Source organism: Pseudomonas lini, assembly GCF_001042905.1.
Taxonomy (GTDB): Bacteria; Pseudomonadota; Gammaproteobacteria; order Pseudomonadales; family Pseudomonadaceae; genus Aquipseudomonas; species Aquipseudomonas lini.
Genome location: NZ_JYLB01000006.1, coordinates 397,935 through 455,605, shown reverse-complemented (window position 1 = coordinate 455,605; position 57,671 = coordinate 397,935). Strand labels below are relative to the sequence as shown.

Annotated in this window: 45 protein-coding genes and 1 pseudogene (2 of these 46 cut by a window edge); 25 read left to right on the top strand and 21 right to left on the bottom strand. The window is 60.1% G+C overall.

Annotation, left to right across the window (positions count from 1 at the left end):
• From TU81_RS20270 to TU81_RS20250, 5 genes are all read right to left on the bottom strand, one after another.
• Window positions 1-1,771: the 5' portion of a sarcosine oxidase subunit alpha gene (locus TU81_RS20270; protein WP_048396383.1), read on the bottom strand. The gene continues 1,247 nt to the left of window position 1, outside the view; only the first 1,771 of its 3,018 coding nucleotides appear in the window; the start codon lies at window positions 1,769-1,771; its stop codon lies off the left edge, out of view.
• Entirely contained in the window at window positions 1,768-2,097 is a 330-nt protein-coding gene (locus tag TU81_RS20265; RefSeq protein WP_033053963.1) for a sarcosine oxidase subunit delta, read from the bottom strand. Before TU81_RS20265 ends, TU81_RS20270 begins: the two co-directional genes overlap by 4 nt.
• Window positions 2,098-2,111: 14 nt before the next feature.
• Window positions 2,112-3,362, bottom strand: coding sequence for a sarcosine oxidase subunit beta (locus tag TU81_RS20260; RefSeq protein WP_038981138.1), 1,251 nt, complete (start codon window positions 3,360-3,362; stop codon window positions 2,112-2,114).
• Between the two features lie 23 nt (window positions 3,363-3,385).
• Window positions 3,386-4,639 carry a serine hydroxymethyltransferase gene (gene glyA, locus TU81_RS20255; RefSeq protein WP_038981136.1) on the bottom strand — a complete coding sequence of 418 codons (1,254 nt, stop codon included), beginning with the start codon at window positions 4,637-4,639 and terminating at the stop codon, window positions 3,386-3,388.
• Between the two features lie 294 nt (window positions 4,640-4,933).
• On the bottom strand, window positions 4,934-5,650 hold the full coding sequence (locus tag TU81_RS20250; protein WP_048396382.1) for a TraX family protein: 717 nt from the start codon (window positions 5,648-5,650) through the stop codon (window positions 4,934-4,936).
• A 127-nt stretch (window positions 5,651-5,777) separates the two neighbouring features.
• Here TU81_RS20250 and TU81_RS20245 point away from each other — a divergent pair, with 127 nt between their 5' ends.
• Window positions 5,778-6,818, top strand: coding sequence for a threonine aldolase family protein (locus tag TU81_RS20245; protein WP_038981133.1), 1,041 nt, complete (start codon window positions 5,778-5,780; stop codon window positions 6,816-6,818).
• A gap of 226 nt (window positions 6,819-7,044) precedes the next feature.
• On the top strand, window positions 7,045-7,869 hold the full coding sequence (locus tag TU81_RS20240; RefSeq protein ID WP_048396381.1) for an SDR family oxidoreductase: 825 nt from the start codon (window positions 7,045-7,047) through the stop codon (window positions 7,867-7,869).
• Between the two features lie 148 nt (window positions 7,870-8,017).
• Here TU81_RS20240 and gbcB read toward each other — a convergent pair whose 3' ends face one another.
• Window positions 8,018-9,118, bottom strand: coding sequence for a glycine-betaine demethylase subunit GbcB (gene gbcB, locus TU81_RS20235; RefSeq protein WP_038981130.1), 1,101 nt, complete (start codon window positions 9,116-9,118; stop codon window positions 8,018-8,020).
• 282 nt (window positions 9,119-9,400) lie between these two features.
• Between gbcB and gbcA the strand changes: the two genes are divergently transcribed.
• Window positions 9,401-10,696, top strand: coding sequence for a glycine-betaine demethylase subunit GbcA (gene gbcA, locus TU81_RS20230; RefSeq protein WP_048396380.1), 1,296 nt, complete (start codon window positions 9,401-9,403; stop codon window positions 10,694-10,696).
• A gap of 123 nt (window positions 10,697-10,819) precedes the next feature.
• Here the strand turns inward: gbcA and TU81_RS20225 are convergent, their stop codons facing one another.
• The 3 genes from TU81_RS20225 to TU81_RS20215 form a co-directional block, all read right to left on the bottom strand.
• Complete coding sequence (locus tag TU81_RS20225) at window positions 10,820-12,064, bottom strand: metallophosphoesterase (RefSeq protein ID WP_048396379.1); 1,245 nt, start codon at window positions 12,062-12,064, stop codon at window positions 10,820-10,822.
• Window positions 12,065-12,090: 26 nt separating this feature from the next.
• Window positions 12,091-13,959 (bottom strand): c-type cytochrome, encoded by a 1,869-nt coding sequence (locus TU81_RS20220; RefSeq protein WP_048396378.1) that lies wholly within the window; start codon window positions 13,957-13,959, stop codon window positions 12,091-12,093.
• A gap of 120 nt (window positions 13,960-14,079) precedes the next feature.
• Window positions 14,080-17,538, bottom strand: coding sequence for an alpha/beta fold hydrolase (locus tag TU81_RS20215; protein ID WP_038981123.1), 3,459 nt, complete (start codon window positions 17,536-17,538; stop codon window positions 14,080-14,082).
• 500 nt (window positions 17,539-18,038) lie between these two features.
• Between TU81_RS20215 and TU81_RS30340 the strand changes: the two genes are divergently transcribed.
• The gene (locus TU81_RS30340) at window positions 18,039-18,269 is read left to right on the top strand and encodes a hypothetical protein (RefSeq protein WP_151152222.1); all 231 of its coding nucleotides are present in this window, start codon (window positions 18,039-18,041) and stop codon (window positions 18,267-18,269) included.
• A 393-nt stretch (window positions 18,270-18,662) separates the two neighbouring features.
• On the opposite strand, the gene TU81_RS20210 is transcribed toward TU81_RS30340, so the two are convergent.
• From TU81_RS20210 to TU81_RS20180, 7 genes are all read right to left on the bottom strand, one after another.
• A complete protein-coding gene (locus tag TU81_RS20210; RefSeq protein ID WP_030128551.1) occupies window positions 18,663-19,229 on the bottom strand; it encodes a GNAT family N-acetyltransferase in 567 nt (188 codons plus the stop codon).
• Window positions 19,230-19,250: 21 nt separating this feature from the next.
• A complete protein-coding gene (etfB, locus tag TU81_RS20205) occupies window positions 19,251-20,021 on the bottom strand; it encodes an electron transfer flavoprotein subunit beta (protein WP_030128552.1) in 771 nt (256 codons plus the stop codon).
• 15 nt (window positions 20,022-20,036) lie between these two features.
• A complete protein-coding gene (etfA, locus tag TU81_RS20200; RefSeq protein ID WP_038981121.1) occupies window positions 20,037-21,257 on the bottom strand; it encodes an electron transfer flavoprotein subunit alpha in 1,221 nt (406 codons plus the stop codon).
• On the bottom strand, window positions 21,257-23,206 hold the full coding sequence (gene dgcB / locus TU81_RS20195; RefSeq protein ID WP_048396377.1) for a dimethylglycine demethylation protein DgcB: 1,950 nt from the start codon (window positions 23,204-23,206) through the stop codon (window positions 21,257-21,259). The genes etfA and dgcB overlap by 1 nt, the downstream gene beginning before the upstream one ends.
• 172 nt (window positions 23,207-23,378) lie before the next feature.
• Window positions 23,379-25,439 (bottom strand): dimethylglycine demethylation protein DgcA, encoded by a 2,061-nt coding sequence (gene dgcA / locus TU81_RS20190; RefSeq protein ID WP_008008115.1) that lies wholly within the window; start codon window positions 25,437-25,439, stop codon window positions 23,379-23,381.
• A gap of 15 nt (window positions 25,440-25,454) precedes the next feature.
• Window positions 25,455-25,985, bottom strand: coding sequence for a DUF5943 domain-containing protein (locus TU81_RS20185; protein WP_038981116.1), 531 nt, complete (start codon window positions 25,983-25,985; stop codon window positions 25,455-25,457).
• Between the two features lie 78 nt (window positions 25,986-26,063).
• Complete coding sequence (locus TU81_RS20180) at window positions 26,064-27,041, bottom strand: dipeptidase (protein WP_007907542.1); 978 nt, start codon at window positions 27,039-27,041, stop codon at window positions 26,064-26,066.
• 248 nt (window positions 27,042-27,289) lie between these two features.
• On the opposite strand from TU81_RS20180, the gene TU81_RS20175 reads away from it, so the two are divergent.
• Window positions 27,290-27,691 carry a lysozyme inhibitor LprI family protein gene (locus TU81_RS20175; protein WP_038981114.1) on the top strand — a complete coding sequence of 134 codons (402 nt, stop codon included), beginning with the start codon at window positions 27,290-27,292 and terminating at the stop codon, window positions 27,689-27,691.
• A gap of 7 nt (window positions 27,692-27,698) precedes the next feature.
• A pseudogene (locus tag TU81_RS20170) lies at window positions 27,699-27,932 on the top strand (helix-turn-helix domain-containing protein); the annotation flags it as partial.
• Window positions 27,933-28,002: 70 nt separating this feature from the next.
• On the opposite strand, the gene TU81_RS20165 reads toward TU81_RS20170, so the two are convergent.
• Window positions 28,003-28,974 carry a tyrosinase family protein gene (locus TU81_RS20165; RefSeq protein ID WP_048396375.1) on the bottom strand — a complete coding sequence of 324 codons (972 nt, stop codon included), beginning with the start codon at window positions 28,972-28,974 and terminating at the stop codon, window positions 28,003-28,005.
• 227 nt (window positions 28,975-29,201) lie between these two features.
• Here TU81_RS20165 and TU81_RS20160 point away from each other — a divergent pair, with 227 nt between their 5' ends.
• The gene (locus TU81_RS20160) at window positions 29,202-29,618 is read left to right on the top strand and encodes a DUF3010 family protein (RefSeq protein WP_048396374.1); all 417 of its coding nucleotides are present in this window, start codon (window positions 29,202-29,204) and stop codon (window positions 29,616-29,618) included.
• 138 nt (window positions 29,619-29,756) lie between these two features.
• Here TU81_RS20160 and TU81_RS20155 read toward each other — a convergent pair whose 3' ends face one another.
• Entirely contained in the window at window positions 29,757-30,701 is a 945-nt protein-coding gene (locus tag TU81_RS20155; protein ID WP_048396373.1) for a GlxA family transcriptional regulator, read from the bottom strand.
• A 208-nt stretch (window positions 30,702-30,909) separates the two neighbouring features.
• Between TU81_RS20155 and choX the strand changes: the two genes are divergently transcribed.
• The 6 genes from choX (at window position 30,910) to TU81_RS20125 (ending at window position 36,409) form a co-directional block, all read left to right on the top strand.
• A complete protein-coding gene (choX, locus tag TU81_RS20150; RefSeq protein ID WP_038981106.1) occupies window positions 30,910-31,854 on the top strand; it encodes a choline ABC transporter substrate-binding protein in 945 nt (314 codons plus the stop codon).
• Between the two features lie 101 nt (window positions 31,855-31,955).
• Window positions 31,956-32,843 carry a BKACE family enzyme gene (locus tag TU81_RS20145; protein ID WP_007907535.1) on the top strand — a complete coding sequence of 296 codons (888 nt, stop codon included), beginning with the start codon at window positions 31,956-31,958 and terminating at the stop codon, window positions 32,841-32,843.
• 142 nt (window positions 32,844-32,985) lie between these two features.
• Entirely contained in the window at window positions 32,986-33,951 is a 966-nt protein-coding gene (locus TU81_RS20140) for an L-carnitine dehydrogenase (protein WP_048396372.1), read from the top strand.
• Between the two features lie 144 nt (window positions 33,952-34,095).
• Window positions 34,096-34,572 carry a thioesterase family protein gene (locus TU81_RS20135; RefSeq protein WP_038981104.1) on the top strand — a complete coding sequence of 159 codons (477 nt, stop codon included), beginning with the start codon at window positions 34,096-34,098 and terminating at the stop codon, window positions 34,570-34,572.
• A 13-nt stretch (window positions 34,573-34,585) separates the two neighbouring features.
• Window positions 34,586-35,749 carry a gamma-butyrobetaine dioxygenase gene (locus tag TU81_RS20130; protein ID WP_038981103.1) on the top strand — a complete coding sequence of 388 codons (1,164 nt, stop codon included), beginning with the start codon at window positions 34,586-34,588 and terminating at the stop codon, window positions 35,747-35,749.
• 396 nt (window positions 35,750-36,145) lie between these two features.
• Entirely contained in the window at window positions 36,146-36,409 is a 264-nt protein-coding gene (locus tag TU81_RS20125) for a hypothetical protein (RefSeq protein ID WP_007937979.1), read from the top strand.
• Between the two features lie 114 nt (window positions 36,410-36,523).
• Here the strand turns inward: TU81_RS20125 and gbdR are convergent, their stop codons facing one another.
• A complete protein-coding gene (gene gbdR / locus TU81_RS20120; protein ID WP_008072536.1) occupies window positions 36,524-37,627 on the bottom strand; it encodes a choline metabolism transcriptional regulator GbdR in 1,104 nt (367 codons plus the stop codon).
• A gap of 540 nt (window positions 37,628-38,167) precedes the next feature.
• Window positions 38,168-39,544 carry an L-serine ammonia-lyase gene (locus tag TU81_RS20115; protein WP_038981099.1) on the bottom strand — a complete coding sequence of 459 codons (1,377 nt, stop codon included), beginning with the start codon at window positions 39,542-39,544 and terminating at the stop codon, window positions 38,168-38,170.
• A gap of 436 nt (window positions 39,545-39,980) precedes the next feature.
• Here TU81_RS20115 and TU81_RS20110 point away from each other — a divergent pair, with 436 nt between their 5' ends.
• The 3 genes from TU81_RS20110 to choV all read left to right on the top strand — a co-directional run bounded on the left by TU81_RS20110 (window position 39,981) and on the right by choV (window position 43,029).
• Window positions 39,981-40,931, top strand: coding sequence for a choline ABC transporter substrate-binding protein (locus TU81_RS20110; RefSeq protein WP_038981098.1), 951 nt, complete (start codon window positions 39,981-39,983; stop codon window positions 40,929-40,931).
• A 77-nt stretch (window positions 40,932-41,008) separates the two neighbouring features.
• On the top strand, window positions 41,009-41,854 hold the full coding sequence (gene choW / locus TU81_RS20105) for a choline ABC transporter permease subunit (protein WP_038983589.1): 846 nt from the start codon (window positions 41,009-41,011) through the stop codon (window positions 41,852-41,854).
• Window positions 41,851-43,029 carry a choline ABC transporter ATP-binding protein gene (choV, locus tag TU81_RS20100; RefSeq protein ID WP_048396371.1) on the top strand — a complete coding sequence of 393 codons (1,179 nt, stop codon included), beginning with the start codon at window positions 41,851-41,853 and terminating at the stop codon, window positions 43,027-43,029. Before choW ends, choV begins: the two co-directional genes overlap by 4 nt.
• Window positions 43,030-43,233: 204 nt before the next feature.
• Here the strand turns inward: choV and TU81_RS20095 are convergent, their stop codons facing one another.
• Complete coding sequence (locus tag TU81_RS20095) at window positions 43,234-45,183, bottom strand: BCCT family transporter (protein WP_231983824.1); 1,950 nt, start codon at window positions 45,181-45,183, stop codon at window positions 43,234-43,236.
• Window positions 45,184-45,562: 379 nt separating this feature from the next.
• Here TU81_RS20095 and betI point away from each other — a divergent pair, with 379 nt between their 5' ends.
• The 9 genes from betI to yccS form a co-directional block, all read left to right on the top strand.
• Window positions 45,563-46,156 carry a transcriptional regulator BetI gene (betI, locus tag TU81_RS20090; protein ID WP_038981092.1) on the top strand — a complete coding sequence of 198 codons (594 nt, stop codon included), beginning with the start codon at window positions 45,563-45,565 and terminating at the stop codon, window positions 46,154-46,156.
• A 106-nt stretch (window positions 46,157-46,262) separates the two neighbouring features.
• Entirely contained in the window at window positions 46,263-47,735 is a 1,473-nt protein-coding gene (gene betB, locus TU81_RS20085) for a betaine-aldehyde dehydrogenase (protein ID WP_030130227.1), read from the top strand.
• A gap of 170 nt (window positions 47,736-47,905) precedes the next feature.
• A complete protein-coding gene (betA, locus tag TU81_RS20080; protein WP_048396369.1) occupies window positions 47,906-49,609 on the top strand; it encodes a choline dehydrogenase in 1,704 nt (567 codons plus the stop codon).
• Window positions 49,610-49,892: 283 nt separating this feature from the next.
• Entirely contained in the window at window positions 49,893-51,335 is a 1,443-nt protein-coding gene (locus TU81_RS20075; RefSeq protein WP_038981088.1) for a TldD/PmbA family protein, read from the top strand.
• Window positions 51,335-52,684: a TldD/PmbA family protein gene (locus tag TU81_RS20070; RefSeq protein ID WP_048396368.1), complete on the top strand. Its 1,350-nt coding sequence runs from the start codon at window positions 51,335-51,337 to the stop codon at window positions 52,682-52,684. The genes TU81_RS20075 and TU81_RS20070 overlap by 1 nt, the downstream gene beginning before the upstream one ends.
• A gap of 174 nt (window positions 52,685-52,858) precedes the next feature.
• Window positions 52,859-54,286, top strand: a complete 1,428-nt coding sequence (gene mdtD, locus TU81_RS20065) for a multidrug transporter subunit MdtD (protein ID WP_048396367.1) — start codon at window positions 52,859-52,861, stop codon at window positions 54,284-54,286.
• 105 nt (window positions 54,287-54,391) lie between these two features.
• Window positions 54,392-55,729: an ATP-dependent RNA helicase DbpA gene (gene dbpA, locus TU81_RS20060; RefSeq protein ID WP_231983823.1), complete on the top strand. Its 1,338-nt coding sequence runs from the start codon at window positions 54,392-54,394 to the stop codon at window positions 55,727-55,729.
• A gap of 159 nt (window positions 55,730-55,888) precedes the next feature.
• Window positions 55,889-57,067, top strand: coding sequence for a BaiN/RdsA family NAD(P)/FAD-dependent oxidoreductase (locus TU81_RS20055; RefSeq protein WP_048396366.1), 1,179 nt, complete (start codon window positions 55,889-55,891; stop codon window positions 57,065-57,067).
• 273 nt (window positions 57,068-57,340) lie between these two features.
• Window positions 57,341-57,671, top strand: partial view of a YccS family putative transporter gene (gene yccS, locus TU81_RS20050; RefSeq protein ID WP_048396365.1) — the 5' portion only. Its footprint extends 1,853 nt past the window's final position; only the first 331 of its 2,184 coding nucleotides appear in the window; its start codon is at window positions 57,341-57,343; its stop codon lies beyond the right edge, outside the window.

Below are 57,671 nucleotides of genomic sequence, written 5' to 3'. Positions count from 1 at the left end.
ACATGGTGGTGCCCATCTGCGGGATGGTCACGTTCAGCGAACGGGCGGCAATGGCCAGACCGTTGACGTTGCCGAGCTTGCCCTGATCGGTGCCGAAGCCCAGTGCGGTGTAGCGTTTGACGTGCTCGACCGACTCGAAGCCTTCGCGGGTCGCCAGTTCGATGGCGGCAGCGGTGACGTCGTTTTGCAGGTCGACGAATTGCTTCGGCGCCCGTGCGGTAGCTTTTTCGTGCGGCACCTGGAACAACGCCAGCGTCGGTTCTTCCAGACGGCTCAGGGCTTTCGGCAAGGTCGCTTCGACCCCGCTGAAACCGGCTTCGCTGGCGGCGCGAGCGCCCCCTTCAAAACCATCGGCCAGCGAATCGCCGAGGCCGTAGACACCGTTGATGCCACCGACGCACACACGTTTTTGCGGTGCTTCGCCCGGTACGAAACCGAGGATGTCTTCACGCCAGATCGGCTTGCCACCCAAGTGCGATGCCAGGTGAACCACCGGGCTGTAACCGCCGGAGCTGGCGACCAGGTCGCAATCGAGCCACTCGCCCGGGCTGGTCACGGTGTGTGCTTTTACGTCAATCGCGGCAACGCGAGCGGCGGTCACGTGCTTGCTGCCACGGGCCTCGATCACGGCGCTGCCGGTCAGGATGCGGATGCCTTTGGCGCGCGCTTCTTCAACCAGCGCACCGCGCGGATTGCTACGGGCATCGGCGATGGCGACGACTTGCAGGCTGGCGTCGAGCCAATCCAGAGCAACGCGATAGGCGTGATCGTTGTTGGTCGACAGCACCAGTTTCTTGCCCGGTGCCACACCGTAACGGCGCACGTAAGTCGACACAGCGCCGGCGAGCATGTTGCCCGGCACGTCGTTGTTGCCGTAAACCAGTGGACGCTCGTGAGTACCGGTCGCCAGCACTACACGCTTGGCGCGAACCCGGTGGATACGCTGACGTACCTGGCCAATCGGAGCACGGTCGCCGAGGTGATCGGTGAGGCGCTCGTGAATGGTCAGGAAGTTATGGTCGTGGTAACCGTTGACCGTGGCGCGTGGCAACAGCAGCACGTCCGGGGTGTTTTTCAGCTCGGCGATGACGCTGGCGACCCACTCGGTGGCAGGTTTGCCGTCAAGGCTTTCGCGGGTGTCGAGCAGGCTGCCGCCGAACTCTTCCTGCTCATCGGCCAGGATCACGCGCGCACCGCTGCGGGCAGCCGCCAGTGCAGCCGCCAGACCCGCAGGGCCAGCGCCAACGATCAGCACGTCGCAGTGCTGGTTCATGTAGTCGTAGGTGTCCGGATCGTTCTCGGTCGGCGAGCGGCCAAGGCCGGCAGCCTTACGAATGTACTTCTCGTAGGTCATCCAGAACGATTGCGGGTACATGAAGGTTTTGTAGTAGAAGCCCGGCGGCATCAGCTTGCCGCCGACCTTGCCGAGAATCCCCATCATGTCGTTGTTCACGCTCGGCCAGCCGTTGGTGCTGGTGGCGACCAGGCCTTGATACAGCGCTTGTTGCGTGGCACGTACGTTCGGGATTTGCGTGGCTTCGGTCGCACCGATCTGCAGCACAGCGTTCGGCTCTTCGGCACCGGCGGCGAAGATGCCGCGTGGGCGCGAATACTTGAAGCTGCGGCCGATGATGTCGACACCGTTGGCCAGCAAGGCTGCGGCCAGGGAATCACCTTCAAAGCCTTTGTAGACTTGGCCGTTAAAGGTGAAGCTCAGCACTTTGTTACGGTCGATCCGTCCGCCGTTGGACAGGCGATTGATCTGGCTCATACCTTCTCTCCCAGAGCCGTGGCGGCCGCTTTCGGGCTGTCGGTCTTGTCGGTGAACTGCGGCTTGGCGCCGATCTTGTAGGTTTCGAGAATCTCGTAGGTCACGGTGTCACGGGTGGCGTTGAAGTACTGACGGCAACCGGCGACGTGATCCCACAGTTCGTGGTGCAGACCGCGAGGGTTGTCGCGGAAGAACATGTAATCGCCCCACTCCTCGTCGGTGCAGCTGTTCGGATCCAGTGGACGCGGGATGTGCGCCTGGCCGGATGCGTGGAATTCCTCTTCGGAGCGCAGTTCGCCGCAGTGAGGACAGAAGATATGCAACATGGGGATTTCTCCTGTTAGTGGGCAACCGCAGCAGCGCCGTGTTCGTCGATCAACGCACCGTTGTGGAAACGGTCGATGGAGAAAGGTGCAGCCAATGGGTGCATTTCACCCTTGGCCAGGCTGGCGGCAAATACGTTGCCCGAGCCAGGTGTTGCCTTGAAGCCACCGGTGCCCCAACCGCAGTTGAAGAACATGTTCGGTACCGGTGTTTTCGAAATGATCGGGCACGCATCCGGCGTGGTGTCGACGATGCCGCCCCACTGACGGTTCATGCGCACGCGGGACAACACCGGGAACATCTCGACGATGGCCTGAACGGTGTGTTCGATCACCGGATACGAACCGCGCTGGCCGTAGCCGTTGTAGCCGTCGATACCGGCGCCGATCACCAGGTCGCCCTTGTCGGACTGGCTGATGTAACCGTGTACGGCGTTGGACATGATCACGCTGTCGATAATCGGCTTGATCGGCTCGGACACCAGCGCTTGCAGCGGGTGCGATTCGATCGGCAGACGGAAACCGGCGAGTTTGGCCATGTGCCCGGAGTTACCGGCGGTGACCACACCGACGCGCTTGGCACCGATGAAGCCCTTGTTGGTTTCAACACCGATGCACACACCGTTTTCCTTGCGGAAGCCGATCACTTCGGTCTGCTGGATCAGGTCCACGCCCAAGGCGTCAGCGGCACGGGCAAAGCCCCATGCCACGGCATCGTGACGGGCCACGCCGCCGCGACGCTGGACGGTTGCGCCCATCACCGGGTAGCGAGTGTTCTTGGAGCAGTCGAGGTACGGAATCTCGTCAGCCACTTGTTTGGCATCGAGCAGTTCGCCATCGACGCCGTTGAGGCGGTTGGCGCTGACACGACGCTCGGAATCACGAATGTCTTGAAGCGTGTGGCACAAGTTGTAAACGCCGCGCTGGGAGAACATCACGTTGTAGTTCAGGTCCTGGGACAGGCCTTCCCACAGTTTCATCGCGTGTTCGTACAGGTGCGCCGACTCGTCCCACAGGTAGTTGGAGCGAACGATGGTGGTGTTGCGCGCGGTGTTACCGCCGCCCAGCCAGCCTTTCTCGACCACGGCCACGTTGGTGATGCCGTGTTCCTTGGCCAGGTAGTAGGCGGTCGCCAGACCATGCCCGCCACCGCCGACGATGACCACGTCATAGACCTTTTTCGGGGTCGGCGTGCGCCACATCTTCTGCCAGTTTTCGTGATGGCTGAGGGAGTGTTTGAAGAGGCCGAAGCCCGAATAGCGTTGCATAGTCATTTACTCCAAAACCGCGCTCAGCGATAAACCGGGAAGTCCGCGCACAGGGCTGCCACTTGCTGCGCGACATTCGCTTCGACATCGGCATCGCCGAGGTTGTCGAGGATGTCGCAGATCCAGCCGGCCAGCGTGATGCACTGGGTAACCTTGAAGCCGCGAGTGGTCACCGCCGGGGTGCCGATACGCAGGCCGGAGGTCACGAACGGCGACTGTGGATCATTCGGGACAGCGTTCTTGTTCACGGTGATGTGGGCGCGACCGAGTGCTGCATCCGCCTCTTTGCCGGTGAGGCCCTGACGGATCAGGCTGACCAGGAACAGGTGGTTATCAGTGCCGCCGGACACTACATCGTAGCCGCGTTTGATAAATACGCCGGCCATGGCCTGGGCGTTGTCGATCACTTGTTGCTGGTAAGCCTTGAAACCAGGCTCCAGCGCTTCCTTGAAGCACACCGCTTTACCAGCGATGACGTGCATCAACGGGCCGCCCTGGGCGCCCGGGAAGACTGCGGCGTTGAGCTTCTTCTCGATTTCTTCGTTGGACTTGCACAGGATCAGGCCGCCACGTGGACCGCGCAGGGTCTTGTGGGTGGTGGTGGTGACCACATCGGCGTACGGCAGCGGGTTCGGGTACAGGCCGGCAGCGACCAGACCCGCAACGTGAGCCATGTCGACGAACAGCAGCGCACCGACCTTGTCGGCGATCTGACGGAAACGTGGGAAGTCCAGAGTCTTGGAGTATGCAGAGAAGCCAGCGACGATCATCTTCGGCTTGCATTCGACGGCCAGGCGCTCGACTTCGTCGTAGTCGATCAGCCCGGTCTTGGTGTCGATGCCGTACTGCACGGCGTTGTACAGCTTGCCCGAGGACGACACTTTGGCGCCGTGGGTCAGGTGACCGCCGTGGGCCAGGCTCATGCCCAGAATGGTGTCGCCGGCTTGCAGCAGAGCCAGGTACACGGCGCTGTTGGCGGAGGAGCCGGAGTGCGGCTGCACGTTGGCATAATCGGCGCCGAACAGTTGCTTGGCGCGCTCGATGGCCAGCGCTTCAACCTTGTCGACGTGCTCGCAGCCACCGTAGTAGCGCTTGCCCGGATAGCCTTCGGCGTATTTGTTGGTCAGGCCGCTGCCTTGCGCTTCCATCACGCGCTTGCTGGTGTAGTTCTCTGACGCGATCAGCTCGATGTGATCTTCCTGGCGTTGCTCCTCGGCATTCATCGCCGCCAGCAGTGCATCGTCGTAACCCTTGATCTGGTCTTGCTTGCTGAACATCGCGTCTCTCCCAGCGGCATCTATGCGCCATTCGTCTCGGTAAGGCACTGGCGTTACGGCAGTGCCCTTTGGATGCGATGGTATGACCGGCGCAGACAGGTCAAATGCCTATGGACGCCACGCAAAGGTGCGTTTACGACATGGGCCGAAAAGCCTGACCGAACACAATCTTCAAATCAGAAAGGAACCCCTGTGGGAGCGGGCTTGCCCGCGATAGCGGTGGGTCAGCTGACATCAATGCTGGAGTGATGCCGCCATCGCGGGCAAGCCCGCTCCCACAGGGTTTTGCGCGTGTCAGGCAATAAGTTGGCGTAAGGCCAGAAGCACAAGGAAATGCGCGGGATAGAGCGCGTAAGCCCAACGGCGCATCGGCGGTGGCCGGATGCCTTGGGCATGTCGCAATAGCAACAGCCCCAGCAATGGCGCAATCAGACAAGCGGCAATGCCGAGGATGGCTGCATTGCTGTGAAGTCGCGCAGCGTAATACAGCACTTGCCATTGATTGGCCGCCAGGCAAACCAGCCCCGGCAGCAGGCTGAAATACCAGGGCCGGTGAATCACCAGCAACATCGCCAGCGGCAACAGCACGCCGAAGAAACCGAACATCAGTCGCTCCGGGAACAGTGCTGCCAGCAACAAGGCACCGGCCGCCAATAGTCGCGACTGAAGCATCCTGTGCTGCCAGCCACGGGCGATCAACAGACCCAGAACCAACGTGGGCAACACGTTCAAGGTGTTGTGATCAGGAATGTACATCCGGTAGGGGATTTCGCTTATAGCGCTAAACAGCAACAACCAACCGAGGTAACGCCACTGGCCGTCGGTCGTGACTGCATGGACTCGCGACAGGTTCGCCGCCATCGCCAGACAGAACCATGGAAACGCCAATCTGCCCGGCACGTACAGCAGATCGACGGAATAACCGACATATCGCAGGTGATCGAGCACCATGCTCAGCAGCGCCAACCACTTGAGCAGATCCAGCGCCCCATCCCTTTGCGTCATGTGCATAATTGCCCGTCAACCGTGTATTTTTCTGACAGCAACATCCCGTGTGCTCCCCGGACGATCTTCGGTAAAGTGTGCACCATCATTGACCAACGAAGCGCCACAAGCGCCTCGATCACGGAAGCCGGCCATGACCGATAAGAGCCAACAATTCGCCAGCGACAACTATTCCGGTATCTGCCCTGAAGCCTGGGCTGCCATGGAACAGGCCAACCACGGCCACCAGCGCGCTTACGGCGACGATGAGTGGACCGCACGCGCATCGGATCAATTTCGCAAACTGTTCGAAACCGACTGCGAAGTATTCTTCGCCTTCAACGGCACCGCGGCCAACTCGTTAGCCCTGTCATCACTGTGCCAGAGTTACCACAGCGTGATCTGCTCGGAAACCGCCCACGTCGAAACCGACGAATGCGGCGCGCCGGAGTTTTTCTCCAACGGCTCCAAGCTGCTCATCGCCCGCACCGAAAACGGCAAGTTGACGCCGGAATCGATCCGCGAAATCGCCCTCAAGCGCCAGGACATCCACTACCCGAAACCGCGCGTCGTGACCCTGACCCAGGCCACCGAAGTCGGCAGCGTGTACACCCCGGAAGAAATCCGCGCCATCAGCGCCACCTGCAAAGAACTGGGCCTGAACCTGCACATGGACGGCGCGCGGTTCTCCAATGCGTGCGCGTATCTGGGCTGCTCGCCAGCCGACCTGACCTGGAAGGCCGGCGTTGACGTGCTGTGCTTCGGCGGCACGAAAAACGGCATGGCGGTGGGCGAAGCGATTCTGTTCTTCAACCACAAACTGGCTGAAGACTTCGACTATCGCTGCAAACAGGCCGGGCAATTGGCGTCGAAGATGCGCTTCCTCTCGGCGCCGTGGGTCGGGATTCTGGAAAACGACGCCTGGCTCAAATACGCCCGCCACGCCAACCACTGCGCGCAGCTGCTGGCCGAACTGGTAAGCGACATTCCTGGCGTGGAACTGATGTTCCCGGTGCAGGCCAACGGCGTGTTCCTGCAACTGTCAGAACCGGCCATTGCCGCACTGACCGCCAAGGGCTGGCGCTTCTACACCTTCATCGGCAACGGCGGCGCACGGTTCATGTGCTCGTGGGACACCGAAGAAGAACGCGTGCTTGAACTGGCGGCAGATATTCGGGAAGTCATGGCAGCCTGAAGCCCACAAGCTGATCGTTCCCACGCTCTGCGTGGGAATGCCTCTGGGGACGCTCCGCGTTCCTGCCTCACCGCTGACGCAATGTCCAACACCGTTGTGACGCAGAGCGTCACGGGCTGCGTTCCCACGCAGAGCGTGGGAACGATCATGATCCCGCAAGAGTTGGTCTACATTGACTGGCGAGCCGTTTCGATCCGCATCGATAACAACAATCAGGAGCGTACGCATGTCATTACAAGGCAAAACCCTGTTCATCACCGGTGCGAGCCGTGGCATCGGGCGTGAGATTGCGCTGCGGGCAGCAAAGGACGGGGCCAACATCGTGATTGCCGCTAAAAGCGCCACTCCTCACCCCAAACTGCCTGGCACCATCTTCAGCGTGGCGGCGGAGGTTGAAGCCGCGGGTGGCAAGGCGTTGGCTTTGCAGGTGGATGTGCGTGATGAAGTTGCTGTGCGCCAGGCCATGGCCGACGCCTCTGAGCATTTCGGCGGCATCGACGCGCTGATCAACAATGCCGGGGCGATCAAGCTGACCGGGGTGCAACACATTGAGCTCAAGCGCTTCGACCTGATGCATCAGATCAACACCCGCGCCGTGCTGCTGTGCAGTCAGGCTGCCCTGCCCTATCTGAAAAAAACCGCCGGCCACATCCTCAACCTGTCACCGCCGCTGAACCTGACCACCAAGTGGTTCGCCCAGTACAGCCCCTACACGGTGACCAAATACGGCATGAGCATGCTGACTTTGGGCATGAGCGAGGAATTCGCCTCCTACGGCATCAGCGTCAACTCCCTGTGGCCGCAGACCATGATCGCGACCGCTGCAATCGAGTTTCAGCTAGGGTCACGCGAGTCGTTCAAGCATGCGCGTTCGCCGGCGATTATGGCGGATGCGGCTTACGCGATTCTGAGCAGCAGAGGCCGCAGCATTACCGGGCGCTTGCTGATTGATGAGGAGATTCTGCGGGAGCATGGGGTGACAGATTTTGAAGGGTATCGGTTTGCGCCTGATTCCACCGACAAACTGATGACGGATCTATTTGTCGACTGACTCGGAATGGATATCCACAACTCTCTGTAGGAGCTGCCGAAGGCTGCGATCTTTTGATCTTGATCCTAAAAATCAACGTCAAAAGATCGCAGCCTTCGGCAGCTCCTACAGGGATATTCGCCAGCCATCAAGGACGCGTAGATACCGATCAGAACTCGATCCGCACATCCCCTTTCGGCACGCTGCAGCACGACAGGATGAACCCTTCGGCTTCGTCTTCCTCGGTAATCCCGCCGTTGTGGTCCATTTCGACTTCACCACCGAGCTTCATCACCTTGCACGTCCCGCAGATCCCCATCCCGCAGGCTTTCGGGATCAGCAAACCAAGCTTGGCCGCCGCCGCATGCACGGTTTCGCCCGGCGCCACACGAATGCTCTTGCCGGATGCGGTGAATTCCACCTGATGCAGATCCGCCGCGTCGACTTCCGGAGCATCCGCCGCTTGTTCGGCTTGCTCCACCGCGTCGGCACGGGCTTCCGCTGGCGTCGCGCCGAAGGATTCTTCGTGATAACGCGTCATGTCGAAACCTGCCGTCTCGAGCATGCGCTTGACCGCGTTCATGTATGGGGTCGGGCCGCAGCAGAAGACTTCACGCTCAAGGAAGTCCGGCGCCATCAATTCGAGCATCTTATGATTCAGGTAACCGCGATAACCAGCCCACGGCTCGCCCAGACCATGCTTCTCGCAAATCAGGTGCAGGCTGAAGTTGTCGATCCGCGACGCCATGTGTTCCAGCTCGCGGTGATAAATGATGTCTTTGGGCGAGCGGGCGCTGTGGATAAACACCATGTCGACGTTGCCGTTGGTGTCGTAGAACCAGCGCGCCATGGACATGACCGGGGTGATGCCGACGCCACCGCTGAGGTACAGAACTTTCGGCGCGGTGAAATCCATGGCGTTAAACAGCCCGACCGGCCCGTGTACCGCCAGTTCCTGGCCTTCATGCAGGGTGTCGTGCAGCCAGTTGGACACCTTGCCCCCCGGTACGCGCTTGATGGTCACCGAAAAGCTGTACGGCACCGACGGCGAACTGGAAATGGTGTAGGAGCGCATGATTGGCACGCCGTCGATTTCCAGCTCCAGGGTGACGAACTGCCCGGGCTTGAAGAAGAACAGGATCGGCTGGTCAGCCATAAAGCAGAAGGTGCGCACATCCCAGGTTTCCTGGATGACTTTGACGCAACGGACAATGTGTCGACCATTGGCCCAGGTCTGGGTGGTTACCGGGTTCAGGAAGCTGTTGGACATGCTGATCTCCACGGCCGACTACCGGCCTTTATGTTGGCGATTCTGCGTATAGCGCAGCCCCTCCATTTACCTATCTGCGACATTCACATACTTATCGCGACCAGCCCCCAATTACCGGGGGTTGCGCGTCGGGAACAGATTGGGCCATGTCGCCCATGGATAAGGTTCTGGCGAGCGCCGGCCCCACACTCGCCCCATACCAAGACACAACCTTTACACCTTGCGTAGCAAACCTGATCAGCCACTTTCGCGGCCACGCAGATGGCCTTGAGGAAACACACGATGGACGTCACCACTACCCTGAGCCTGGGCGATCCACTGGAACCCGCACGCAAGGCCACCGCGCAGATGCTACAAGAGCGCGAGCGCACTTTCTCGCTGCCGCAGCCGTTTTACTCTGACGAGCGGCTGTTTGATATCGACATGCAGGAAATCTTTCAGAAAGAGTGGTTGATCGCCGGCATGACCTGCGAAATCCCGACCAAGGGCAACTACCTGACCCTGCAAGTCGGCAAAAACCCGATCATCGTGATTCGCGGTGCCGACGGCGTGGTGCATGCATTCCATAACGTCTGTCGTCACCGCGGTTCGCGGCTGTGCACCAGTGAAAAAGGCAAAGTCGCCAAACTGGTCTGCCACTACCACCAGTGGACGTATGAGCTGGACGGTCGCCTGCTGTTCGCCGGCACCGAAATGGGCGCCGACTTCGACATGAAGCAGTACGGCTTGAAGCCTGTGAATGTGAAAACCGCTGGCGGTTACATCTTCATCAGCCTGTCGGAAAACCCGCCGGCCATTGATGACTTCCTGTCGACGCTGAACCATTACATGGAACCGTACGACATGGAGAACACCAAGGTGGCGATCCAGACCACCTTGTTCGAAAAAGCCAACTGGAAACTGGTGCTGGAAAACAACCGCGAGTGCTACCACTGCAACGCGTCGCACCCGGAACTGTTGAAAACCCTGCTGGAATGGGACGACGTCACCGACCCGCGTGCCGACCAGGCCTTCAAGGACCACGTCGCTGCTTCGGCCGCTGCCTGGGAAGCCGAGAAGATCCCTTACGCCCACGCCAGTTTCGGCCTGCGTAACCGTATCGTGCGCATGCCGCTGCTCAAGGGCACCGTGTCGATGACGATCGACGGCAAGCAGGGCTGCAAAAAACTCATGGGCCGCATCAAAAACCCGGACCTGGGTTCGATGCGCATCCTGCACCTGCCGCACTCGTGGAACCACTGCATGGGCGACCACATCATCGTGTTCACCGTGTGGCCGATCAGCGCTCAGGAAACCATGGTCACCACCAAGTGGATCGTCCACAAGGACGCGGTCGAAGGCGTGGACTACGACGTGGAGCGCATGCGCCAGGTCTGGGATGCGACCAACGACCAGGACCGTCGCCTGGCCGAAGAAAACCAGCGCGGGATCAACTCCACCGCGTACCAGCCAGGGCCATACTCCAAGACCTATGAGTTTGGCGTGGTGAACTTTGTGGACTGGTACAGCGAGCGGTTGCTGAACAACCTTGGTGCCGAGCCTGCGCCGTACCTCAAAGGTGTTCCGGTTCAGGGATAAGATCAAGAGCTTCGCGAGCAAGCCCGCTCCCACAGTTGACCGGGTCGTTCACAGATTTTGTGTACGCCACCGATCCAATGTGGGAGCGGGCTTGCTCGCGAAAGCGGTCGCACATTCACCCAATCAACTCGAAGACCACCGCACCGACCCATCCTCCCCAATAAACGTCTCTTCGATGTTCTCCCCTACCAACCGCACTTTCACATAACCGTTCAACACCCGATCCGGGTACGCCTCATCCCGCGCATTTTGAGTTTCCGACCACAACACCCGCGCATGCCCGTTCAGCTCACTGGCATTGCCGTAGGGAATCGCCCCATGCCCGGCGCAACGCGCATGCAACCCGCCTTGCGCGGCGTAGCAGATGCCGTTGTGCAAATGCCCCCAATACCAGTAATCCGGCTCACGACCCAAGGCATCGCACACCGGTTGATACAGCGCCGTCTTGTTGTGCCCGGAAATGTCGAAGCCCTGGTGATGACTGAGCACCATGATTTTCTTGCGCTGGGGCAGGCTTTTCATCCAGTCGATCTGCGGTTGGTTCAGGGTGCCATCCATGTACAGATTCATGGCGTCCGAGGCATACGCCGTGTCGAGGCCGATCACCAGCCAATCGTCGTTGTATAGCGCGAAGTAACTGGTGCCCTGCTGCGCGGGAAAGCGCTTGGCCAGTTCCTTGAAATAGCCGTGGGCGCCGCTGTACATCTCGTGGTTGGAATTGAGAGTGAACGAGCCCTGCGTGCCCATCGGCCAGCCGGCCATGTCCACGTCTTCCTGGGAATGGGTGCCGGCGTAATACACATCCCCCAGGTGAATGGTGAAATTGGCTCGGGCCAGTTGCATCTGATTAGCCACCGCCACCGCCGGGGCATGGCTGTCGAACGGTCCGGTGCCCCAGTCGCCGGCGATCGCCAGGGTCACGTCGCGATCCATTTTCACCAGTGCCGGGTCAGTGGCGAACGGCGCGTGATGCCGCAGGTTTTCGATCCATTTCAGCAGGGCTTCACTCCATAACAGGTCGAGCAGTTCCCATTTGCGGCAACCGAGCAGACTGCCGTCCTTCAGCACCCGGGTTTGTAGCTCATCCACCGTTTGCGGCAGCGGGCTGGCATTGCCGATACGCAGGATCGACAAGCCATGGGACAACTCCCACGGCACGCCCGGCTGATCGTCCGGCAACTCGCCGTGCTTGAGCACGTACTGCGCCTGATCGTGGCCGCGTTTGAGCAACGCAATGATGGCTTCGAACTCCTGGGGTTCGAGCTCGCTGACGAGCTTCATCCAGGCCATTTCCACGCGCGTGAGCAAACCATGCAGCCGCACTTTGACCTTGTCGTACTCGTGTTCCCAATGACTGACCAATGACATGTCGCTTTCCTCCATCCGTAGTGGAATCACAGGGTTTTCATGAACTCGATGAGCGCCCGCTTATCGAGTTCCGACAGCTGCGTGCCGTACAGATGGCCGCCGTTGTGGTTGCCCTCCAGACGGGTGTCGTATTTGAAGTCCGCCGAGGCTTTCATCTGCTGGCCACTGGTGACGAAGCCGACTTTGTCCTGGTCATACACATCGGAGCCGGTGAAGAACACCAGCGGTCTCTTTTCCGGTGGTTGCAGCAAGTCCCACAGGGTCGGCACCGAACCGTTGTGCAAGTACGGCGCGCGCAACCAGACGCCGTCGGTGGGCGTGTTGCTGTAGCTCTGGGTCTTGCGATAGGCGCCAAAGTCGAACGGCGATTTCTTGAAGCCATGGAAAGCCGTCACTAAACCATTGGTGAACGAGTTCAGCCGATGGGGATCGGTGCCCAGTTCATCAATGCTGGTGGTGACCTGACCGGTGTCGGTGCGGCCGAAATCGTGGCAACCGGCGCAGTTGTTTTCCCAGACCGGTTTGCCCCGGGCGACTTTGGCCTGATCCAGCGTGAACGGCCATGCCGGCGCCTTGTGGCCCAGCAACCAGTTGGTCACTCGGTTGAAGCTGGCCGGCAGCACCGACTCCGGCGTTGCGCCCACAGCCATCGCGGCCGCGTAGTTGCGCTCATGGATGTCGTTGTTGTTGCCGTCCCAGTGCAGGTACAGCGACTCCCGCGGCTTCTGGTTCCAGACTTGCGGCAAGTCGACGGTGCCGATGGTCGAGTCATCCGGAAAGCCGAACACCACCATTTTCGTCGGGTTGAAGGTGTCGGTGCGCCCCGGCCCTTGCGGTGCGCGCAGGCGTTGCCAGGCATAGGCCTGTTTCTGCTTGACCAGCGCGCTCGTGGCCATCGGAATGATCACGTAGCGGTTGTACAAGCGCTCGAAAAACCCGAGCTGGAACTTGCTGTTGATCGCCGTCATCACCGCGTCCGGGGTGAATGTCGGGTCGCTGGCACAATTGTAGGCGAACCACTGGAAGGCCTGCAGTTGCAGGGTGTTGGCCGGAGCGGTGGCCACCGGGATGGCGACATCGCTGGTATTGGCCCGGTAGGAGCCGGTGTGACACAGGGCGCAGTTGGGCTCTACGGTCGGGTAGCCGATCTGCCGCTTGGCCATGCCGATCGGCAGGTCCTTGCCGTTCTCGTAGAGGAAACCGAAGACTTCGTAGCCGCCGGGTTTCGGCAGTTTATCCGGGCACATCTGCGGCAATACGGCGAACAGGTAATAGGGAATCCGCGCCTCGATGCCCAGGCCGATGGCGCCGTATTTGTAGTGATCCTCATCGGAGGCGTATTGCTCTGCCGGCACCACCCGCAGCATCTGGTACCAGGTTTCGTAACAGATAAACCCCAGCGCCAGTACCACGACCAGCGTGGCGACTTTGAAGCTGTGCCGCTGCCAGCGTCGCGCCCACGCTGCGCGCCACTCATACCAGCCGTCACGAAGCAACGCCAAGGGTCGATTGGCTGGCGCGCTGCCCAGGTACAGCAGAACCCCGAGGATCAGGAACATGCTCAGATCGCCCAGCAGCATCGGCACAAACACCTGAGCCTGGTTGCTGGTGTTGATCAGGTAGATCCAGAACGCCACGGCGACCAGTCGCGACAGCACGCATAGCCATGAATGCACGACGTATCTTGGTGCGTTGAAGCCAGACGGCATGTAGAACAGGCTGATCCCCACCAACAGCATGCCGGCGTTTTCCAGCCACGGATCGGAGAGCTGCGGCGGCATCCCGAGCATCGAGGTCAGCAACGCCGGCGCAAACAGCGCCGGAATCGCGAAGACCATGTTCATCACAATGCCTATCCAGATGAAGCGTTGAAACCAGCGGATGTAACTGTCCATATTTTTCCCCAGATCGTTCCCACGCTCCGCGTGGGAATGCATCCCGTGACGCTCTGCGTCACACAAGCGGACGCAGAGCGTCCATGGCGGCACTCCCACGCGGAGCGTGGGAACGATCACCTAGCCGAGGGCCGTTTTCTCCAGGTGTTGCAGGATGATCGGGTACACATCGACCACCGCATTCTTGCCGAACATGCAGTCGATATGCCCGTAACCCGGCACTACATGCCGGCTGTAGCGCTCCGGTCCATGGGCTTTGCACACGCGCTCATAGGTCTTGAGCGTGCTTTCCGGCAGGTAGCACTGGTTGTCTTCGCCGCTGATGAAGCAGATCGGCATGGTCAGCCGGTCGAAGTGCGGCATGTAGACGTCCTGGCCCTTGAAGTCCACCAGATGGCCTTTGCGCAGGATCAACGCCAAGTGCTCGAAGGTCTGCATGTTCGATTCGCCGAACAGCTCATGCAGGTTGTCATGCAGGGTCTCGTTGAGCGTGTCATGCCGGTACAGCGACGCGTACATGAAGGTGATGCGATGGCACACCGGGTTGGTGCAGTAGCCCTGAGCCTCGATGCGGGCATACCCGTTGAGGGCCTTGTCGTAGAGCTTGTTGAACCAGCTCTCCTTGTTGTCGGCATACGCGGTGAGGGATTTGATGCCGATGGCGTCAAGCATCCCCGGAAGGTGCAGACCTGCCTTGAGCCCGGTTGCCGTGGCGACCACCGTATCCGCCGCGATCTGCGAACACACCACCGAACGCACGCCCTGCAATCCGGCCAGCAACGACATGAAGAAGGTGGTCGCCCCGTAGCAATGCACCACGCATTGCACGTCCGCGGCCTTGGTTGCTTGCTGGATCTGCGCGATGGCGGCCTTGAAGTCGTATTGCGCAATCTGATCGCCGTTCCATTCCTTCTTGCTCGCGGGCAATAGAATGCTCACCCGCAAATCCAGCAGCCAGACGTCGTACTCGTGCTTGCACAGGTACTCCAGCAGGTTGGTCTGGATGGTGTCGGTGGAGAAAATATTCGAGCCTACGCCCAAACCGTGGACCAGCATCACCGGCCCTTTGCTGCCGCCCTGATAGCGGGTCAGGCGTAGCTGTACGTTGTCTTCGGTCTGGAAGAACTGCACGCTCGGGATCGGCGCATCCAATGGGCGTTTCTGCCGCGGCGGTGCGTCAGGGTTGAAGTAGATGTCACCCGCGAACACGCCGCCGTAGCTCTCCCACAAGATGCCGGCGAAGAACTTGCCGAACCGCGCCAGCCCATCGATACGCTCGCGTTCGTTGCGGGCATTGAGCACCTTCATGGTGGTCATCTGCTTGGCGAAATCGACTGGATGGATGTGCATCACACCCGAACCCATCACCTCGCCGGTCTTGTCCGACCCGCGATACAGCGTTACGTAGAGGGTGCTGGTGTCGTGCCAGACGTTCAGCACGCCGTTGTCTTCGGGCACGGTTTTGAAGGCGCTGAAGTAATAATCGCTGCCGTCCTCGGCGGTCAGTTTCATGTCGTAATTCATGTGCCGCACGCCGACTTGTTCCTGATACTCCTCGAACAGGTTGAAAACGCCATTGCTGGCGGTCAGCGGCTCCGGCGACAGGCCCGGCGCATTGAGCGTGCCGACCAGCGTCGCGGCGTGTTCCGGCTCCTTGATCATGCGGTTGAGGTCGTTGGCGGTGATGGTCAGGGTGAACTCGATCGGCGAGTTATCCGACTCGCCGCGTTTGGCCGCCGCCTCGTAGAGTTTGAGATCGGTGCCTTGAGGCTGGGTGAAGTCCTTGGAGAAATAGCCCTTCATGGTCTCGGTGAACTGCACGCCAAGGGTTGGCGGCGCCACCTGTTTGCGCGGCGCAGAGGGCAACGTGTAATCGATATGCCAACCGCGATCGGCCGCCAGCAGGCCCATGTTGCGCTCGCTCACGGCGGAGATGGTCAGCAGCGGATTGACCGCCAGGGAAGTCGGAATCACCGCGCCGTCGGTCACGTACAACCCGGCATAGACATTGGTGCCACTGGCGCTGCTGAATACCTGCCCCTTGTGGTTGACCACGCCCTGTTCCGCGTCCTCGCCCATCACACAACCGCCCAACGGGTGGACGGAAACGATGCTGTGTTTGAGCAGCTCGGTCCAGATCGGGTTCTCGACCCAGATCCCGCCTAATGCCTTGGTGCTCTGGTGCAGACGCTCGTTACCGAGTTTGACGTTTTCCTGCTCGCCAACACCCGGCCAGTCGATGCGCAGCTGATCCTTGCTGTCGAGCACCATGCGACCCTTGCCGTCATCGTGACTCATGATCAGGTAGGTCTGCATGTTGTGCAGGGCGCCGTGATACGGGCCACGCAGGAAGCTTTCGGTTTCGCGCTCGGCGTACTTGAGCTTGCCGCTGAAGCTGTCATCGGTGGGTTTGCCGATCAACCCGGCGAACGCGGCCATGCTCGGCACCATGGGTCGGCCGAGCGCGCCGGGGATAGAACCTTCTTCGATGACCATGCGGCTGCGCCAGTCGCCTTCGGTGCGCATGTCGATGATCGAGGTGATGCACGGGCCGACCGGTTTCATTTCACTGGCCGGATGCGCGCCAAAACCGATGCCGTTGATCGGTTGGTCGCAGTTGTGACCGAAACCGAGGATGTCGCCATTGCCGCTCATGTTTTCGCCGAGCTGATTGGACGTCGACAGACCTTTGTCCCGAGAGCGCAGGAGGATTTCGGTGGAGCCCAGGGTGCCGGCCGACACCACGACGATGTCCGCCTTGACGAATAGCGTCGGTGCCGAGAACTTCTCGCGGCCGCTGTCCAGGTATTGGAAATGCACAATCCAACCGTCGCCGTCGGCGTCACGCTCCAGATGCCGCACCTCGGCCTGGCAGAAAATTTCCGCGCCGTGGTTCCAGGCATCCGGCAGGTAATTCATCAGCGTGGTGTTCTTGGCCTTGTTGTTACAGCCCGACACGCAGTCGCCGCAGTGGTTGCACGGTAATTGCTCGACGCCGACGTGGTTGAGGTTGTTCGGCAGTTTGTCGAAGGTCACGTTGATCGGCGGCTTGTAGAAGTGCGCGCCTTGCTTGAGGTAGTCCGCGGATTTTTTGTTGGCTTCCAGTTTCGGCAACACCGGCGACGTGCCTGGGTAAGGATTGGGCTTGAGCATCTCCCGAGCCCGGGCGTATCCATCCTTGAGCAACGTGTCGCGGTGTTCACGCACCGCCAACGGCCAACGTGGATCGTCGAACACGCCGGGCTCCGGTTCCAGCGCAACGTTGGCGTTGATCAGCGACGTGCCGCCCAGGCCGCAACCGACCACCACGTTCTGCTGGGCATTGACGTGCAGGTCGAACAACCCGGTGCGCGAACCGATGTGCCCATCCGGGTCATGGACTTGCAGTTCTTCAGTGGCCGCCAGCATCGTATTGGGGTATTCGCCGGGCTGTATTTCCCGGCCTCGCTCCAGCAGGCACACCCGCTTGCCGGCCCGGGACAGGCGCGACGCCGCGATCCCGCCGCCATAGCCGGAGCCGATGACGATCACGTCGTAGTGTTCCTTGATGTCGCTGATGGGCGTGGCGATCCGTGTCATGGGTCATTTCCTCTCAGGCAGATGGGCAACTCTGTGGTTGCCTGCAATCGAAAGACGAACAAACGCCTGGTCACCGGGCACGGTCGGGCCTCAATGGCAGCGGCGTTATGGGCAGGGAGCTATAGGCGAGCGCGCTGATTGGCGGCGCGACGGTGAATCCGTTTACGCAGCAAGGTGGCGGGTGTCGGAACACAGGTTATGCAGGGGCTGGGGTGCGAATGTGGCTGCGAGCGATGTGGCTGGCTATCCATCACGCGTTCTCCCTGAACCAGATGTGGATAAGTGACGGCTGTCCTTTGTGCCTGTGAGTGAAGACAGGCGACAGATCGAAGTCAAGGAAGTGCCTTAGAACTGTATGAAATCTGATCTATCGCGTTGTAGCCTATATGGGCTGTGGCTCGTAGGGTTTAGCGAACAAGTTATCCACATCTCCACCCACAGCTATTGGGGACAACTGTGGATGACGGGGCAAATTTATTCACAAAAAACCAAGAAAAACCGTGACTTATCCGGAAGCAGGGTTTTACGCAAGCATTGATCGTTTTTTGATCAGAAGCCTGCAGGCCACGGTTTATATGACGTGCAGAGGATGGCGAACACCTTATCCACAGAAGCGCCAACAGACTTTGGGGGCAACTTTGCAGGTTCTGTGGAAAACCGCTGAAAGCCGCGAAAATTCAGGGTTTGCGGAAGAATCAGGGGAAGAAAAGGGTCAATTGAGCATTATTTGATCAACTCACTGAAAGCCCCGGTTTATATAGCCTGTAGCTGACAGCGAACATCTTATCCACAGAAGCGCCAACAGAGATTGGGGGCAAGTATCGGCTCATGAGCGACGTTGTTCTGTGGAAAAAGCTCGAAAAAACCGTGGCTTAGGTTGGGTGTTTTTTGTACTGAGGGCTGGAGGGCTTGATGGGCATGGGGTGTAGCGAGGCGCGAACATGTTATCCACAGAAGCGCTAACAGGGATTGTGGGTAACGTTGATGTGCACATAATCAGTGTTCGACACTGAACCCATGTGAGAGCGGGCTTGCTCGCGAAGGCTGACTGGCATTCAAAATCGATGTCGACTGACCCGCCGCTTTCGCGAGCAAGCCCGCTCCCACACGAACAGGGCTCAGCCTTAAGGCCGATACATCAAATAGGCTTCCCCCGTGACCCGAATCATTGGGTGGGGCGTGATCTGGCAGGTATCGACGATCCGGAAGCCATGGCGCTCATAAAACCGCCGGGCGCCGGTGTTCACCGCATAGTCGATCAGGCTCAAGCCGTTGAGCCCCAACCGGTTGGCACGGTCGTAGGCGTAGGCGAGGAATTGCTTGCCCAACCCCTGATTGCGCCAGCCCTCATGCAGGGCCAGGCTCGAAATATAAAGGGTATCGGGGATTTCCATCGTCGCATACGGCGCCAGGACCGGATCGGTCACGGGAGCGGCCTGCGGATCGTGGCGCATCGCGTAGCTGTGCAGCATGCCGATGACCTTTCCCTCGGCCTGCGCGATCAGGCAGTTCTGATAAGAGAAATCAACGTCTTCACGTGCGTAACGACTGGCACCGACCTCCAGCAAGTCCTGGCCAGGCTGCGCCAGTTGGCTCCAGATGTAATCCGCCGCACCTTCTGAGGAAATCTGAAACAAGCGAGCAATCTCCCGCGCATCCGCGCGCAGGGCCGAACGAAACTCAACTGCCATTTACCGGGCTCCACAGGACCGTTAGCGAACCACGCCTTCTTCAATCAGCAACTTGAGAATGGCTTCGGCGCCCGCCTGCGCGGTGACGCCCTTGAGCACTTGCCCGCCTCCGCCACTGGCCTTGGCCGTCGCGGCCTTCATGCGGTCTGCACCGCTCTTGGCCTTGATCACTTTCAAGCGTTTTGGCCGTGGCTTGGCCGGTTGCAGCGTGGCCACCGCCAGCAGTTCATCGTCGATCACTTCGACTTCATCCGCCTGCAACACCCCGCGCCGCGCTGGACCGTAGGCGCTCTGCCGAGGCTTGGGTGCCGCGTTATCCACAGTCGCCAGAAATGGCAGGCGCACTTTCAAGCGACGACGCTGCCCGCGCGGCAAGGCCTGCAGCACCAGCGCCGAACCACCATCGATGGATTCGACCTGCGCCAACCCCACCACCAGTGGCCAGCCAAGGCTTTCCGCCAGCAGGAACGGCAACATGCCCGAACCTTCACCGGTTTCCGCCTGGCTGCCGGTCAGCACCACTTGTGCCCCGGCATCGCGCAGATACGCGGTCAACGCCGGCAGCGCATCAGCACCTTCCGGTTGCTCCAGCACATGCAGCTGTTCCAGGCCCATGCCCAGATAAGCGCGCAGTGCCGGTTCCGCGACGTCGCCGGCATGCAGCACTTGCAGGTTATCCCCAGCCAGTTGCAAACCCAGTTCAACCGCCCGCGCATCCTGCTCGGCGCGGCGTGGCCGGCCGGAGGTCGGGTGGGCACCGATGGACACCAGACTGATGATTTTCGTGCTCATAACCCTTTCCTTCCCTTAAGCCGCATCGCGCTTGGCTTCATTGCGGTAAGCCTCTACCGCATCGATCAAGGCTTGAAGAATCTCGGCGCTCTCGCCGATCACCGACAGGTCGGCCCGTTTGATCATGTCGCAGCCAGGATCGAGGTTGATCGCCACCACCTTGTCGCAGGCACCGATGCCTTGCAGGTGCTGGATTGCCCCGGAGATACCCACCGCCACGTAAACCCGTGCCGTGACCCAGGTGCCAGACGCACCGACCTGACGGTCCCGGGCCATGAAGCCGTCGTCCACCGCCACTCGCGATGCACCTTCGGTCGCGCCCAACGCCTCGGCCGTCCTGTGGAAAAGTCCCCAGTCCTTGACCCCGTTACCGCCGGAGAAGATGAACTCGGCTTCGGCCATCGGAATCGCCGCCGGATCCACCGCCACCGCGCCCAGATCTTCGATCCGCGACAGGCTGCGAGCGACCGCTGTGGATAACTCCACCGGCAAGGCCTCATGACGGGTTTCGCTGACCGGTTCAGCGCATTCGGCCGCAGCCAGAATCAAGCGAGCGACCGGACGTGCAAGGTCTTGCAAACCAGCACCGGCGCGGCCGATGCACTCCTGATCCTTGACCTGCCAGACCCGCGTGGCCGGGCGTTCGCCCAATGCGGCGGCAAAGCGTCGACCGAGTTCGCCACCACCGCTGCGACTGTCCGGCAGCAACCAGTGACGAGGGCTGAACTGGTTATCAACAGCCCGCAGGCCCTGGACTCGTTGTTCCGGTGCATAACCGCTGAATTCGTCGCCCTCAAGCACCAGCAAGCGATCCACGCCAGCCGTGGCGAAGGCGTTTTCCTTGTGCTCACCGAAGACCACGGCCAGTACCGCGCCGTCCTTGCCGGCCAACTGATGAGCCAGGCCGAGCAAGTCGCGGTCGTGGCTGCTCAAGCGGCCGCCGACCATGTCCGGCACCACGCTGATGTAGAACGCAGGTGCAGCCACTTGATGCAGCGGCAATTGCACTTCAACCGCGGCCGAGCGTTTGGTCGCCCCGCCCTGCTGAGCGCCGCTGCGGTCAATCCGTTTGATGCCGTTGGGGCCGATAAAACCGATCCCGTGAGGATTTTTGCGGATGAGGCCGTTAGGCCCCATCCAGCTGTGTTGCGCCGGTTGCATGGCCGCATGCAGCGGGTGCAAGCGGTTGCGGGCGATCCATTCGGCGCGTGGGTCGCGGCGGATAATGTCGCTCATCAATGCACCTCCGCAGGTTCACGTTTGGCCGGTGCCGATGGCTTTCCCGGCGTTGCGTCTTCGAGCAACGCATCGGCCACCAGTTCGGCAATGTCCTTGATCATTGGACGCGGTTCGACCACGCCTTCGAGCATCGCAGTGCACTGTGGACAACCCACGGCCACCAGTTCGGCACCGGTTTCGCGGATGTCTTCCATGCGCATGTCGGGAATCCGCTGCTTACCCGGAATGTCGGTGATCGGTGCACCGCCACCGCCGCCGCAGCAGCGTGAACGGAAACCTGAGCGTTGCATCTCTTTCACTTCAATCCCGAGTGCGCGCAGCACTTCACGCGGCGCCTCGTATTCACCGTTGTAGCGGCCGAGGTAGCACGGGTCGTGATAGGTCACGCTGCTGCCTTTGTGCTGGCCGAGGTTCAGGGCGCCTTCGCCAATGATCTCCGCCATGTAAGTGCTGTGGTGCTGCACGAGGTAGTTACCGTCGAAGGCGCCGTACTCGTTTTTCAGCACGTGGAAACTGTGCGGGTCGCACGTGACGATGCGGTTGAAGCTGTACTTGGCCAGGGTCTGGATGTTGCGTTTGGCCAACAGCTGGAAGGTCGCTTCGTCGCCCAAGCGTCGGGCCACGTCACCGCTGTCGCGCTCTTCAAGACCCAGCACCGCGAAGTCGACCTTGGCCGCTTTCAGCACTTTGACGAAGGCGCGCAGGGTGCGCTGGTTGCGCATGTCGAAGGCACCGTCACCGACCCAGAACAGCACGTCGGTGGATTTTTTCTCGCTGAGCAGGTTCAGGTTCAAATCCGCCGCCCAGTTCATCCGCCCGCCCGGCGCGAAGCCGCCCGGGTTGTCGGTGGCGATCAGGTTTTCCAGGACTTCGGCACCCTTGTTCGGGGTCGCGCCTTTTTCCAGAGTCAGATGGCGACGCATGTCGACGATGGCGTCGACGTGCTCGATCATCATCGGGCATTCCTCGACGCAGGCACGGCAAGTGGTGCAGGACCACAGGGTTTCAGCGTCCACCAGACCGTTGACGATTGGTTGATGCGGATTACCACCGTGTTCGCCGATGGATTTGCCCGGATAGGGGCTTCCGGCGAACTTGGCATCAGTGCCACCGGCCAGGCCAACGACCATGTCCTGAATCAGTTTTTTCGGGTTCAGCGGCTGGCCGGCGGCGAACGCCGGGCACGCGGCTTCACATTTACCGCACTGCACGCAGGCGTCGAAGCCGAGCAGTTGGTTCCAGGTGAAATCCTTGGGTTTTTCCACGCCCAGCGGAGCGTTCGGGTCATTCAGGTCCAGCGGTTTCAAACCGGTGGAACGACCGCCACCAAAACGTTCGGCGCGACGGTGCCAGGCCAGGTGCAAGGCACCGGCGAAGGCGTGCTTCATCGGCCCGCCCCAGGTCATGCCGAAGAACAGTTCGCTAACGCCCCACAGCACACCGACGCCGAGGATCGCAGCCACCACCCAACCACCGAAGTTTTCCGGAAGGATGCCGGCAACCGGCAGGGTCAGCAGGAAGAACGACGCCGAGAACGCCATCAGGCTTTTCGGCAAGCGCATCCACGGGCCTTTGGACAAGCGGGCCGGTGGGTTGCGACGGCGCAGGAACATAAAGATCGCGCCGACAAACATCACCGCCGACATCAGCAGCAGTGCATAACCGAGGATGCGGTTATGCAGGCCAAAACCATGCACCAGAATCGCCAGCACAATCGACGCCACCGCACCACCGGCCGTGGCGACGTGGGTGTTGGCAATGTATTTGTCCCGCGCGACGACGTGGTGCAAATCGACCATGTAGCGTTTGGGCATGGCGAACAGACCGCCGATCAGGTCGACTTTCGAAGCCCGGCCCTGACGCCACATAGCCACCCGCCGCAACGCGCCCAGGACAGCCAGGCCCAAGGCAGCGAACAACAGGATTGGAAGAAGGGTGTTCAACATGTGGAGCTCCCAAAGACCTCGGGGTCTTGCAGGCCTAACTACCTGGATGCCTTGCTCGAATCCCTGTAGGAGCGAGGCTTGCCCGCGAAGGCGATGGATCAGCCGACATCAATGTTGAATGTCAGTCCGCCTTCGCGGGCAAGCCTCGCTCCTACAGGTTATCCACAAGCTCTTAGAAATCCTTGCACAACCGCAACGCGTCATAGATCGCCGCGTGGGTGTTGCGCTGGGCCACGCAGTCGCCGATGCGGAACAGCAAGTAGCCGTCGCCCGCCTGGCTCAGCGAAGGCTGAGGCTTGATCGCGAACAAAGCTTCGATGTCCATCTGGCCTTTGTTGCGCGAGCCTTCCTTCAGCGCGTAGTAGATTTCCTCGTCCGGACGCACGCCGTTTTCGACGACGACCTGGTCCACCACCCGCTCCTCTTTGGCGCCGGTGTATTCGTTTTCCAGTACCGCCACCAGCTTGTCGCCTTCGCGGTAGACCTTCTCCAGCATCATGTCCCCGGTCATGATCACTTCTTTCGGGTACATGCTGCGGTAGTAAGTCGGGAACGACGTACCGCCGATGGCCACGCCCGGTTTGATGTCGTCGGTGACGATCTCGACCTGGCTGCCCTTGTCGGCGAGGAAGTCGGCCGTCGACATCCCGGTGAACTCGCAAATGGTGTCGTAGACCAGCACGTTCTTGCCCGGCGCAACCTTGCCGTCAAGGATGTCCCAGCTGCTGACCACCAAGCCTTCAGCCGCGCCCCAGTGTTCGTTCTGTTCCAGGAACGGATGACCGCCGACGGCGAGCACCACCACGTCCGGACGCAGGTCGAGAATGGTTGCCGCATCGGCTGCCACGCCCAGGCGCAGGTCGACTTTCAAACGCGCCAGTTCCAGTTGAAACCAGCGAGTGATACCGGCGATCTGGTCCCGTTGCGGCGCTTTCGACGCGGTAGTGATCTGCCCGCCGATGAATTCTTTCTTCTCGAACAGGGTCACGTCGTGGCCACGTTCAGCCGACACACGAGCCGCTTCCATCCCGGCAGGACCGGCACCGACCACCACGACTTTGCGCTTCACCCCGGTCGATTTCTCGATGATGTGCGGCACGCCCATGTATTCACGGGAAGTCGCGGCGTTCTGGATGCACAACACGTCCAGGCCCTGGTACTGACGGTCGATGCAGTAGTTGGCGCCGACACACTGTTTGATCTGGTCGACCTGGCCCATTTTGATCTTGGCGATCAAATGCGGGTCGGCGATGTGGGCGCGGGTCATGCCGACCATGTCGACGTAACCGCCTTCCAGAATACGGGTTGCCTGGTTCGGGTCCTTGATGTTCTGCGCGTGCAGGACCGGGGCCTTCACCACTTCCTTGATACCGGCGGCCAAATGCAGGAATGGCTCCGGTGGATAACTCATGTTCGGAATAACGTTGGCCAAGGTGTTGTGGGTGTCGCAACCCGAGCCCACAACGCCAATGAAGTCGATCATGCCGGTGTCGTCGTAGTACTTGGCGATCTGTTTCATGTCCTCGTGGGACAAACCATCCGGGTGGAATTCATCACCGCACAGACGGATGCCGACGCAGAAGTCCGGACCGACTTCCTTACGCACTGCCTTGATCACTTCCAGGCCGAAACGCATGCGGTTTTCGAAGCTGCCGCCCCATTCATCGGTACGCTTGTTGACCCGCGGGCTCCAGAACTGGTCGATCATGTGTTGGTGCACAGCGGACAACTCGACGCCATCCAGGCCACCGGCCTTGGCCCGCGCGGCTGCGCTGGCGTAGTTGCCGATCACCCGCCAGATTTCTTCCGGCTCGATGGTTTTGCAGGTCGCGCGGTGCACCGGTTCACGGATGCCCGACGGCGACAGCAGGGTTGGCCAATGCTCGCCGTCCCAGCGGGAACGACGGCCCATGTGGGTAATCTGGATCATGATCTTGGCGCCATGCTTGTGCATGGCGTCGGCCAGGTTCTGGAAGTGCGGAATGATCCGGTCGTCGGCCAGGTTGACCGACTTCCACCAGCCTTGAGGGCTGTCGATGGCCACGCTGGAGGAACCGCCGCAAATCGCCAGGCCGATCCCGCCCTTGGCTTTCTCTTCGTAATACTTGACGTACCGGTCGGTGGTCATGCCGCCGTCGGTGGCGTAGACCTCGGCGTGCGCGGTGCTGAGCACGCGGTTGCGGATGGTCAGTTTGCCGATCTGGATCGGCTGGAACATTGCTTCGAAAGCCATGGCGGGGTCCTCGACTTACAACGGCTTGACGGTGAACAAACCGTCGTCGTGGCCTTCTTCGGAGCCACCGTAGACTTGTTCGGCGACCGTGCGGATCTTGCTGCCGCGAGCGGCCAGGATCTGGTCCATGGCGCCGGCGAACCAGCCAGTGAACATGTAGTCGACCTTGCGCCCGACCTTGCCGTACACGTAGACAAATGCGGAGTGTTCGAGCTTGACGCTGGCGGTGCCTTTGTCGAGGTCGATGTCCTGAATCTTGAACAAGCCCCAGCCGCGTTGCGACAGACGCTTCATGTAGTGCTCGAACACTGCGACGCCTTCCAGGCCGTGGCATTCAGCTTCTTTTTCACACCAGTGCCAGGCGGACTTGTAGCCGGCCTTGTAGAGGATTTCGGCGTAGGCTTCGGCGCCCAGCACTTCCTCGATGCCCATGTGGTTGTTGACGAAGAAATGGCGCGGCACATACAGCATCGGCAGGGCGTCAGAAGTCCAGATACCGGTTTCGCTGTCGACTTCGATTGGCAATTGCGGGGCGATCTTGGCCATGGAAACTTAACTCCAGAAAATTCGTTGTGTTGCCCCCGGCACGGACGGCCGGGGGAAAGGATTCAGAGATGCGGTGGCTTATTCGCCCCAAACGTCTTTGAGGACGTTCACCCAGTTCTCGCCCATGATCTTGCGCACCACCCGCTCGGAATGGCCGCGTTTGAGCAGGGTCTCGGTCAGGTTCGGGAACTCGCCCACGGTGCGGATGCCCAGCGGGTTGATGATCTTGCCGAAGCTGGTCAGACGGCGGGCGTAGCCCTTGTCATGGGTCAGGTATTCGAAGAAGTCCTGGCCATGGCCCTGGGTGAAGTCGGTGCCGATGCCGATGGCGTCTTCGCCGACGATGTTCATGGTGTATTCGATGGCTTCGGCGTAGTCGTCGATGGTCGAATCAATGCCCTTGGCCAGGAACGGCGCGAACATGGTCACACCAACGAAACCGCCGTGATCGGCGATGAACTTCAGCTCTTCGTCGGATTTGTTGCGCGGGTGCACTTTCAGACCCGACGGCAGGCAGTGGGAGTAGCAGACCGGCTTCTTGGATTCGAGGATGACTTCTTCGGAGGTTTTCGAGCCGACGTGGGACAGGTCGCACATGACGCCGACACGGTTCATCTCGGCGACGATTTCACGACCGAAACCCGACAGGCCGCCATCGCGCTCGTAGCAACCGGTACCGACCAGGTTTTGGGTGTTGTAGCACATCTGCACGATACCGACGCCGAGCTGCTTGAAGACCTCGACGTAGCCGATCTGGTCTTCAAACGCGTGAGCATTCTGGAAGCCAAAGAGGATGCCAGTCTTGCCCTGCTCCTTGGCCTTGCGGATATCGGCGGTGGTGCGCACCGGAATCACCAGATCGCTGTTCTCGCGGATCAGCTTCTGGCTGGCGGCGATGTTGTTGACAGTGGCCTGGAAGCCCTCCCACACCGACACGGTGCAGTTGGCCGCGGTCAGACCGCCCTTGCGCATGTCTTCAAACAGCTCGCGGTTCCACTTGGCAATAATCAGCCCGTCGATAACGATGCTGTCGGCGTGCAATTCGGCTGGGCTCATCAGGCTGTCCCCTATTAGCGATTCATGCGCCGAATCGTGTGCCGGCGCTTTGGGGCCAGCATATGCCTGAGGGCCGGGGCAGCCGGGTGCAAAAACGACAGAGGGTTTGCCGAAAGCGTCAATCCGCGACAAAGGGTCGTCAACAGGCGTCATTGCCTACCTATCCAACGCCGCCCGCTTGGGCCAGAATTCGCCGCATCACTGGATGTTTTACTGAATGCATGACTGGATCAAGGGGCGGCGGCGTAATGAAATCTATCTTTCTGGCTTTGGCACTGATAGCGACTGGCGTACAAGCAGCTGAAGAAGCCGACGACAACCCCTGCGACGCCGTCGAAAACGAAATCCAGACCCTGGAATGCTCGGCCTACAGCAGAACCACCGCCGAACAGCTGCTGAGCGACAACTACCAAAGCCTGACCGAGCGCATGCAAACGCTTTACGGCAACAACAAGGCGCAACTGACCGACATCACCGCCAAAATCAAAACCGCGCAACAGCAATGGCTGAAAACCCGGGATGCCGATTGCGCAGTGGATGCATTTCCAGCGACCAGTGGTAGCAAAGCGTTCACCATTGCGCAGAACGATTGCGTGGCGCGGATGAGTGACGAGCGGTCGGAGTTTTTGGAGTCGATTGGGCAGGAATAAAGACATAAGAATGGAGAATTATTTGATCCCCCACGAAGTAGTGAGCCGCATCGTCGATGGAGCACTTCCTATTCGCGCCTGGCGCGAACACCTGAACCTTACGCAGGATGAAGTGGCCAAGCGTATGGGCATTTCCCAACCGGCCTTTGCCCAGCAGGAGACTGTCGCCAAGCCCCGCAAGGTGACACGTGAGAAAATTGCCGCGGCATTTGGCATCACTGCCAATCAGCTTGAGCTGTAAGAAACGACCAAGATCGCAGCCTGCAGGCTGCGATCTTTGGTCCTCCCACCGATTTCTGACTTAGCCCCTGTCACTCCAGGAATGGCGATTTATTGAATCGCTGGGGCACCACCATCAAGCTTGGTGCTTGCTCGTATTCATAACCCAACGCTGCAATGTCCATTACCTCGCTGATCTTTCGCGTCCAGGGCTTGAGTGCATCATTGTAATTGTGGCCCTCGGGGCCGTTTGTCAGTGGTGCGTAGTGCGGTGCCCATTGCTCGTTGTCTTGTGCCATCCGGGCCTGCCAGTCAGCCCAGACTTTGTCGACGAAACAATGATGAAGAAAGAACACCGGGTCATCTGGAGAAGTCATCGGTAGCATGTTGCCGCCCACCCAAAGATGAACCCGATTGTGCAACTGGGAACTCGAGGTTTTGACTTGTGGATCGCCTCGCTGCGTGATCCAACCCTCCAGACGGTTTCTGAAACCGCGTACACCATGACCGGAGTCATACGGCGGCGTGTCATACAAACTCTCGCCCATCACTATCTGCAGATCGTCAGGGGTTGGCAGAGAGTTCACCACCAGACCGAACTGCCGCTTTAACCCCGGCTCCGGCAGACCGTCATCAGGGTATGACGGAACGGGCCACTTCCCGTCCTTGAAGGCAAAAGGACCGCTCGCCACCCGCCAGTAGTCGTTCTCCACGCCATTTCCGCCCATGAAGTTGTCCGCCCATACCGGCGAGTTCTGCGGATCGGCAGCGTCCTCTGTCCAGTTCCAGTAAGGGATGGTGATCGAGGGGTCAATGGCCTGAAGATCATCTTCAAATTGAAGCAGGAACGCTCGATGCCAGGGTAGGAATGAAGGCCCTCGATGCGCTCCGTTTCGGTAGTTGGGATCGTTCGGCTCGTGAGGTAGAACTGTGGGCACCATCACCTGATGATGCTGATGCACATACTGATCGTATTTTCCTGATTCCTTGAGCTGGAGGCAGGCTTCGACAAACTGCCGCTTTTCAACATCGGTCAGCGAACGAATATTTTTTCGAAGTTTCATCTGACTCGATCCTTGAGGAATTAAACGGAGTGATCGCCCTGAAGCAGGCATGGTGTCCGGTAAACTTAGTCATGACATGGTTCGGCGTCTACTGTCAGAAATAATAGGTTAACCTCATCTGCCGACTAACGGTCGCAGCTCGGCAGCCGCCACGTTGCGGGATGACTTCACATCTCAAGTACGTCAACATCCGGGGCCAACCGGTTCGCTCATAGGGTCATCAATCCATGAAAATCTGCGGCATCGAAATCAAAGGCAGCGAAGCGATCATCGCCGTGGCCTCGCTCGACGGCCTGGCCCTGAGCCATGTCGAACTGAACACTAAGAAAATCGCCCTCGACGAGGACGACGAAGCCGCCAACGTCAAAGTCTTCGCCGCTCAGGTGGCGTCGTTTGTTCGCGAGAACTCCATCGACCGGATCGCGATCAAGAAACGCAGCAAGAAAGGCGAGTTCGCCGGTGGGCCGACTACGTTCAAGATCGAGGGGATTTTCCAGCTACTGGAAAATTGCGAGGTAACGCTGCTGTCGCCGCAGACCATCAATGCGCAGAACAAGAAGTTCGATTTTGCACTGCCGGAGACGCTGAACAAGTATCAGCATGAGGCTTACAAAGCGGCGTGTTCGGTGCTAATGAAGAAGTAACATTTTCTCTCATCAACACAGGTCATTGTGGGAGCGGGCTTGCCCGCGATGGCGGCGTGTCAGTCAACATCAACATTGAATGTGCCGGCCTCATCGCGGGCAAGCCCGCTCCCACAGGTTTCTCGGGTGTCGTCAGAATTACGCTTTAGCCGTACGTCGGTCTTCCCGTGGACACCGCTCAAACCGTGCCCGATAACTGCGGGTGAAATACGACGGCGATTCAAACCCGCACGCGATGCTCACTTCCAACACACTCATGTTCGTCTGACGCAGCAACTGCCGCGCCTTCTCCAGCCTCAACCGCAGATAGAAATTGCTCGGCGTGTCGTTCAGATGCAGGCGAAACAGGCGTTCGAGCTGACGCCGGGTCACTTTGATCGATTCCGCCAGCGCCAGCGTACTCAGCGGCGGTTCGCTGTGCTGTTCCATCTCCCCGATCACCTGCACCAGTTTCTTGTTGCTGATGCCATACCGCGTGGCGACTTCCATGCGCTGGTGGTCTTTGCGCGGGCGGATGCGCCCGAGTACGAATTGTTCGCTGACCTGGATCGCCAGTTCCGGGCCGTGGGCCTGGCCGATGAGGTCGAGCATCAGGTCAATGGAAGCCGTGCCGCCGGCGGAGGTGATGCGCCGACGGTCAATCTCGAACAGCTCCTGAGTGACGCTGAGCTGTGGATAAGACTCCTTGAAGGCATCGATGGCTTCCCAGTGCAGGGTCAGGCGATGGCCGTCGAGCAGGCCGGCTTCCGCGAGGATAAAACTGCCGGTGTCGATGGCGCCGAGGATCACACCTTCGTTATCCAAACGACGCAACCAGTGTTCCAGTGCCGGAGTGGCGAATTTCAGCGGTTCGAAACCGGCGACCACCAGCAACGTCGCGCCTTTCTTCAGGGGTTCCAGCGCCGCATCGGCGTTGACCGACATGCCGTTACTGGCCAGCACCGCCCCGCCATCAGCGCTCAACACATGCCAGCGGTACAGCTCGCCGCGAAAGCGATTGGCGACCCGCAGCGGCTCGATTGCCGAGATGAAACCGATCGCCGAGAAACCCGGCATCAACAAGAAGTAGAAATCCTGGGACATGGAGCGCACTCGATGGCAGGTAGCGAGAGGGCGGGTAGCGTGTGGACGTTGATACGCCACTTGCAACCGGCATTCAAGCGCGCAGGTCGCTGCAGTGCAAGAGCTGGTCGCCGCAGTGCGTTTTTACAGGGGCTCAGCTGCGTAACTTGGCATCACCGGCGCACGAAGACGCCCGGACCCACAATAACGACCTGCCGAGGAACCCGACATGAAACGACTGATCAGCAGCTGTGTTCTTGCACTCAGCGGTACCGCTTTTTTGAGCGCCAGCGTCATGGCGGCCGAACCCGCGTCGTGCCAGAACGTGCGCATGGGCGTAGTGAACTGGACCGATGTGATCGCCACCAGCGCCATGACCCAAGTATTGCTCGACGGCCTCGGCTACAACACCAAACAGACCAGCGCCTCCCAGCAAATCATCTTCGCCGGGATTCGCGACCAGCGCCTGGACTTGTTCCTCGGTTACTGGAACCCGCTGATGACGCAGACCATCACACCGTTTGTCGATGCCAAGCAGGTCAAAGTGCTTGAAGCACCGAGTCTCAAGGATGCTCGCGCCACCCTCGCCGTGCCGACTTACCTCGCCGACAAAGGCCTGAAAACCTTTGCCGACATCGCCAAATTCGAAAAAGAACTGGGCGGCAAAATTTACGGCATCGAGCCTGGCTCGGGCGCCAACACCCAGATCAAGGCGATGATCGCCAAGAACCAGTTTGGCTTGGGCAAGTTCCAGCTGGTCGAGTCCAGCGAAGCCGGCATGCTTGCGGCGGTGGATCGCGCCGTGCGGCGCAAGGAAGCTGTGGTGTTCTTCGGCTGGGCGCCGCACCCGATGAACGTCAACGTGCAGATGACTTACCTCACCGGCAGTGAAGACGCCCTCGGCCCGAACGAAGGCATGGCCACCGTCTGGACGGTCACCGCGCCGAAATACGCCGAGCAATGCCCGAACATTGGTCGTTTGCTGAGCAACCTGACCTACACCGCCGAAGACGAGAGCCGGATGATGCAGCCATTGCTGGATCACAAAGACGCCTTCGAATCGGCGAAGCAATGGCTCAAGGATCACCCGCAAGACAAGCAACGCTGGCTCGAAGGCGTGACCACCTTCGACGGCAAACCGGCTGCTGAAAACCTGAACCTGACCAGTAAATAAACCTGAAATGAACCACCGATTCGCAGCCCGACCGGGCTGCGAACGGGACCACCACGCCTAGCCATTTACCTAAAAAGCACACGCCTGAAAGGAACCGCCTCATGAACCACGACGTCATCATCACCTGCGCACTCACCGGTGCTGGCGACACGACCGCCAGAAGCCCACACGTGCCGGTCACCCCAAAACAAATCGCCGCGGCCGCCGTGGAAGCCGCCAAGGCTGGCGCCACCGTGGTCCACTGCCACGTTCGCGACCCGCAAACCGGCAAGTTCAGCCGTGACGTGGCGCTTTACCGCGAAGTGATGGAGCGTATCCGCGAGGCCGACGTCGACATCATCGTCAACCTCACTGCCGGCATGGGCGGCGACCTGGAAATCGGCGCGGGCGAGAACCCGATGGAGTTCGGCCCGAACACCGACCTGGTCGGCCCGCTGACCCGTCTGGCCCACGTCGAAGAACTGCTACCGGAAATCTGCACGCTGGATTGCGGCACCCTGAACTTCGGCGACGGCGACACCATTTACGTGTCCACCCCGGCCCAGCTACGCGCTGGCGCCAAACGCATTCAAGAGCTGGGCGTTAAGCCTGAGCTGGAAATCTTCGATACCGGTCACCTGTGGTTCGCCAAGCAGATGATCAAGGAAGGCCTGCTCGATAACCCGTTGTTCCAGCTGTGCCTGGGCATCCCGTGGGGCGCGCCGGCCGACACCACCACCATGAAAGCCATGGTCGACAACCTGCCGGCCGACGCGGTCTGGGCCGGGTTTGGCATCGGTCGCATGCAGATGCCAATGGCGGCGCAAGCGGTGCTGCTCGGCGGCAACGTGCGGGTCGGCCTGGAAGACAATCTGTGGCTGGACAAGGGTGTTCTGGCGACTAACGGCCAACTGGTCGAACGCGCCTCGGAAATCCTCAGCCGCCTCGGCGCCCGTGTTCTGACCCCAGCTGAAGGCCGGGCAAAAATGGGCCTGACCAAGCGCGGTTAAACGAACCTGCACCTAACCCTGTGGGAGCGGGCTTGCCCGCGAAGAGGCCGGTACATCCGCCACATCTCTTGTGACAGGAACGCCGCCATCGCAGGCAAGCCAGCTCCCACAGGTTTCTCGACCAATTTTCAGGACAGCATTCATGAGCTTTATCACTGATATCAAAACCTTCGCCGCGCTGGGCAGCGGTGTTATCGGCAGCGGCTGGGTTTCCCGCGCCCTCGCCCACGGCCTTGATGTGGTGGCCTGGGACCCGGCGCCCGGTGCCGAAGTGGCGTTGCGCAAACGCGTCGCCAATGCCTGGGGCGCACTGGAGAAACAAGGCCTGGCACCCGGCGCGTCGCAGGATCGTCTGCGCTTTGTCGCCACCATCGAAGAATGCGTTCGCGATGCGGATTTCATCCAGGAAAGTGCTCCCGAACGACTGGACCTGAAACTGGAACTGCACAGCAAAATCAGCGCGGCGGCCAAGCCCAATGCCTTGATCGGTTCCAGTACGTCGGGGCTGTTGCCGAGCGAGTTCTACGAGAGTTCGACCCACCCGGAACGCTGCGTGGTCGGGCACCCGTTCAACCCGGTTTACCTGCTGCCATTGGTGGAAGTGGTCGGGGGCAAAAATACTGCGCCAGAAGCGGTGCAAGCGGCGATGAAAGTCTATGAATCCTTAGGCATGCGCCCACTGCATGTGCGCAAGGAAGTACCTGGATTTATCGCCGACCGTTTGCTCGAAGCGTTGTGGCGTGAGGCGTTGCATCTGGTCAACGACGGTGTGGCGACCACCGGTGAAATCGACGATGCGATTCGTTTTGGCGCGGGCCTGCGCTGGTCGTTTATGGGTACTTTTCTGACGTATACCCTGGCGGGCGGCGATGCGGGCATGCGGCACTTCATGGCGCAGTTCGGGCCGGCGTTGCAGTTGCCCTGGACGTATCTGCCGGCACCGGAGCTGACCGACAAATTGATCGATGACGTGGTGGATGGCACCAGCGAGCAATTGGGCAAGCACAGCATCTCGGCGCTGGAGCGCTATCGTGATGATTGCTTGCTGGCGGTACTGGAAGCGGTGAAGACCTCCAAGGCCAAACATGGCATGGCGTTTAGCGAATAAGCCGGCTCACTGATCGTTCCCACGCTCTGCGTGGGAATGCCTCAATGGACGCTCTGCGTCCGCTCTTGGGACGCGGAGCGTCCCGGGCTGCATTCCCACGCGGAGCGTGGGAACGATCATCCCCGATCATGCCTGGAGAGAATCATGCCCACCCTCACCACCTACCAAACCAAAATCATCCCCGACTGGGTCGACTACAACGGCCACCTGCGCGATGCCTTCTACCTGCTGATTTTCAGCTACGCCACCGACGCGCTGATGGATCGGCTGGGCATGGACAGCAACAACCGCGAAGCCAGCGGCAACTCGCTGTTCACCCTCGAACTGCACCTCAACTACCTGCACGAAGTGAAGCTCGGTGCCGACGTCGAGGTGCACACCCAGATCATCGGCCATGACCGTAAACGCCTGCACCTCTACCACAGCCTGCATCTGGTGGGTGGTGACAAGGAGCTGGCAGGCAATGAACAAATGCTGCTGCACGTCGACCTCGCGGGGCCGCGATCCGCACCGTTCAGCGAAGAAACCTTGAGCAAACTGCAAGCCATTGTCGCCGATCAAGCCGACCTGCCCGCACCCGCCTTCATCGGCCGAGTGATCGCTTTACCGCCCGAAAAATAACGAGGAACTCGTCATGAACACCGCCGCCGCTTTTGCCGATTTCCGCACCTACCCGTTGATCAGCGCGTTGACCGCCGTGCACACCCTGGCGGACCGAATTCAAGTGCAATGGGCGGATGGGCGGGTCAGCCCTTTTCATCATCAATGGCTACGGGACAACTGCCCGTGCCCGCAGTGCGTCTACACGGTGACCCGCGAGCAAGTGCTGGAAATCGTCGACGTCGCAGAAAACCTGATCCCCGACAGAGCTCAAATCGATGCCGAAGGTTGCCTGTGTGTCGATTGGCAGGACGGCCATCTCAGCCGCTTCGATCCGGGCTGGCTGCGAGCCCACGCCTATGACGACGAATCCCGCGCCGAACGCCGGGACGCCAAACCGAAAAGCAAGCTGTGGGACAGCCATCTGGAGCTACCGGTGTTCGACTATCAGGCGTTGATGGACGACAACCATGCCTTGCTGCAATGGTTGCTGGCGGTGCGCGATATCGGCCTGACCCAGGTTCGCGGTGTACCGACGGAGCCGGGCTCGCTGAAGCTGATCGCCCAGCGGATTTCGTTCATTCGCGAGAGCAATTTCGGCGTGCTGTTCAACGTGCAATCCAAGGCTGACGCCGACAGCAATGCCTACACCGCCTTCAACCTGCCGCTGCACAGCGACCTGCCGACCCGGGAGTTGCAACCGGGGCTGCAATTTCTGCATTGCCTGGTCAATGACGCCGATGGTGGCGAAAGCATTTTCGTCGACGGTTTTGCCATCGCTGAAGCCTTGCGCCATGAAGATCCCGAGGCGTTTCAGGCCTTGTGTGAAATACCCGTGGAGTTTCGCAACAAGGACCGCCATAGCGATTACCGCTGTCTGGCGCCGATCATCGCCCTGGATGCTTTCGGGCAGGTGTCGGAAATCCGCATGGCGAACTTTCTGCGCGGGCCGTTCGATGCTTCAGTCGAACAGATGCCCAAGTTGTATCGCGCTTACCGACGCTTCATTGCGATGACCCGCGAGGCACGGTTCAGGCTGATGCAAAGGCTCAATCCGGGCGAGCTGTGGTGCTTCGACAACCGCCGCACCCTCCACGCCCGCAACGCTTTCGACCCCGCCACCGGTGCCCGGCATTTCCAGGGGTGTTATGTCGACCGGGATGAGTTGTTGTCGCGCATTTTGGTATTGCAAAGATAAACCGCGTCATCGTTCATCGCGGGCAAGCCACGCTCCCACAGATTTGGCGTCGTTCGCCAAATCTGCAGTAACCCCGACCCTGTGGGAGCGCGGCTTGCCCGCGATGGCGTCGGCCCAGACACCCCATTGATCTCTAATTCACAGCCAAAAAAAACCCCGATCAAGCCGTGACAGGATCGGGGCAGAGGTGGGTACTGTTGAGGAGCTGTTGCGCGAGGGTGACCAAACCTTCGTGAATCCAGCTGAGTCCAGTGTGCCCCCTCTTCTCTCTGGCAAGTTAGCCGAAAACGACATGTTCATAGCCAATGCTGACATTGCGACAAATCGCCCTTGCCGCCACTCCATCCCCCCACCAGAATCGAACCACGACACCGTTCCCTGAAGAAGGATTGCGTCATGATGCACGCCGATTTGATAGACCAGGAAGACCTGTTGGGCCAGCTGAAATCGTTGGGTTTTCAAGTACCGAGTGGCTCTACAGCCGAGCAGGCTTGCGAGTGTGCGGTGCGGGGCTTGAACGATGAGCGAGCGATGACGCTGCGGACCATGGTCAAGCAGATGTACACCAGCAGCGCGACCATCCTGCCGGCCGTGCGCCAGGCGATCGACAAGCAATTGCTGCCCGCGTTGGCGGAGTATCAACAAAGCCGTAGCGCCTGATGAATCCAATCGCGGGCAAGCCCGCTCCCACAGTGGTTATGCGTCGTTTACACAATTGATGCATCGACACAGAACCTGTGGGAGCGGGCTTGCCCGCGATGAAGGCGCCTCGGTTTAGAGCCTGACGCTAGCAAACGTCGATTCATTGCGCGCCTGGCTCAACGCCGACAGCGGCCCGGACAACGGTGACAGCACCAGTGCCTGCGGCAGCGGCATCATCGCCACTTGTTGTGTGGTGTTGGAACCCACGCGCTCGTCACGCGGAGGAATACCGAAGTATTCGCGGTAGCACTTGGAGAAGTGCGGCGTAGACACGAAACCACATACCGACGCCACTTCGATGATCGACATCGGCGTTTGCTTGAGCAACTGCCGAGCGCGGATCAGACGCAGTTTCAAGTAGTAACGCGACGGCGAGCAGTGCAGGTATTTCTGGAACAGCCGCTCCAGCTGACGACGCGACACGGCGACGTACACCGCCAGTTCGTCGAGGTCGATCGGCTCTTCGAGGTTGGCTTCCATCAGCGCCACGATTTCCTGCAACTTCGGCTGGTTGGTGCCGAGCATGTGCTTGAGCGGCACGCGCTGGTGATCCTGCTCGTTGCGGATGCGCTCGTAGACGAACATTTCCGAGATCGCGGCCGACAGTTCACGACCGTGATCGCGGCTGATCAGGTGCAGCATCATGTCCAGCGGCGCGGTGCCGCCGGAGCTGGTGAAACGGTTACGGTCGAGGGTGAACAGCCGGGTGCTCATGGCCACCCGCGGGAAAGCTTCCTGCATCGAGGCCAGGCATTCCCAGTGCACGCTGCAATCGAAACCATCCAGCAGACCGGCGCACGCCAGGGCCCAGCTGCCCGTGCAGACCGCGCCAAGACGACGGTGCTGACGCGCCTGGCTTTGCAGCCACGACACGTGTTCACGGGTAACAGTACGCTGAATACCGATGCCGCCGCAGACAATGACAGTGTCCAGGGGGGGCGCTTTGTGCATGGAGGCGTCGGGGGTGATTTGCAGTCCGTCACTGGCCCAGACTTGACCGCCATCGACGGTGAGTGTGGTCCAGCGATACAGCTCGCGGCCGGACAATTGGTTGGCCATGCGCAGGGGTTCTACTGCGGAGGCCAGAGAAATAAGCGTGAAATTGTCCAGCAGCAAAAAGCCGATGGATTGAGGCGCACGGTTCTGGGGTTGAGCCCCGGAGTTGAACGTCGTCATCGCGGTATCTCCTCACACAAAGCGGGTGATGGCCTCAGGCGGAGGCTCTTTTTATTGCCATCGTTCTCGCGTGGGAGACGGGCTTTGTAATGACAGAGCAATTGCCATGCCTAAACTTGAATGCATGTTCAATAACTCCTGAAAACGACGTCGCGATGCGTCTAGATATGGCGCGCAGAGATAAGAGGTCATAAGTGCCATTAGGGGCCGCAAACCCGCTACCCCGTTGCCTGTGAGCAAATCGGTAGCACTTGTGGGAACAGGGCTGCGACGCTCTACGGGAGAGTGTCACCGCAAGCACGGGTGACGGACGGTCAGGCTTGAATTGGATCCCCTGATGGGGGATGCGGGCTTACCTGTTTGCGACGCGCTAAAAGGTGGCGCGTTTTGGTGCGGGTGTTCACTTAACGCGCAGTTTTGACTGGTCTGGCCCTATCGCGGGCAAGCCCGCTCCCACAGGATTCATTGTGTGACCGAGAACTGAGGCACACCACAAATCCTTGTGGGAGCGGGCTTGCCCGCGATGGGGTCAATCCGATCTCAACACTCAACCGCACTAACCGCCAAACCACCGCGCGATGTCTCTTTATATTTGTCGTGCATGTCAGCACCGGTATCACGCATGGTGCGGATCACCCGGTCCAGCGAGATAAAGTGCTGACCGTCGCCCCGCAGCGCCATCTGCGCCGCGTTGATCGCTTTTACCGCGGCAATCGCATTGCGCTCGATGCACGGCACCTGCACCAACCCACCCACGGGATCGCAGGTGAGGCCGAGGTTATGCTCAAGACCGATTTCCGCCGCGTTGCACAGCTGCTCCGGTGTGGCACCGAGAATCTCCGCCAACCCGGCCGCCGCCATGGCGCAGGCCGAACCGACTTCGCCCTGGCAACCGACTTCGGCACCGGAGATCGAGGCGTTCTTCTTGCACAGAATCCCTACCGCCGCGGCACTGAGGAAGTAATCGACCACGTTGGCGTCGGTCACCACCTCGCTGAACTTCATGAAGTAGTGCAACACCGCCGGAATAATCCCCGCCGCGCCATTGGTCGGCGCCGTGACCATGCGCCCACCGGCCGCGTTTTCTTCGTTGACCGCCAGGGCGAACAGATTCACCCACTCCATAGCGCTCAGGGTCGAGCCGATCACGTTGGGTTTGTTCAACTCCTGCAGACTACGGTGCAGTTTGGCTGCGCGACGACGCACATTCAGGCCGCCAGGCAGGATGCCTTCGTGCTTGAGGCCTTGTTCCACGCAATCTTGCATCGCGCGCCAGAGTTTCATCAGGCCGGCGCGAATTTCCTCTTCGCTGCGCCAGACCTTCTCGTTGGCCATCATCAGCTCTGCAACGCGCAGGTTGTGCTGCTTGCACAGACTGAGCAGCTCGACGGCACTGGAGAAATCGTAAGGCAACACAGTGCGATCCAGATCCACCACGCCGCTGGAAGCCTGTGCCTCATCGACGACAAAACCGCCGCCGATGGAATAGTAGGTGTCGCGATGCAGCTCGCCGTGATCGCCTTCGGCAACCAGAGTCATGGCGTTGGGATGGAACGGCAGGTTCTCGTCGATCAGGCGCATGTCCCGGGCCCAGATAAACGGGACCGACAAGCGACCGTCGAGCAATAGCGTGCTGGTTTCACGCAGGGTCTCGATGCGGATGCCGATTTGCGACGGATCGATCGCGTCCGGCCACTCGCCCATCAGCCCCATGATCACCGCGTTGTCGCTGCCGTGACCGATGCCGGTAGCCGAAAGCGACCCATAAAGCTGAACTTCGACGCGCCGCACCTGCTCCAAAAGTCCCTGTTCACGCAAACCTTGCACGAACAACGCCGCGGCGCGCATAGGCCCCACGGTGTGCGAACTGGAAGGGCCGATGCCGATTTTGAACAGGTCGAAAACGCTGATAGCCATTACTGCTGAACTCCTGGATGTGCCTGCTCCAGGCGCAAAAGCGCCCAGTGACGGAGCTGCTACGCTCAAGCTGCAATCCGCCGAGATGGCCGCATCATCAGGCTTTTGTCATGTCGTTCGACGTCTCACACCGACGCACTCATGCCCGCTAGCGCCGCAGGCCGCTTACGCTGTGTTTTCGCCGTTTTTTTGCGGATCAGAGGGACAAAACGGGCTGAAAAAAGCTGTAAACGACGTTACCGACACTGGATGCGACCATCCCTGTACTGGTTACGACGCACCCTGTAGGCGTCAGATTTTCACTGGTACATGATCGTATCGACTCGATTGCAAGGCGCCGTGGTAGAGCTGTCTCCAAAACGCCATCCAACCGCAACAGATAAGTGCGGTGGTCCAGTCGGAACACTGCCAAAAAAAACACCAAGGAGTCGCCCCTATGAAAGGTTCCCCGTCGTTGTTGTTGGCCGCCATGCTGAGTCTGCCGTTTCTGGCTCAAGCCGCAGAACCGGCCCAATGCAGCACCGTAAACTTCTCCGATGTCGGCTGGACGGACATTACCGTCACTACCGCCACCACCAGCGTCGTTCTCGATGCCCTGGGCTACAAGACCAAGACCACGATGATTTCCGTGCCGGTGACCTACAAGTCGCTGGCCGACGGCAAGAACATGGACGTGTTCCTCGGTAACTGGATGCCGACCATGGAAAACGACATCAAGGCCTACCGTGATGCCGGCACCGTGGACACGCTGCGCGCTAATCTGGAAAACGCAAAATACACACTCGCCGTCCCCGAAGAGTTGTATAACAAAGGTCTGAAAGATTTCGCCGACATCGCCAAGTTCAAGAAAGAACTCGACGGCAAGATCTACGGCATCGAACCGGGTAACGACGGCAACCGCCTGATCCAGAGCATGATCGACAAGAACGCCTTCGGCCTGAAAGAAGCCGGCTTCAAGGTGGTCGAGTCCAGCGAGGCAGGCATGCTCTCGCAAGTCGATCGCGCCCAGCGCCGCAACACCGCCGTGGTGTTCCTGGGCTGGGAACCGCACCCGATGAATACTCGATTCAAGATGAAGTACCTGACCGGCGGCGACGAATACTTCGGCCCGAACTTCGGCCAGGCGACCATCTACACCAACACCCGCAAGGGTTACGCACAGGAATGCAGCAACGTCGGTCAGTTGCTGAAAAACCTGGTCTTTACCCTCGACATGGAAAGCACGCTGATGGGCAACGTCCTGGACGACAAAATGAAGCCTGACGCGGCCGCCAAGGCCTGGCTGAAAAAGAATCCACAGGTGCTCGATACCTGGCTCGCTGGCGTGACCACCATTGACGGTAAACCTGGCCTGGAGGCCGTGAAAGCCAAGCTCGCGCAGCCTTGATTTAGGAAGCATCGCTTATGCCGGGCGGCTTCGGCCGTCCGGGCTGTTTATTTCCTTGCATGCGGACGTTCACTACCATGCTGATTGATCAGAAAATACCTTTAGGCCAGTACATCGCGGGCTTCGTTGAATGGTTGACGCAAAATGGCGCCAGCACTTTCGACGCAATCGCCGTGTCACTGGAAACGATGATCCACGGCGTGACTTTTGCGCTGACCTGGTTCAACCCGCTGGCATTGATCGGCCTCATCGCGCTACTGGCACACTTCATCCAACGCAAATGGGGCTTGACCGTTTTCGTCATCGCCTCCTTTCTGCTGATCCTCAACTTGGGGTATTGGCAGGAAACCATGGAAACCCTCGCCCAGGTGTTGTTCGCCACCCTGGTGTGCGTGCTGATCGGCGTGCCGTTGGGCATCGTCGCCGCGCACAAACCGATGTTCTACACAGTGATGCGGCCGGTGCTCGATCTGATGCAGACCGTGCCGACCTTTGTGTACCTCATTCCTACCCTGACCCTCTTCGGTCTGGGTGTGGTCCCGGGTCTGATCTCGACGGTAGTGTTCGCGATTGCCGCGCCTATCCGCCTGACCTACCTGGGTATTCGCGATGTCCCGGAAGAACTGATGGACGCTGGCAAGGCCTTTGGCTGCTCGCGACGTCAGCTGCTCTCGCGAATCGAACTGCCCCACGCCATGCCAAGCATCGCGGCCGGTATCACCCAGTGCATCATGCTGTCGTTGTCGATGGTGGTGATCGCGGCACTGGTGGGCGCCGATGGCCTGGGCAAACCCGTGGTCAACGCACTGAACACTGCTGATATCGCCCTGGGCTTCGAAGCAGGCCTGGCGATCGTGCTGCTGGCGATCATGCTCGACCGTATCTGCAAACAACCCGACGCTAAAGTAGGGGGTGACGCATGAGCATTATTCGCTTCGAAGAGGTCGACGTAATCTTCTCCAAGGATCCACGCGAGGCTCTCAAGCTGCTGGATCAAGGCATGACCCGTAACGAGATCCTGAAAAAGACCGGGCAGATCGTTGGGGTCGAAAAGGCCAGCCTGGACGTCGAAAAAGGTGAAATCTGCGTACTGATGGGCCTTTCCGGCTCCGGCAAGTCCAGTCTGCTGCGCTGCATCAACGGCCTTAACACCGTCAGCCGCGGCAAGCTGTTCGTCGAGCACGAAGGCAAGCAGATCGACATCGCTTCCTGCACCCCGGCGGAACTGAAAATGATGCGCACCAAGCGCATTGCGATGGTGTTCCAGAAGTTCGCCCTGATGCCTTGGCTGACGGTGCGCGAGAACATCAGCTTCGGTCTGGAAATGCAGGGTCGTCCAGAGAAAGAGCGGAAAAAACTGGTCGATGAAAAACTTGAGCTGGTGGGCCTGACCCAATGGCGCAACAAGAAACCCAACGAGCTGTCCGGTGGCATGCAGCAACGTGTCGGCCTGGCCCGTGCCCTGGCGATGGACGCCGACATCCTGCTGATGGACGAACCTTTCTCGGCCCTCGACCCACTGATCCGCCAAGGTCTGCAAGACGAACTGCTGGAGTTGCAACGCAAACTGAGCAAGACCATCGTTTTCGTGAGTCACGACCTCGATGAAGCCCTGAAGCTCGGCAGCCGTATCGCCATCATGAAAGACGGCCGGATCATCCAGTACAGCAAACCGGAAGAAATCGTCCTGAACCCTGCGGACGATTACGTGCGCACCTTCGTCGCTCACACCAACCCACTGAACGTATTGTGCGGTCGCAGCCTGATGCGCACCCTGGACAAGTGCAAACGCATCAACGGTTCGGTATGCCTGGATCCGGGCGGCGATTCGTGGCTGGACCTGGCCGAAGGCAACACCATCAAAGGCGCACGCCAGAACGGTTCGATCCTGGACCTGCAGAACTGGATACCGGGGCAAGCGGTTGAAGGCTTGGGGCGTCGGCCAACGCTGGTGGACTCCAACATCGGCATGCGTGATGCGCTGCAGATTCGTTACCAGACGGGTAATAAGCTGGTGCTGCACGACAACAACAAAGTTGTCGGGATTCTCGGCGACAGCGAGCTGTACCACGCGCTGCTTGGCAAGAACCTGGGGTAAGAAGCTGCAGACACAAAAACGCCGCGAGATGATCGCGGCGTTTTTGTTTGCGGGATATCGGGGCATGCAGCTGTGCGGCTGATGGCCCCATCGCGGGCGAGCCCGCTCCCACATAGGATTTGTGAACGACGCAGATCCAATGTGGGAGCGGGCTTGCTCGCGAAGAATACGACGCGGTGTCACTGAAACACCGCGCCACTCACCTCAGCTATAAACCCGACCAAGAAGCTGCCGATGGCTTTCAAACTGATCGAGCACGTCACGGGTGATCTGATCCTGAGTGAAGCCCATCAGGTCGTAGTCCTGGCTGCCGTTGTGCAGGTACACCTCGGCGCGGTAGTAACGTGCGCGCGGTTCATCGGCGCTTTCAGCAGACACCGTATCACTCGCCGCCGCCAGATAACCGTCCAGGCTCACTTCGTAGACAAAAGGGTTGCCCTCTTCCATCTCGATCCGCACGCCCATGCAGCGTTTCGACTTGCCCAGCAACGTCTGCACATCCAGACCCTGACCCTGCAATTGCACCGCAGCATCTTCCAGTGCCGGGCTGACGTGCTTGTCCATGAAACGCTGAACGATCGACTGGTTCGGTTGCAGATCCAGCTGGGTCAAGCGCTCGCTGAAACCACGACGACCACGCGCCGCCAGCTCCGCTTGCTCCTGTTCGATCTGCACGTCCTGGCGCATGGCCTTGTGCAAGCCGAACATGAAGAACACCAGCACCACCGAGAACGGCAGCCCCGCCAGCACCACCATGGTTTGCATGGCTTCGAAGTTACCGGCGAACAACAGGCCGATGGTCACCAGAGTGATCACCGCCGACCAGAAAATCCGCAGCCAGTGCGGCGCATCTTCGTCAACATTGCCGCCCTTGCAGGAAAGGTTGGCCATCATCACCGCACCGGAATCCGCCGGGGTCAGGAACAGCACGAAGCCGACAAAAATCGACACGCCGATCACGATTTTCGACGCTGGGTAATGCTCAAGCAACTGGTAGATCGCCATCGACGGCTGTTGCAGCGCCGTCTTACCGAGCTCCACCGCCCCATGGTTCATCACCAGGTCCAGGGCCGAGTTACCGAAGATCGACAGCCATGCCAGGGTGAAGCCCAGCGGAATCAGCAGCACGCCGGCCACCAATTCACGCACCGTGCGACCACGGGAAATACGCGCGATAAACATGCCTACGAATGGCGCCCAGGAAATCCACCAGGCCCAGTAGAACAGAGTCCACAGGCCCAACCAGCGCTCGGATTTGGCATTGTCGGCTTCGTACACATAGAGATCGAAAGTCTTCAGCACCACGCCGTTCAGGTAGTCGCCGATGTTCTGCACAAAGCCGTTGAGCAGATGCAAAGTCGGGCCGAACAACAGCACGAAAATCAGCAGGCCGCTGAACAGCACGATGTTCAGGTTGGACAGGCGGCGAATGCCGTTTTCCACGCCGGACACAGCGGCGATGGTCGCCACGGTGCTCATCACGATGATCACGATCAGCAGGTTTGTGTTGCTGTGTTCCATGCCGAACAGGTTTTCCAGCCCCGACGACACTTGCAGCGAACCGATCCCCAGGTTCGTCACCAGCCCCAGCAGGGTCACGAACATGCCGAAGCCGTCCACCGCATGACCGGCCGCGCCTTTGACCCAACGCTCGCCGACCAGCGGATACAGCGCCGACCGCAACGCCAGCGGCTGGTTATGACGGTAAGCAAAGTACGCCACGGCCAGGCCGACCAGTGCGTAGATCGCCCAGCCATGCAGGCCCCAATGGAGGAACGTCAGCTGCACCGCCTGACGGGCCGCAAGGTTGCTGCCGGCCACGCCTTCCGGCGGGTTGAAGTAATGGTCCAGCGGCTCGGAAGCACCGAAGTACAGCAACGAGATGCCGATACCCGACGAGAACAGCATCCCCGCCCAGGCGCCGTAGCTGAAATCCGGGGTGTCGTCCTTGCTGCCCAGTTTGAGTTTGCCGTAGGACGAAAACGCCAGGCCAACCACAAAAACCAGATAAGCGGCGATCACCACCATGTAGTACCAGCCGAAGCTGCGGGACAACCAGGCCTGGGCAATGCCGAGCATTCTGCCGGCCTCTTGCGGGGCGATGATCAGAATGGCGGTCAACAGCAGGATCAGCGCGGTAGAGGTGTAGAACACCCAACCGTTGACCGTCACCTTATCGGGTGGGGTCTTTATTAGAGAGGCAGAACTCATGGCACAGATGCTCCGGCAGTGCGAGAGAAGAACACAAGGCAACGCGGTACCCGACCAATCGGTTAGTTGGCAGCCGACCGGCGGGTGATATAAAGACACCCCGAAAAAAGCCCGAAACCCTTGGGACGCCTGCGCGTATGGGTTTCGAGCATTTTTGGATGTCGGTTTATCGCCATTTACACGTAGGAAAAATCTGTAAGCAGCGACGATTTGTCGCAGATCTTATTCTTTGTTGATTGAACGTTCAATCAAAACAAAATAGACTGGCCCTCAACCCGGTAGCCGTTATTCGTCTACGGGAAGGCCTAAGGAGATGTGCAAGATGCCCAAGGTCGGTATGCAACCCATCCGCCGCCAGCAATTGATCGAAGCCACGTTACAGGCCGTCGATCAGGTCGGCATGGGGGACGCCAGCATTGCGCTGATCGCCCGTTTGGCCGGTGTCTCGAATGGCATCATCAGTCACTACTTTCAGGACAAGAACGGCCTGATCGCCGCCACGGCGCAGTATCTGATGAGTGTCCTCAGCGAGAACGTCACCGCGCGCCGTCAGGCGTTGGAGGACGCCAGCCCACGGGCTCACCTTCAGGTGATTATCGAAGGCAACTTCGACGCCAGCCAGGTCAATGGCCCGGCAATGAAAACCTGGCTGGCCTTCTGGGCCACCAGCATGCACCACCCGTCATTGCACAGGTTGCAGCGGATCAACGATCACCGTCTGTATTCCAACCTGTGCTGCCAGTTCCGCCGTGTGTTGCCGCTCGATGATGCGCGCACCGCCGCCCGCGGCCTGGCAGCCCTCATTGACGGTTTGTGGTTGCGCGGCGCGCTGTCGGGAGATGCTTTCGACACCGGGCAGGCGCACCAGATCGCTTACGAATACATGGATTTCCAACTGGCCAAGCAGGTGAGTTAGAGCACACATAATCGCTCAACCCCTGAACCGCTACCGACCGCGATGCCACTGCTACACGGCTCGCCCGGTGGTCAACGCCAACCACTTATGCACTTGCGAGGACTTTATGGCCCGTTTCGAACTGCAAAAACTCTACATCGATGGCGGCTACAGTGACGCCAGCAGCGACGCCACTTTCGAAGCCATCAACCCGGCTAACGGTGAAGTCCTCGCAACCGTACAACGTGCGACCAAGGAAGACGTTGAGCGCGCTGTGGTCAGCGCCGAAAAGGGCCAGAAAATCTGGGCTGCAATGACCGCCATGGAGCGTTCGCGCATCTTGCGTCGTGCCGTCGACATCCTGCGCGAGCGCAACGATGAACTGGCCGCCCTGGAAACCCTGGACACCGGCAAGGCGTACTCCGAAACCCGTTACGTCGACATCGTCACCGGCGCTGACGTGCTGGAGTACTACGCAGGCCTGGTGCCGGCCATCGAAGGCGAGCAGATTCCGCTGCGTACCACGTCTTTCGTTTACACCCGTCGCGAGCCATTGGGCGTCGTGGCCGGTATCGGCGCGTGGAACTACCCGATCCAGATCGCTTTGTGGAAATCCGCGCCTGCCCTGGCGGCCGGTAACGCGATGATCTTCAAGCCAAGCGAAGTCACTTCCCTGACTACCCTGAAACTGGCCGAGATCTACACCGAAGCTGGCGTTCCGGCTGGCGTGTTCAACGTTCTGACCGGCAGTGGCCGTGAAGTCGGCACGTGGCTGACCGAACATCCACGCATCGAAAAAATCTCCTTCACCGGCGGCACCGACACCGGCAAGAAGGTCATGGCCAGCGCTTCCGCTTCGTCGCTGAAAGACGTGACCATGGAACTGGGCGGCAAGTCACCGCTGATCATTTTCGACGACGCCGACCTGGATCGCGCCGCCGACACCGCGATGATGGCCAACTTCTACAGCTCCGGTCAGGTCTGCACCAACGGCACTCGCGTGTTCGTACCGAGCCACCTGAAAGCCGCTTTCGAAGCCAAGATCGTTGAACGCGTTGCCCGCATCCGCGTTGGCAACCCGGAAGACGAGAACACCAACTTCGGCCCGCTGGTCAGCTTCGCCCACATGGAAAGCGTGCTGGGTTACATCGCCAAAGGTAAGGAAGAAGGTGCTCGCCTGCTGTGCGGCGGCGATCGTCTGACCGACGGCGAGTTCGCCAAAGGCGCGTTCGTGGCTCCGACCGTGTTCACCGATTGCACCGACGAGATGACCATCGTTCGCGAAGAAATCTTCGGCCCGGTGATGAGCATCCTGACTTACGAAACCGAAGAAGAAGTGATCCGTCGTGCCAACGACACCGAGTTCGGTTTGGCGGCTGGTGTTGTCACCAAGGACCTGAATCGCGCTCACCGTGTGATCCATCAACTGGAAGCCGGTATCTGCTGGATCAACGCCTGGGGCGAGTCCGACGCCAAGATGCCGGTCGGCGGCTACAAGCAGTCGGGCGTGGGTCGTGAGAACGGCATCAGCTCGCTGAACAACTTCACACGCATCAAATCGGTACAGGTCGAACTGGGCGATTACGCCTCGGTTTTCTAAGGCGGTATTTGCTTCGCCTGCGAGATCGCTATTGCAGGCAAGCCAGCTCCCACAGGTTTGGCGTCGTTCGCCAAATCTGCGGTGCCCCCGATCCCTGTGGGCGCGTGGCTTGCCCGCGATCGAGTGCGAAGCACTCGCCGACCTGACCAACTTCAAAGAGGGTGCATTCAATGTCCCAAGAATTCGATTACATCATCATCGGTGCCGGCTCGGCCGGTAACACCCTGGCGACCCGTCTGACTGAAGACGAAGGCGTCACCGTCCTGCTGCTCGAAGCGGGCGGCCCGGATTACCGTCTGGATTTCCGTACGCAAATGCCGGCCGCCCTGGCGTTCCCGCTGCAAGGTCGTCGCTACAACTGGGCGTACGAAACCGATCCAGAGCCACACATGGACGGTCGCCGGATGGAATGCGGTCGCGGCAAGGGCCTGGGTGGTTCTTCGCTGATCAACGGCATGTGCTACATCCGTGGTAACGCGATGGACTACGACAATTGGTCGAAGCTGCCCGGTCTGGAAGACTGGAGCTACCTCGACTGCCTGCCGTATTTCCGCAAGGCTGAAACCCGTGACATCGGCCCGAACGACTACCACGGTGGCGACGGTCCGGTCAGCGTGACCACGCCCAAAGCCGGCAACAATCCGTTGTTCCACGCGATGGTTGAAGCCGGTGTGCAAGCCGGTTACCCGCGTACCGAAGACCTGAACGGCTACCAGCAAGAAGGTTTCGGCCCGATGGACCGCACCGTGACGCCGAACGGCCGTCGCGCCAGCACCGCGCGCGGTTACCTGGACGTCGCCAAGAAGCGCTCGACCCTGACCATCGTCACCCATGCCCTGACCGACAAGATCCTGTTCGAAGGCAAGCGTGCGGTCGGCGTGCGTTACCTGATCGGCGCCGCTGAAGAGCGCGTTGAAGCCCGCGCCCGCAAGGAAGTGCTGCTGTGCTCCGGCGCCATCGCGTCGCCGCAGATTCTGCAACGCTCCGGTGTCGGCCCGGCCGAACTGCTGAACAAGCTCGACATTCCGGTGGTCCACGACCTGCCGGGCGTTGGCGAAAACCTGCAGGATCACCTTGAACTGTACCTGCAATACGCCTGCACCCAACCGGTCTCGCTGTACCCGTCGCTGCTCTTGCACAACCAGCCGGCCATCGGCGCCGAGTGGCTGTTCAACGGCACCGGCATCGGCGCCAGCAACCAGTTCGAGGCCGGTGGTTTCATCCGCACCCGTCCGGAATTCGATTGGCCGAACATTCAGTACCACTTCCTGCCGGTCGCGATTAACTACAACGGCAGCAACGGTGTGAAAGAACACGGCTTCCAGGCGCACATGGGTTCCATGCGTTCGCCAAGCCGCGGTCGCATCCAGGCCAAGTCCAAGGATCCGCGCGAGTACCCGAGCATTCTGTTCAACTACATGGCCACCGAGCAGGACTGGCAGGAATTCCGCGACGGCATCCGCCTGACCCGTGAAATCATGCAGCAGCCAGCGCTGGACGCCTTCCGTGGTCGCGAAATCAGCCCGGGCATCGACGTGCAAACCGACGAGCAGCTGGACAAGTTCATCCGCGAACACGCCGAAACCGCGTTCCACCCGTCCTGCTCGTGCAAGATGGGCACCGACGAGATGGCCGTGGTCGATGGCGAAGGTCGTGTGCACGGTATGCAAGCCCTGCGCGTGGTCGATGCCTCGATCATGCCGATCATCACCACCGGCAACCTGAACGCGCCAACGATCATGATGGCCGAGAAAATCGCCGACAAGATCCGCGGTCGCAAGCCATTGCCGCGTAGCAAGGCCGCCTACTTCGTGGCCGGTGATGCACCGGTGCGCGGCAAGCCGTTGCGGGATGTGAGCCTGACTGCTCAGTAAGTCGTAATACCGAGGCGCGGCCTTCGCGAGCAAGCCCGCTCCCACAGTTGATCTCCGATGTTCACAAAATCTGTGTTCACTACCGATCTAATGTGGGAGCGGGCTTGCTCGCGAAGGGGCCCGACCAAACAACACATAACTTCATGCCATACACCGGGCAACCCCTCCCTACACCGCTCCGCCCTTGATCTACCCCCCGCCCAGGCCTAATCTAGCGCCACGCAAACGCTTCACCCCCTCGCAATACCGATACATCGCAACTCCATACCAAGGAGGTTCCCGAATGTTCGATTTCCACCCCCAGCTCAAGCAGCGCTTTGCTGCGTTGCGCACGGGCGCTGAATTCTTTTCGCTGCGTTATGTGCGCGAGTCCGGCCAGTACCTGTCGGTGCGCAAGAACGTCGCCGAACCGCCGAGCCTGAGCCGTGACGAAGGCGCGATGCTGACCGTTCGGGTCAACGGTATCGAAGCCTATGCCGCCACCAACGATCTGTCCCAATCCGGCCTGCAAGCCGCGCTGGAGAAAGCCGAGCAACAAGCCCGACGACTCAAGCCTCACGCCCTGCTCGACCTGCGTGAGCAAGCAGTCTCCAGCGACCGCGCCGACTATTTCTCGCCCAACTTCGACCAGCCCTTTCCGTCCCTGAGCGATTGCTACCAATTGCTCAGCGCCGAATCCGCCGCCGTGCCCAAGGACGAGCGACTGGTGAACTGGCAGGCGAGCATCGGCATCACCAACGTCGAGCAAATCTACCTCAACAGCGCCGGTGCCGAATTGCGTCAGGCCCAGCGTTTCGTCTACCCGAGCATGGACGTCACCGCCTACGACGGCAGCGACAGCCAGACCCGCACCTTGGGCCGCGAGAACTTCGGCCAGCAGGGCGGCTTTGATGTGATCAGCCGTTGCGGCCTGATCGGCGCCGGCCCGAAAGTCGCCGATCAGGCGCTGCAATTGCTGCTGGCGCCAAACACCCCGCAGGGCCCGCGCGATCTGTTGCTGATGCCCGACCAGATGATGCTGCAGATCCACGAGTCCATCGGTCACCCGCTGGAACTGGACCGCATCCTGGGCGATGAGCGCAATTATGCCGGCACCAGTTTCGTCAAGGCAGAAGACTTCGGCAGCCTGCAATACGGCTCCGAGCTACTCAACGTGACGTTCGACCCGGACATCCCCGAGCAGCTCGCCAGCTACGGTCACGACGACGATGGCAGCGCCGCCAGCAAGCAATTTCTGATCAAAGAAGGTTTGCTGCTGCGGCCATTGGGCGGTGCGCTGTCGCAATTTCGCGCCGGCATGGATGGCGTTGCCAACAGCCGCGCCTGCGGCTGGAACCGCCCGCCGATCGACCGCATGGCCAACCTCAACATCGAGCCCGGCGATCAGTCGCTTGAGCAACTGATCGGCAGTATCGAGCACGGCATTTTGATGAGCACCAACCGTTCGTGGTCCATCGACGATGCGCGCAACAAATTCCAGTTCGGTTGCGAATGGGGCCAGTTGATCGAAAACGGCGAACTCAAGGGTGTGGTGAAGAACCCGAACTACCGGGCGATTTCCGCACAATTCTGGAAAAGCCTCAGCGCTGTCGGCGATGCCAACACCGTCAAAGTGCTAGGCACGCCTAACTGCGGCAAGGGCGAACCGAACCAGGTGATCCGCGTTGGCCATGCGTCGCCGGCCTGTGTGTTCAGCAATGTGGATGTGTTTGGAGGAGACGCCTGATGAGTACTTCCACGAGCACTTCAAATAGCCAGGCCGAGTCATTCAAGGACCTGGTCAATCGGCTGCGCGATGCACTGCGCACGCCGGAGCAATTCACCCTCAGCTACGCCGCCGAGTCGTCGGCTTTCGTGCGTTTCAACCACGCCAAGGTCCGTCAGGCCGGGCAGGTGCAGCAGGCGAGTGTCGGGTTCAAACTGATTAACGATGGTCGTCATGCCGATCTGAACATCACGCTGTCGGGCGACCACGAAGTCGATCTTCAGCGTCTGGCCGAAGGTCTGCAACAGTTGCGCGAAACCCTGCCACTGTTGCCTCAGGATCCGTACCTGCTGCTTAACCAGAATGACTGGCAGAGCAACAACGTGCAGGAGCATCCGCTGCCGGACACCGAACAAGTGGTCGCTGAAATCACTCAAGCTGCCGAAGGATTGGATCTGGTCGGCTTCTATGCCGCCGGGCCGATCAGTCGCGGTTTCGCCAGTTCCTCGGGCGCGTTCGGCTGGCATCAGGCCAACAGTTTCAACTTCGATTTCAGCCTGTTTCATGAAAACGGTCAGGCAGTGAAAGCCAGTTATGCCGGGCATGACTGGAACAGCGAAGGGTTTGCCAGGCGCTTCCAGCAGGCCCGCGAGCAATTGGCGTTTCTGGGTCGGCCATTGCGCACGCTGCCGCCCGGCGAATACCGCGCCTACCTGGCGCCGGCAGCGCTGGAAGAAATCATGGGCATGTTGAGCTGGGGCGGGTTTTCGGCCCAGGCGATTGCCAGCAAACAGAGCCCATTGCAGAAGTTCTACGCCAGCGAAGCCTGCTTCAGCCCTAACGTATGGTTGAGTGAGCAGGTCAGCGGTTCCTTGAGCCCGGCGTTTTCCGACGAAGGTTATCCTCGCGATGATCTGGGTTTGATCGCCAAAGGCATGGCCAATGCCCGACTGATCAATTCGCGCAGCGCCGCCGAATACGGCCTCGCTGCCAACGGCGCCAGCAGCCATGAATACCCGACGGCGCTGGTCATGCAAGGCGGCAATCTGGAGCAGGCGGACATCCTCAAGCGCCTCGGCACCGGGCTCTACATCAGCAACCTGTGGTACCTGAACTACTCGGACCAACCGGCGGCGCGCCTGACCGGCATGACACGGTTTGCGACCTTCTGGGTCGAGAACGGCAAGATTCAGGCACCGGTCAGCACCATGCGTTTCGATGACAGCGTCTACAGCCTGCTCGGTTCTCAGCTGGAAGCATTGACCGAGGAACGTGAGCTGATGTTGTCGGCCAGCACCTACAGTCAGCGGGCCACGGCCTCGGCGTTGTTGCCCGGTGCGCTCGTCAGCCGATTGACCCTGACCCTGTAAACACAAAACCTTGTGGCGAGGGGGCTTGCCCCCGTTGGGCTGCGAAGCGGCCCCAGACCGGCAAACGCGCTCCGTCAGACAGACCGCATTCACCGGATTTACGACTGCTACGCAGCCGAACGGGGGCAAGCCCCCTCGCCACAGGGACCGAGCACTACCTGACAAAGAGGTCCCATGCCCAACCGCCCACCTCTCGACGCTGTCACCGCCCGCTGGGTACCGTGGGTTGTGGCCATTGCCTTCTTCATGCAGTCCCTCGACGGGACGATCCTCAACACCGCCCTCCCCGCCATGGCCCGGGACCTGGCCGAAGACCCGCTGCGCATGCAAGGCGTCATCATCGCCTACATGCTCACCGTCGCCTTACTGATCCCCGCCTCCGGCTGGATCGCCGACCGCTTCGGCACCCGGAAAATCTTCTTTGGTGCGATCCTCCTGTTCAGCTTCGGCTCATTGCTCTGCGCCTTGTCCAACACCCTGAGCATGCTCATCGGCGCCCGGGTGATTCAGGGCCTCGGTGGCGCCTTGATGCTGCCGGTCGGTCGATTGGTGGTGCTGCGCGCCTATCCGCGCTCGGAGCTGGTGCGGATCATGGGGTTCATTACCATCCCCGGCCTGCTCGGCCCGCTGATCGGCCCGACCATGGGCGGCTGGATGGTGCAATACCTGACCTGGCACTGGATCTTTCTGATCAACCTGCCGGTGGGCGTCCTCGGTTGCTACGCGGTATGGAAATTCATTCCCGACCTGCGCGGCAGCGAGCGCACCCGCTTCGATAGCCTGGGCTTCTTGCTGTTCGGCGCGGCGATGGTGCTGATCACCATCGCCATGGAAGGCCTCGGCGAACTGCACCTGCCGCACTTGCGGGTGATGTTGTTGCTGTTTGGCGGCATGGCGTGTCTGGCGGCGTATTGGCTGCGGGCCGGGCACATCGACAATCCGCTGTTTGCGCCATCACTGTTCAAGACCCGGACCTTCGCCGTGGGCATCCTCGGTAACCTGTTCGCTCGCCTCGGCAGCGGCGCATTACCGTTCCTGGTACCGTTACTGCTGCAAGTGGCACTGGGTTATTCGCCGTCACAGGCCGGGATGAGCATGCTGCCCCTGGCTGCGGCCGCGATGGTCGCCAAGTCGGTGGCGCGGCCGCTGATCGAACGTTTCGGCTACCGCACCGTGCTGACCGGCAACACACTGGCGCTGGGGATCATGCTGGCAAGCATGGGCCTGGTCAGCGAGCAGACGCCATATTGGCTGCTGCTGGCTCAGTTGGCGATTCTGGGGGCGATCAACTCCTTGCAGTTCACCGCAATGAACACCGTCACGCTGATCGACCTCGACGACGCCAGCGCCAGCAGCGGCAACAGTTTGCTGTCGGTGGTCGCGCAATTGTCCCTGAGCCTCGGTGTGGCCTGCGCCGGCGCCCTGCTCGGCGGCTTCACCGCAGAGATCGGCAATGACGGCGTGAGCACGGTTCTGGGCGCGTTCCAGCTGACGTTCGTGACGGTCGGAATCATGGCGATGCTGGCTGCAACGATCTTTTCGCAGCTGTCGAGAGAAGACGGACGGCGCGTCAAACGTCCGGAACAGCACATAGAGCCTTAGGGCGAATGGCCATGGGACTGATACACTGCGCGACATTTTGTTTTGCAGGCCAGTCCCGTGACCACCATCGCCACCGCTTTTAATACTTTGCCGCTGTCCGCCGCCATGCTGGCTAACCTCGACTCCCTCGGTTATGCCCAGATGACGCCGATCCAGGCGCAAAGCTTGCCGGTGATCCTCAAGGGGATGGACCTGATCGCCCAGGCCAAGACCGGCAGCGGCAAGACCGCCGCCTTCGGTATCGGCCTGCTGAACCCGATCAATCCGCGCTTCTTCGGTTGCCAGGCGCTGGTCATTTGCCCGACTCGCGAGTTGGCTGACCAGGTCGCCAAGGAAATCCGTCGTCTGGCCCGTGCCGAAGACAACATCAAGGTCCTGACCCTGTGTGGCGGCGTATCCTTCGGCCCGCAGATCGGCTCGCTGGAACACGGCGCGCACATCATCGTCGGCACCCCGGGGCGTATCCAGCAGCACCTGCGCAAGGGTTCGCTGGTGCTCCATGGCCTGAACACGCTGATCCTCGACGAAGCCGACCGCATGCTCGACATGGGTTTCTACGATTCCATCGAAGAAATCATCGCCCAGACCCCGGAGCGCCGCCAGACCCTGCTGTTCTCCGCCACGTACCCGGTGGGCATCAAGCAACTGGCGTCGAAATTCATGCGCACCCCTCAGATCGTGAAGGCCGAGGCGCTCCACGACGATACGCAGATCGAGCAGCGCTTCTACGAGATCTCTCCGGAAGAGCGTATGGACGCGGTGGTCAAAGTCCTCGCGCATTTCCGTCCGGCGTCCTGCGTGGCCTTCTGCTTCACCAAGCAGCAGGTCCAGGAAACCGTTGATCACCTGACCTCCAAAGGCATCTCCGCCGTCGGTCTGCAGGGTGATCTGGAACAGCGTGACCGCGATCAGGTATTGGCCATGTTCGCCAACCGCAGTACTTCGGTACTGGTCGCCACCGACGTCGCCGCTCGCGGTCTGGACATCGATATGCTGGACATGGTGATCAACGTCGAACTGGCCCGTGATTCGGAAATCCATATTCACCGTGTTGGCCGTACCGGTCGTGCGGGCGAGAAAGGCATCGCGATCAGCCTGGTCGCCCCGTCCGAAGCGCACCGCGCCCAGGCCATCGAGCAACTGCAGAAGTCGCCGTTGAGCTGGGATCAGTTGGACAACCTCAAGTCCCAGGGCGGCGCACCGCTGCTGCCGGTGATGAGCACGCTGTGCATTGGTGCGGGCCGTAAAGACAAAGTACGTCCGGGCGACATTCTCGGTGCACTGACCGGCGACGCCGGCATCCCGGGCGCCCAGGTCGGCAAGATTGCGATTTTCGACTTCCAGGCCTATGTGGCCGTGGAACGCGGGATCGCCAAGCAAGCCTTGCAGCGTTTGAACGACGGTAAAATCAAAGGCCGCTCGTTGCGCGTACGTATTTTGTAAGCGATCGTCTGGCTGACAGAGATCAAATGTGGGAGCGGGCTTGCTCGCGAAAGCGGACTGACAGACAACATCCATGTTGAATGTACTGGCCCCTTCGCGAGCAAGCCCGCTCCCACATTGGTTTGCCGGTGAATTTGAATTTTGTGTGAGGACACCGTTTTGCGCTCTACCGAAGTCGTGATCATTGGCGCTGGCGCCGCAGGGTTGATGTGTGCGCTGACCGCCGCCGGGCGCGGGCGCAAAGTGATGTTGCTCGACCATGCGAACAAGGCCGGCAAGAAAATCCTCATGTCGGGCGGTGGGCGCTGCAATTTCACCAACATGTACACCGAACCGAGCAATTTTCTCTCGCAGAACGAGCATTTCTGCAAATCCGCGCTGGCGCGCTACACCCAGTGGGACTTCATCGGTCTGGTGGCCAAACACGGCGTGCCGTACCACGAGAAGAAACTCGGCCAGTTGTTCTGCGATAACAAATCCAGCGACATCCTCGGCCTGCTGCTCGACGAGTGCGATCAGGTCGGCGTCAGCCTGCACCTGGACACCTCGATCCAGCACATCGAAAAAATGGAAAGCGGCTACCTGCTGCAAACCACCCTCGACCAAATTACCTGTGAGTCTCTGGTGATCGCCACCGGAGGCCTGTCGATTCCGACCCTTGGCGCCACCGGTTTCGGTTATCAAGTGGCCAAGCAGTTCGGTCACGACCTGCTGCCGACCCGCGCCGGCCTCGTGCCGTTCACCATCACCGATCAGCTCAAGGAGCTTTGCACCGAGCTGTCCGGTACATCGGTGGATTGCCTGGTGAGCTGCAACGACCAGAGTTTCCGCGAGAACATCTTGTTCACTCACCGCGGCCTCAGCGGGCCGGCGATCTTGCAGATTTCGTCGTTCTGGGAATCCGGCGACACAGTGGAAATCAACCTGATGCCGGATCACGACGTGCCGAGCTGGCTGCAACAGCAGCAGGCCGAACGCCCGAATAGCGAGTTGAAAACCCTGCTCGGTGAAATCTTCACCAAGAAGATGGCCAATCTGCTGGCGGACAGCTGGTTCGCCTCCAAACCGATGAAGCAGTACACCCACGCCGAACTGGCGGACATCGCCGAAAAACTGGCGAGCTGGAAAGTCGTGCCGGCCGGCACTGAAGGCTACCGCACTGCCGAAGTGACCCTGGGTGGCGTCGATACACGCGAAGTGTCGTCCAAGACTATGGAATCGCTGAAAAGCCCTGGTTTGTATTTCATTGGCGAAGTACTCGACGTCACCGGGCATCTGGGTGGTTTCAATTTTCAGTGGGCCTGGGCCTCTGGTTACGCCGCCGCGCAATTCGTCTGACTCACGCAACCTGAATGTGAAATGTGGTCAATTGTGGGAGCTGGCTTGCCTGCGATAGCGGTCTGACAGTCAACATAGATGTTGGATGTACCGGCCTCTTCGCGGGCAAGCCCGCTCCCACAGGCTTCTCTGCCAACCACAGAATTTTTGATCGGCAACAGATCCCTCGTACTCCCGGGAACAGATTTTGCTGTCAGATGTGATCGGCGCCATTGCGTCGACGTCATTAGTGGCTCAATTTAGCGTCATTGCCTCGGAAGGCCTTCGCACTTCATGTCATCGACCACATTTCGGCAATCTCTGCGTCGCCTCTGGGCGCTGGATAAATTCAGCTACAGCGTGCGGGTATTCATCGCCCTGACCGGCAGCATGGCGCTGTGTTGGTATCAGGATGAAATGGGACTGCTGATCCCGTTGTTCCTGGGGATCATCGCCAGCGCCCTGGCTGAAACCGACGACAGTTGGCAGGGGCGCCTCAACGCACTCGCAGTGACGCTAGTGTGTTTTATGGTCGCCGCCCTGTCCGTCGAACTGCTCTTCCCCTACCCCGTCCTCTTTATCATCGCCTTTGCACTGGCCAGCTTTTGCCTGACCATGCTAGGCG

What these genes read in the sequence shown, in the direction of transcription:
- choX (WP_038981106.1), top strand. Translation starts at nt 30,910, where the DNA reads ATGAAACGACTGATCAGCAGCTGTGTTCTTGCACTCAGCGGTACCGCT.
- TU81_RS20260 (WP_038981138.1), bottom strand. Translation starts at nt 3,362, where the DNA reads ATGCAACGCTATTCGGGCTTCGGCCTCTTCAAACACTCCCTCAGCCAT.
- mdtD (WP_048396367.1), top strand. Translation starts at nt 52,859, where the DNA reads ATGCCCAACCGCCCACCTCTCGACGCTGTCACCGCCCGCTGGGTACCG.
- dgcB (WP_048396377.1), bottom strand. Translation starts at nt 23,206, where the DNA reads ATGTTGAACACCCTTCTTCCAATCCTGTTGTTCGCTGCCTTGGGCCTG.
- gbcB (WP_038981130.1), bottom strand. Translation starts at nt 9,118, where the DNA reads ATGTCCAACAGCTTCCTGAACCCGGTAACCACCCAGACCTGGGCCAAT.
- TU81_RS20215 (WP_038981123.1), bottom strand. Translation starts at nt 17,538, where the DNA reads ATGACACGGATCGCCACGCCCATCAGCGACATCAAGGAACACTACGAC.
- TU81_RS20115 (WP_038981099.1), bottom strand. Translation starts at nt 39,544, where the DNA reads ATGGCTATCAGCGTTTTCGACCTGTTCAAAATCGGCATCGGCCCTTCC.
- betB (WP_030130227.1), top strand. Translation starts at nt 46,263, where the DNA reads ATGGCCCGTTTCGAACTGCAAAAACTCTACATCGATGGCGGCTACAGT.
- TU81_RS20075 (WP_038981088.1), top strand. Translation starts at nt 49,893, where the DNA reads ATGTTCGATTTCCACCCCCAGCTCAAGCAGCGCTTTGCTGCGTTGCGC.
- TU81_RS20185 (WP_038981116.1), bottom strand. Translation starts at nt 25,985, where the DNA reads ATGGCCAAGATCGCCCCGCAATTGCCAATCGAAGTCGACAGCGAAACC.
- gbdR (WP_008072536.1), bottom strand. Translation starts at nt 37,627, where the DNA reads ATGACGACGTTCAACTCCGGGGCTCAACCCCAGAACCGTGCGCCTCAA.
- TU81_RS20165 (WP_048396375.1), bottom strand. Translation starts at nt 28,974, where the DNA reads ATGAAACTTCGAAAAAATATTCGTTCGCTGACCGATGTTGAAAAGCGG.
- dgcA (WP_008008115.1), bottom strand. Translation starts at nt 25,439, where the DNA reads ATGGCTTTCGAAGCAATGTTCCAGCCGATCCAGATCGGCAAACTGACC.
- betI (WP_038981092.1), top strand. Translation starts at nt 45,563, where the DNA reads ATGCCCAAGGTCGGTATGCAACCCATCCGCCGCCAGCAATTGATCGAA.
- TU81_RS20135 (WP_038981104.1), top strand. Translation starts at nt 34,096, where the DNA reads ATGCCCACCCTCACCACCTACCAAACCAAAATCATCCCCGACTGGGTC.
- TU81_RS20265 (WP_033053963.1), bottom strand. Translation starts at nt 2,097, where the DNA reads ATGTTGCATATCTTCTGTCCTCACTGCGGCGAACTGCGCTCCGAAGAG.
- TU81_RS20240 (WP_048396381.1), top strand. Translation starts at nt 7,045, where the DNA reads ATGTCATTACAAGGCAAAACCCTGTTCATCACCGGTGCGAGCCGTGGC.
- TU81_RS20110 (WP_038981098.1), top strand. Translation starts at nt 39,981, where the DNA reads ATGAAAGGTTCCCCGTCGTTGTTGTTGGCCGCCATGCTGAGTCTGCCG.
- TU81_RS20180 (WP_007907542.1), bottom strand. Translation starts at nt 27,041, where the DNA reads ATGAGCCCAGCCGAATTGCACGCCGACAGCATCGTTATCGACGGGCTG.
- TU81_RS20210 (WP_030128551.1), bottom strand. Translation starts at nt 19,229, where the DNA reads ATGGCAGTTGAGTTTCGTTCGGCCCTGCGCGCGGATGCGCGGGAGATT.
- TU81_RS20130 (WP_038981103.1), top strand. Translation starts at nt 34,586, where the DNA reads ATGAACACCGCCGCCGCTTTTGCCGATTTCCGCACCTACCCGTTGATC.
- TU81_RS20225 (WP_048396379.1), bottom strand. Translation starts at nt 12,064, where the DNA reads ATGTCATTGGTCAGTCATTGGGAACACGAGTACGACAAGGTCAAAGTG.
- gbcA (WP_048396380.1), top strand. Translation starts at nt 9,401, where the DNA reads ATGGACGTCACCACTACCCTGAGCCTGGGCGATCCACTGGAACCCGCA.
- TU81_RS20155 (WP_048396373.1), bottom strand. Translation starts at nt 30,701, where the DNA reads ATGTCCCAGGATTTCTACTTCTTGTTGATGCCGGGTTTCTCGGCGATC.
- TU81_RS20125 (WP_007937979.1), top strand. Translation starts at nt 36,146, where the DNA reads ATGATGCACGCCGATTTGATAGACCAGGAAGACCTGTTGGGCCAGCTG.
- TU81_RS20220 (WP_048396378.1), bottom strand. Translation starts at nt 13,959, where the DNA reads ATGGACAGTTACATCCGCTGGTTTCAACGCTTCATCTGGATAGGCATT.
- TU81_RS20160 (WP_048396374.1), top strand. Translation starts at nt 29,202, where the DNA reads ATGAAAATCTGCGGCATCGAAATCAAAGGCAGCGAAGCGATCATCGCC.
- glyA (WP_038981136.1), bottom strand. Translation starts at nt 4,639, where the DNA reads ATGTTCAGCAAGCAAGACCAGATCAAGGGTTACGACGATGCACTGCTG.
- etfB (WP_030128552.1), bottom strand. Translation starts at nt 20,021, where the DNA reads ATGAGCACGAAAATCATCAGTCTGGTGTCCATCGGTGCCCACCCGACC.
- betA (WP_048396369.1), top strand. Translation starts at nt 47,906, where the DNA reads ATGTCCCAAGAATTCGATTACATCATCATCGGTGCCGGCTCGGCCGGT.
- TU81_RS20175 (WP_038981114.1), top strand. Translation starts at nt 27,290, where the DNA reads ATGAAATCTATCTTTCTGGCTTTGGCACTGATAGCGACTGGCGTACAA.
- TU81_RS20250 (WP_048396382.1), bottom strand. Translation starts at nt 5,650, where the DNA reads ATGCACATGACGCAAAGGGATGGGGCGCTGGATCTGCTCAAGTGGTTG.
- TU81_RS20070 (WP_048396368.1), top strand. Translation starts at nt 51,335, where the DNA reads ATGAGTACTTCCACGAGCACTTCAAATAGCCAGGCCGAGTCATTCAAG.
- etfA (WP_038981121.1), bottom strand. Translation starts at nt 21,257, where the DNA reads ATGAGCGACATTATCCGCCGCGACCCACGCGCCGAATGGATCGCCCGC.
- TU81_RS20140 (WP_048396372.1), top strand. Translation starts at nt 32,986, where the DNA reads ATGAGCTTTATCACTGATATCAAAACCTTCGCCGCGCTGGGCAGCGGT.
- choV (WP_048396371.1), top strand. Translation starts at nt 41,851, where the DNA reads ATGAGCATTATTCGCTTCGAAGAGGTCGACGTAATCTTCTCCAAGGAT.
- TU81_RS20245 (WP_038981133.1), top strand. Translation starts at nt 5,778, where the DNA reads ATGACCGATAAGAGCCAACAATTCGCCAGCGACAACTATTCCGGTATC.
- TU81_RS20145 (WP_007907535.1), top strand. Translation starts at nt 31,956, where the DNA reads ATGAACCACGACGTCATCATCACCTGCGCACTCACCGGTGCTGGCGAC.
- dbpA (WP_231983823.1), top strand. Translation starts at nt 54,392, where the DNA reads ATGCTGGCTAACCTCGACTCCCTCGGTTATGCCCAGATGACGCCGATC.
- choW (WP_038983589.1), top strand. Translation starts at nt 41,009, where the DNA reads ATGCTGATTGATCAGAAAATACCTTTAGGCCAGTACATCGCGGGCTTC.